Below are 41,465 nucleotides of genomic sequence, written 5' to 3'. Positions count from 1 at the left end.
GAAGCGGGAAACGAAGAGGTGCAACGTGCGCGTATCTTGAAACATGGCATTACGATTTTGAAGATTTTATTGACCTTCGACGAAACACGGGTGATGAGCGAAGACGAACACATGACATGAATACCGCAGCATGGGTTCCTGACTTGTTTATGAAACGCGTGCTTGAAGACGAAAAATGGACGCTTTTCTCATCTGATGAAGTCCCCGACTTGCATCACACGTATGGTGCTGATTTTGAAAAACGCTACGTTGCCTACGAGAAAAAAGCACGTGAAGGTGGTATTCGAAAATTCAAAACGCTTCAGGCAAAAGACTTATGGAGAAAAATGCTCACCCGCCTCTTTGAAACAGGACACCCCTGGATTACGTTCAAAGACCCGTGTAATATTCGCTCACCCCAAGACCATGCCGGTGTGATTCATGGTTCAAACCTGTGCACAGAAATCACGCTTAACACAAGCGAAGATGAAATTGCGGTGTGCAATCTTGGCTCAATCAATCTGTACAAACACGTGACAAAACAAGGAGGTCTTGACAAGGAAAAAATCGCGCAAACCGTGCAAAGCGCGATACGCATGCTTGACAACGTGATTGACCTCAACTACTATCCAACAATAGAAGCTAAAAATTCAAACATGCGACACCGCCCGATTGGCATGGGTATTATGGGCTTTCAAGACGCGCTTTTTACTATGGGTGTGAGCTTTGCTGATACACAAGCACGAGAACTTGCTGATGAATGGATGGAAGTCATCTCCTACTCGGCTATTCTTTCTTCAAGCAAGCTTGCAAAAGAACGCGGCGCTTACAAATCCTATAACGGTTCAAAATGGGACAAAAACCTGTTTCCTCTTGACACCATTGAGCTTTTGGAAAAAGAACGCGGCATGCCCATTAATGTTTCACGAACAAGCAAACTCGACTGGACACCGGTTAGAAAACATGTTAAGGACTATGGCATGCGAAACTCGAATACTATGGCAATCGCGCCAACATCAAACGTGGCAAACATCACAAGCGTGTATCCCAGTCTTGAACCAATCTACAAAAACATTTATGTGAAATCAAACATTAGCGGTGAGTTCACGATTGTAAACAAACATCTTGTGCGCGACCTCAAAGCACAGGGTTTGTGGAATAAAGAAATGCTTGAAAAACTCAAATACGCTGACGGCAGGCTCTCGCGCATTGCAGGCATTCCTGAAAAAATAAAACAAAAATACCTTGAAAGCTTTGAAATAGACCCAAGCTGGCAAGTTGAACTTACTGCTGCTCGCGCAAAATGGATTGACCAAAGTCAGTCACACAACATTTTCATGGAAGGAACAAGCGGCAAAAAACTTGAAGAAATCTATTTCCAGGCATGGCACACTGGACTAAAAACAACCTACTATTTACGCACGCTTGGCGCAACACAAATTGAGAAATCTACGCTTGACACTAAATACGGGTTTACCCAAAAACGCGAATACAAAGAAATTGCACAAGAACCCCTTGCTGCAGCAGTGGGCGGAGAGCAAAAACTTTGCAAAATTGAAGACCCTGATTGTGAAGCGTGCCAATAAAAACAAACAAAAGGTGAATTAAACACAATGGCAATTATTAATGACTCAAAAACAGACCCAAATAAGATACTGCCCATGAAATATCCCTGGGCACGAGAACACTACAAGAATGGTGTTTCAAACAACTGGACACCCGAAGAAGTATCCATGCAAAAAGATGTAGAACAATGGAAATCTCACGATTTCTTTAGTGATGAAGAACGAAAAATGATTCTCTGGAACCTCGGATTTTTCTCAACAGCAGAATCTCTTACTGCAAACAACATTGTACTTGCCATTTACCGGCACGTCACCAACCCTGAATGCAGACAATACCTGCTTCGCCAAGCATTTGAAGAAGCAATTCATACTGACACATTTATTTACTGTTGTGACACGCTTGGACTCAACCCTGAAGAGATTTACACCATGTATGAAAAGATTCCTTCAATTAAAGCAAAAGATGACTATGTTGTTGACATTACTAAAACCATTTTTGACCCCACCTTTGAAACAACGGGTGATGAGAATGTTCAACGATTTGTGCGCGACCTCATTGGCTATTACGTCATTATGGAAGGCATTTTCTTTTATGCAGGCTTTGCTATGATGCTTGCACTCAAACGCCAAAACAAAATGGTAGGCATTGGCGAACAATTCGAGTTTATCATGCGAGACGAAAGCATTCACCTCGCGTTTGGCTGCGACCTGATTAACACGATTCGCGCAGAAAATCCAAGCATCTGGACGCCCGAGTTTCGCGCAGAAATTACTGAACTCATCAAAAAAGCAGTTGAGCTTGAAAAACACTATGCAAAAGATGCGTGCCCAAAGGGGATTATTGGCATTAGTTCACACCAATTTTCTGAATATGTTGAATACATTGCAGACCGCAGGCTTGAACGCATTGGACTGCCAAAAGAGTACAACCGCAAAAACCCGTTGCCCTGGATGAGTGAAGCAACTGACTTAAGTAAAGAAAAAAACTTTTTTGAAACGCGCGTAACTGAATACAGGGGAGCAGGCTCGCTTGACTGGAATTAAACAACGCCTTCAAGGGCTTTTCGAATGGTTTGAAACGCAAGTAGCGCGCACTTTTTTCGCGCATTAGTAACGGGCACGCCAATCACATCAAACACATCATCAGAAGTCATACGCTTTACTGCACTTATTTTTTTTCCTTTCACAAATTCAGTAATGATTGAAGCTGACGCCTGACTAATCGCGCAGCCCGTGCCAGTAAAGCCAATTGTTTTGATAACACCCTCTTTAACGCGTATTTCAATGCCAATTGTGTCGCCGCACAGCGGGTTCACATTTGACGCGAGCGCGTTTGCATTTTTTACATGCTCCTTGTTTCTTGGATGCGCAAAATGGTCAAGCACGTGCTCCTGATACATGTCATGTGAGTTCATACAAACACCTCAAACACGTTCTTAAGCGCAGAAAAAAGCATGTCAACATCTTCTTTTGTGTTATACACGTACATGCTTGCACGTGCAAGCGCGCCCTTGCCAAGAGCGCTAATAAGTGGCTCAGCACAGTGGTTGCCACTTCGAATTGCAACACCCCAATCATTGAGCAAGGATGCAACATCATGCGCGTGCGCATTTGCAACTGAAAAACTTACCACGCCACCACGTTCGCGTATATTTTTTGGGCCAAACGTGGTCACGCGCTCATGGGTTTCAAGCACCTTAATCGCGTATGATGCAAGCTTTTTTTCGTGTTTTTCAACGTTTCCCATACCCAGCTTTGACAGATATGCAAGTGCCGCGCTTAGACCTGCTGCACCTGCAACGTTTGGCGTTCCTGCTTCAAACTTCCAGGGAAGCTCGTTCCATTCGCTTTTTTTCGTTGTTACTGATGATATCATATCCCCGCCAAACAGGAATGGCGGCATTGAGTCAAGCAATACCGGTGTTGCATAGAGCACACCCATACCCATGGGTCCAAGCATTTTGTGCGCTGAAAAAGCGTACGCATCAGCACCAATCTTTTGCATGTCAAGGCTTACTTGTGGTGCTCCTTGCGCGCCATCAACCACAACAACCGCGCCCGCGTCATGACTCATTTTTACCAGTTCACGAATCGGATTAATCGTGCCAAGCACATTTGACGCGTGTGTGAGCGCAACAATGTGCGGTTTTTTTGATAACAACTCAGAAAAAGCCTCCAAATCAAGTGTTCCCTGATTCGTGATTGGCGCGTAATCAACGCTCGCATGGGGAACTTGCTGCCAAGGAACTATGTTTGAATGGTGTTCCATAATTGTGGTGAGGATGCGCGCGCCTTTTTTAAGAGTGTTTCGTGCATACGCGTACGCAACAAGATTAAGCGATTCTGTTGCGTTTTTGGTAAACACAATGTTTTTAGCGTTTTTTGCACGAACAAATGAAGCGGTGTTTTCATGCGCAGCATCATAGGTATTTGTTGCTTCCTCACTTAATGTGTGCACGCCACGATGCACGTTCGCGTTATGATATGCATAATAGTCTGCTATTGCATCAATCACGCTTTGCGGCTTTTGCGTTGTTGCTGCATTATCCAAATACACGAGCTCATGGTTATTAATCACTCTAGAAAAAATGGGAAAATCATTTTTCACGCGTTTTGGATTAAACATTGACTAACCACCACACAAAACGTTTCACACACCAACACGTACCTGTTTTTTATACGTTTCTGGAATGTTTAAAAATCCTTCAATAATCATGTGCTTTGCCTGTTCATGTGATAATCCGCGCGTGTTAAGATAAAACAGCGCATCTTTTGATAGTGGCACAACACTTGAAGCGTGTCCTGCTTTGACGCGGTTTGGAATGATTTCAAGGCCAGGAAATGCCTGGGCTTTTGCAGTCTTATCAAGAAGCAAGAATCGCTGTGACACGTGCGTGTCGCACTCAACGCTCTGCTTTGGAATAACCACTGTTGTGTTTGCCACATTTTTTACGCCCGCTCTCACTGCTCCGCGCGCATCCACGCGTGAAAACGTGCGCGGCGCGTCATGAATAATTCTCAAATTGCTTGTAAGCGATGCATCTGAGAAAAAAATTTCATCAACAAACACGCGCGCGCCTTCTCGCGCAAGTCGAATTACAATGTCTGAATCAATGGTGTCATGAATAAACGTGAAATGAGCGTCTTTTGCTTCATCAATACAAATTTCTCGTGTCATCCAATACTCCCCTCCATTTCATGGGCAATCAAGCGCTTGAGTTCAACCGCGTAATCCATAGGCAGTGCTTTTGTAAAATCATTAATAAAGCCAAGCACAATAAGCGCAATAGCTTCAGACTCGCTAAAGCCCCGGCTCATAATATAGAATAATTGTTCTTTTCCCACATTTCCAACACTTGCTTCGTGCGTGATTGTAGCAGTATCATTATTGATTTTCATAGTAGGATACGTGTCTGAGCGTGACGCTTCATCAAGTAAGAGCGCGTCGCACTGCACATTGCAAGATACGTTATCCGCGTGTGGCGCAACATACACAAGGCCACGATAACTTGCGCGACCGCCTTTATTGCTAATTGACTTGCTTACCACCCTGCTTGTCGTGTTTTTTGCAAGGTGCACTACTTTTCCGCCCGCGTCCTGGTGCTGGCCCTTGCCGGCATATGCAACACTCAATATTTCCCCACGAGCGCGCTCTCCTTTCAAATACACACTGGGATATTTCATAGTGATTTTGCTTCCCAAATTACCGTCAATCCACTCCACAACCGCGTCCTCATGGGCTACTGCGCGCTTTGTTACCAGATTGTATACATTGCCACTCCAGTTTTGCACCGTAGTGTAGCGAACTTTGCTTCCTTTAAGAGCAATGATTTCAACCACTGCAGCATGCAAGGAATCTTTTGAATACACCGGCGCAGTGCAGCCTTCAATATAGTGAACTTCTGCCCCCTCATCTGCAATGATAAGGGTTCGCTCAAACTGGCCCATGCGGTCAGCATTAATCCTAAAATATGCCTGTAAAGGAACACCTACTTTCACACCTTTTGGCACGTAAATAAAAGTGCCACCACTCCACGTTGCGCTGTTGAGTGCGGCAAACTTATTGTCACCAGCAGGAATAACCGTTCCAAAATATTTTTTGAAAAGCTCAGGATACTCTTTGAGTCCTGTTTCTGTGTCAAGAAAAACCACACCTTTCTTTTTCAAATCTTCTCGCAGGTTGTGATACACGGTTTCAGAGTCGTACTGTGCGCCAACCCCACCAAAGAATTTTCGCTCAGACTCGGGAACGCCAAGGCGCTCAAACGTGTCTTTAATTTCTTTTGGCACATCATTCCAGTTGTGCGCAAGACTGCCGGGTTTCAAGTAGTAGGTGATGTCATCAAAATTGATGTTTGAAAGATCAGCGCCCCATGTTGGCATTGGTTTTTCATTAAAAATAGTAAGCGCGTTTAATCTAAACTCGCGCATCCATTCTGGTTCTTGTTTTGTTTTAGAAATCGTATTAACAACCGCACGGTTCAATCCTCTTTTAGTTTTGAAAACTGACGCGTCAGGTTTACTAAAACCATAGCGTTCTTTGTAATCATCATTAAGATGCTTGAGAGCAAGCGTTTTTTCGTTCATGCTAAAATCCCTGCATACCCCTCTTCTTCAATTTGTTTTGCAATTTCTGGACCGCCGCTTTTTATGATTTTTCCGTTTTTTAAAATGTGGACAAAATCTGTTTTCAAGTGCGAAAGCAATCGATTGTAATGCGTAATAACCAAGCCTGACAAATGCTCTTTTCGCAGTTCATTTACTGTTGAGGCAAGGTTTCTCATGGTGTCAACATCAAGACCAGAGTCTATCTCGTCAAGAATCACGAATGATGGTTTTTGTGAGAGTAACTGCAAGACTTCTGCGCGTTTCTTCTCCCCGCCACTCAACCCTTTATTGACTTCGCGGTTAAGCAGGTCTAATTCAAAACCAACTTTTGAAAGGTCTGTTTTAAGTTCTTTTCTAAAATCAAAAATGCTCTTGTCATAGCCGCGTTTTTTTGCGATTTGAAACAGTAAGTTTGAAAACACAACGCCATCAACATCAACAGGTTGCTGGAATCCAAGAAATATGCCGAGACGAGCGCGCTCATCAGTTGACAAGTCAAGAATGTTTTTTCCTTTGAAAAAAATCTCTCCAGATACGACTATGTAATCAGGATGTCCCATGATAGTTTTTGCAAGCGTTGACTTGCCACTGCCGTTTGGACCCATGATAGTATGAAATTCTCCTTTATTGATAGTAAGACTCACACCACTCAAAACAGGCTTTGAACCAACATTCACATGAAGGTTTTTGATTTCAAAAAGGAGACTCATTGAGTTGCACCTCCTTTTATTGCGTCAGAAATTGCTTTGAGATGAATAAAATAGCAAGAATCATGATTGTTAAATGACGAACAAAACGCGCACGTTGCCTGGTTTATGTTTTTTTCACCAGCATTGTTAGCAATCAGGTTTGCAAGCTCTCTGCCAATGTTTTGCACCTGCTCTGAGGAGGCAAGCGCCTTTATCTCGTCAGAAAATTTTCCTGCTACGTACTTGCTTATTTGAGCCTGGGTCACGCCAAGATTGTCTGCAGCGCGCATCTGGCTTAAGCGATGCGTGTTTACAAGTTCAAGAGCTGTTGCTGCCTTAATTGCCGGCAAAAAACTTTTTGACACTGATTCACAAGGAGCTATCATTATAACTGAGTTATAATTATCACTGCTTTTTAAATTATTCGCTTCTTACTCAGGGTTTTGGCAAAACTCATAAAAACAGTTCGCACCTGTAGCAGGTCACTATGGTTCAAAAAACACTGGTACTCATCAAACCAGACGGCGTAGCGCGCGGTCTTGTTGGTGAAATCATCAAACGCTTTGAACAGCGCGGTCTCAAAATTATCGGATTAAAACTCATGCACGTTGACACGGAATTTGCACAAAAACATTACAAGGAACACGTTGAAAAACCCTTTTTTGGCGAACTTATGCACTACATTAGGCAAGGACCCGTGCTTGCTATGGTTTTGGAAGGCAAAGACGCAATTAGTTTTGTGAGAAAACTTGTTGGTCCAACCCGCCCAAATGATGCACAGCCAGGAACCATTCGCGGTGATTTCGCGCACACGCTCGGCCCGCTTGGAAAGAATCTTATTCATGCAAGCGCAAACGAGTCTGATGCGAAAAAAGAATGTGAGTTGTGGTTTAGCACTAATGAAGTATGCTCATACACGCGCAGCGGCCAAGAACACCACTACTAAAAAAAGTGCCCTCATTTTTTGAGTAGCCCATACCCAATAAGGCGCCAGCGCTTGTTTACCATGCGTGAGAGTGCGACTTTTTGTTCGTAATCAATACATACGGGTAATTTAAGTTTAATATTGGTTGTTCCGCCTTTTCCAAGACCAGACACGACGCCAAGGGTTTTACTGGTCCATGCATTAATCATGAGAAGATCGTTGATTTTTATTTTTTCAATATCACCCTCATCTTGGGAGCCAACAACGCGGTTCATCAAATGAATTTCAATCACGAGGTCATGGTGAACTGGGGGGAGTTTTTCTTTTTTTCCAAGTACGCTTCCTGCAAGACGGTCTGATTTTGTGACAAACATGTCAAGGTCTGTTCCCACGCCAAGCGAACCCCCTGGACCTGCTTTAGTAAGTGATTCATTTCCTGATAAAAGCGATGTAACCGTTGTTTGAAGAACCGTGTACTCTCCTTTGTCATCGCGAAAACCAGGCTTTATTTCAACAACATCACCAACGCTAAGCGTTCCTTGCAGGATAACGCCACCAACAATGCCGCCTGCAAGTGTGTTAATAGACACGCCGGGTTTGTTTACGTCAAAACTACGCGCAATAATGAGTGCCGGGTCTTTTGTGAGATCCCGTTTTGGAGTAGGAATATTTGTTTGGATATGGTCAAGAAGCACGTCAATGTTTGCACCGTGTTGTGCACTAATTGGAATAACTGGCGCGTTTTCTGCAATACTTCCTTTGACAAATTTTTTGATTTCTTTAAAGTTTTCAAGTGCTCGTGCTTCATCAACAAGGTCAATTTTGTTTTGCACAATAATGATTTTTTGAACGCCAAGGATTTCAAGTGCCATTAAGTGTTCTTTTGTTTGCGGCTGCACGCCTTCGTTTGCAGCAACAAGAAGCAAGGCGCCGTCCATGGTCGCAGCACCTGAAAGCATAGTTGCCATAAGGGTTTCGTGGCCTGGCGCGTCAACAAAGCTGATTTTTCGCTCATCTTTTGCTGTTCCTCCGCACGCGCACTTTTTTTGAGTGACGAGTTTTGCGCATTTTTGGCATTTCCGAATGGTTGCGTCTGCATACCCCAATTTAATAGTAATACCGCGCTTTACTGATTCAGAGTGCACGTCAGCCCACTTGCCAGTGAGGCGCTGGAGAAGGGTTGTTTTTCCATGATCCACATGACCTGCGGTTCCAATATTAATTTCTGGCTGACTCATCTTCAAACACTAATAGCAGAACGTTTTAAAAAAGTATTGATTTTTTAGGAAAAAAAAGGTTTTTACGCGCTTGCTTCTCCTGCTTGTTTTCCCTGCTCAGGTTCTTTGAGCTTTTCTTCTTTTTTAAGCACGTATTTTGGTTCAAAGTACGCTTTTTTCTCAGCGGTTTTGTACACGTTCACAAACACTTTTGAACGCGGCGTGCCAAACATGCCTTGAATCTTTCGCACTGCAACAACATCAGTTTTCTTGCCGAGTTCTGCTAGAATAACGCTTTCAAGCTCTTTTCTGCTTGGCTGCGCTTTTCTTTCATGTTCAATAAGAAGCATGACTTCTTCTCGTTCCATAACCGAATTTTTTTTCTTCTCAACAACAGTAACTTTCATGGTTATGATTTCACCCGTATTGCATATTCTCCTGGAGAGTTTGCATGAATGCGCTCAGCAATGCGAGAGTGATTAGGATTGAATACAACAATTTGTCCTTTAATGTTTGTACCAAGGTCTTTACTTTTACAAATTGGGCAGTCATTGCCTTTTTCAACAATTACTAAACATTTTTTGCATGCTCGTACCATTATTGAGTACCTCCTTTTTTCGCATCAGCTTCAGTTTCAGCAACCTGTTGCTCAACAAGGTCAAGCCGTCCCATGCCGCTTTGGCGCATAGTAAGACCAATTTTTCCTGTTTCTTTGCTTTTGAGGCTGATTGCGATGATGCGGGCGCGAACCTTGTCACCTACTTTAAGCACGGTTCCTGATTGTTTTCCAAGCAAGCTTCCTGCTTTTGAGTAGTTGACAAAATCATCCATAACTTGTGAAACATGAACAAGACCATCAATAGGTCCCATACGCATGAACACGCCAAATTCGCGAACTTCTGAAATAACGCCTTCAACAACTTCGTGCATGTGCGGTTCCCACGCAATCATTTCAAAAAGAGTCTCGTAGTAAACTGCGCCGTCCTCAGGAAGGATAACTCCCTCGCCAACTGACTCAATTTTGTTGAGCAGTAAGAGGATTCCTGCATTTTTTGCAAGACCTCCTTCGTATTCCTCGCGGATAACTTGTTCAATTGCGCCTTCCAAGTCTTCTGAAAAGAGGTGGGGAGGGACGCGAATCCTGTCTTTTACTTTCACACGCTGGTACATGAGTATCGAATGTATGACACAACACAAGGGTATTTAAATTTAATTGTTCACGCTTTTTCAAGGGTTTGGCCTGAGCGCAAAAAGAGGGTGTGAATGTTTCTGCGCTTTGCGCGCGAGCGAAGCGCTTTGTCATTGGTTGCAATAATAGCGTTGTGCTCTTTTGCAAGCGCAAGCAATGCCGAATCCGTGTCTTTTGGTAGCATACCCGTACTCAACACCTCAATGCCTTCAGATTCAATGTATTTGAGCGCGACTTTTGCAAAACGCTCTTTTTTCGTGATTTTTTCGAGTTCTAACAGGATAAAATCAGGCACTGCTATGTGTGCGTTTTCAACAAGAACCGGTATTTCAGCAATGATGTCAACTCCTTTGGTGAAGGGAACCACGCAAAAGTTTGCATCCAAAAACACGTAGGTCATACGGGTATGCGCGCATCGCTGCTATAAACACGTTTTGGAATACTCAAACTAAATATTTATATTATATTAAAAAACACAATATCCCTATGCACGATGCGTTACAAAAAGAAGTTGAAACACTGCTCAAAAACAGTGAGTTTATGGTGCTTGACACTACAGGCATGATTATTGCCCTTGTTGAAGGAATCGCTCTTATTAAAGGAAAAAATGAATTGTTAAGCAGGCTTGAAACAATCAAAGCAGAAGGAGAAATGCCTGTTTCACTGCTCCAAAAATCAATGCTCACCACCGGTTTTTTAGGAACGCTTGGAAAAATTGTGTTTACAAAAGAAGATATGGTGCAGTACAAAAACGCAAGCCCGCAAGAACAGGAACGCATGCGTGAAGCTGAGCGAAGTCTTGGAAATAACGTGAAAGGCGCACTCCAAGAATTTAGCAACAACCACCCGAAAGGATTTATTGAACAGCGACCCTTCCACGGTCACGCGTACGTGATTGTGTGCGCACCCTACGCAAACGCGTCAGCAAGCGCTAAAAGCGTGCTTCGAGCAATCTATGAAGAATCAGCAGAGCAGGTTAAAGGCGAAACGCGATTGCAAGAAGCATGGTTTCCCGGCTACGATATTGAACCTGCATCACGCGCATTATTCAAGATATTACATGCAGTTTCTAAAAAACAGCGTGCATAAACCGTGAGCAGATACGTTTAAAAGCCCGTTTTTGATTGTCTAAAGCTATGATTCGCCAACCAATTATTGCTGTTCTTGGACATGTTGACCACGGCAAGACTACGCTTCTTGACAAAATTAGGGGAACGGCTGTGCAACACAAAGAAGCAGGAGGCATCACCCAACAAATTGGCGCAACAGAAATTCCGATTAAAACCATTCAAGACGTGTGCGGCGACCTTATTAAAGGGAAACATTTTACGATTCCCGGACTCTTATTTATTGACACCCCAGGACACGCGGCGTTTTCATCACTTCGCGAGCGCGGCGGAAGCATCGCAGACCTTGCTGTTCTTGTTATTGATGTTAATCAGGGCGTGCAGCCGCAAACCAAGGAATCCATTGATATCTTGCGCTCATTTAAAGTCCCATTTGTAATTGCATGCAATAAAATAGATCTCGTGCATGGCTGGCGAGCACAACACACAACGTCATACACTCATTCTGAAAAAAAACAAAACTCGCAGGCCATTGAAAACTTAAACCTCAAACTCTATGACATTATGGGTCAACTCTCGCAAGCAGGATTTAATGCAGCACATGTTCGCGATGTTGAAGATTATGCAAAAACCATTGCACTCATCCCAACCTCAGGGGTGAGCGGGGAAGGTATTAGCGAACTGCTCATGGTATTGAGCGGTCTTTCTCAAAAATTCCTGCAAGCCCGCCTTGAAATCAATAAACAGTCAGAAGGCAAAGGCTCAATTATCGAAGTTAAAGAAGAAAAAGGCCTTGGAAAAACCATTGACGTAATTCTCTACAATGGCAGCGTGCGCATCAATGACGCGCTTATTATTGGGGGTATTGAAAAACCAATCATCACCAAGGTCAAATCACTTCTCAAACCAGCTCCTCTTACAGAACTACGCCAAACCAAAAAATATGACCGGCTCAAAGAAATCGGTGCTGCAGCGGGCATCAAAATAGCTGCGCCCGACCTTGAAGGCGTTATTCCGGGCATGCCCTTTATTGCAGGGGCAAAGGATATTGAAAAAACCAAAGAAACAATTCAAAAACAGATTAATGCAATTCTTGTTGAAACCCAGGAAACCGGGGTTGTTATCAAAGCTGAGAGTCTTGGCTCGCTTGAAGCATTAAGCAGCATTCTCAAAGAACATGCTATTCCCATAAAGAGCGCAGGAATCGGGGATGTGAACAAAAAAGATGTGGTGACCGCACAAGGCGTGCGCGAAAACGAACCCTACTTAGGCGTTATTTTCGCGTTTAATGTGCATATTGGCGAGCGCGCACAAGCGGTGATTGAAAAAGAACACGTCAAAGTGTTTAAAGCAAACATCATCTACAAACTTGTTGAAAACTATGAAGAATGGAAAGAGCAGCTTAAAACAGAAAAAGAAAAAGAAATTCTTCTTACCACAACCACGCCAGTAAAACTGCAGGTGCAAGAAGATTGCGTGTTTCGCGAGTTCAATCCGTGCATTGTAGGTGTTGAAGTGATTGGCGGAACGCTTCGAAACGGCATAAAACTCATAAACGCCGCTGCAAAAAGCCTGGGACGCGTAAAAGGCATACAACACCAAAATGAGAATGTTGCACAAGCTGGCCGTGGCGAACACATTGCAATAAGCATTGAAAACGCGAAATACAAGCGCGATTTTGAGGAATCAGACTTTTTTTACAGTGATATTTCTGAACACGATTTTAAAACGCTTCTCTCCATGAAAAAATTTTTAACCGTAAACGAACTTGAAATCCTGCAAGAAATCCTTGACCTCAAACGCAAACAAAACGCGCTTTGGGGTATGTGAGCCGATTAGAAATCAGATACGGGAACGCAACGCGTCCACTACTTCTGGAAACGACTGATTGAGGTTTGTTGTTTCACCAAAATCAACGGCAATATTGTAAAGTTCAGTTCCGTTTGGCGTGATAATGAGTTTATATGAGTCTTTTATAACGCTTATATCCTTGAAATAGGGTGTTTCCTGTGCGTGGCCTGAAATAATCGTGCTCACATGCTCGGCTGAAAACATATCAGTACCATCAACATGGTCTGCATAGGACACGCCTAAACTGGTGAGAATGGTTGGAAACAGGTCTGCGAGCATGACTGGTTCTTCGCGGATTTCATGCATGTTTTCAGGAAAGTGAATGAGAAGCGGCACGTGAATTTCCGTGTTGTAGAGTTTTCGGTGCAGGAACGTGCCATGCTCGCCAAACGCTTCGCCATGGTCAGACATGACAACCACAAGTGTCTTTTCAAGACAGCCCTTTTCTTCAAGCAGATTAAAAAGCTCCCGCACGTATTCGTCTGTTTTTCGAATCTTATTAGCATACGCGCGCTTCGCGTTCTCAGCTTCGCGCGGTGTGTCATTAAACTCTAACACATAGCCTCTGCTTATCTCGCGATATGACACGTTAGTAAGAGCCTCCTCCATGCTTATTGTGTTCACATCAATGCCTTTGCGTGAAAGCAGTTGGGCAAGTGTGATGCTTAGATTAGAATTAAAGATTGGAAATACCACCTCGCTCTCATTATTCAACACGTACGGGTCATGCGGGTAGTAGGTGTGGAAAAAAGCGAAAAAAGGGCTTTTGCAAGCAAGCGTATCTCTAATAACCGGAAAATCAAATGGTTTTAAAAAGATAGTTGTTTTATCCTCAAACACGGTTTGAAAACCGTTCAAAACACCGGTTGCTTCTGAAACAAATCCTGCCCCGCTAAATGCGAATGTTGCATACCCTTTGTTTGCCAATACCTCAGTGAACGTTGTGTTTGTAAGCACGCTATCCCCTTGTATGGCACCATGCGTGCCCGCGAACAATCCGGTAAACATGCTTGCATGGCTTGGAAGCGTCCACGGCGCGTTTGAAAACGCTCGCGTAAACACAACTGACTCTTTGGAGAACTCATCTAAAAAGGGCGTGGTGTTTAATGAATAATTCATATATCCAAGCATGTCTCCTCGCAGCGTGTCAAGCGAGATAATGACAAGATTGCAATCAAGACACGCATAGGTTTTTCCAAAAAAAACGGAATTTACCAGTCCTACACCAAAAAGAACAAGGACTATACTTAGAACAAAAAACCACACCACGCGCATGTCCTACTAAAGAGCAGCATGCACATATTAAATAATCGTCTTAAAAAAGGGTAGATGCTAAGAAATCCAATAGTTTTTTAAAGGATATGATATTTTTAACTACAACACAGGTGGCACAACACACAATGAAAGCTGTAATCGCAGACCCAAAAACAGGCAAGACGTATGGAAAACCGCTTACTGATGAGGATGTAAAACTCCTGGTAGGAAAACGCATTGGCGAGACTCTTAAAGGAGAAGTTCTTGACTTGCAAGGCTATGAATTTGAAATCACAGGCGGAAATGACACGCAAGGCTTTGCCATGAGAAAAAGCGTTCCTGGCACGAAACGAAAGAAACTTCTTATTAGCGGCGGAGTCGGCTTTAAACCAGATGCAAAAGGCCTAAGAAGACGAAAAACCGTTCGCGGAAATGCTATTGACACAGACATTGCACAAGTGAACATGAAAATAGTAAAAGAAGGCAAAACCCCTCTTGCTGATGTGTTCAAAAAAGAAGAAGGCGAAAAAAAGGAAGGTGAACAATAAATGGCATCAGGACCAAAAGTTCGAACGCGTGGAAAAAGAAAACCAACAAAGCGCCCCACAAGCAAGAAATACCAAGCATTCACCATTGAAGGAAACACACTTTCACGAAACAAAAGCATGTGCGCAAAATGTGGTGCAGGCGTGTACATGGCACAACACAAAAACCGCGAAACGTGCGGAAAATGTGGTTACACTAAGTTCAAGCAAGACTAACATCTCCGCAAAGTATTCTTACAAAGTTTTTTAAACATGAGCGAGGGTTGTCTTGTAATAATGATTTGCTTAGGTATTGAAAGCACGGCTCACACGTTTGGCATTGGCATTATCACTGATACTGGTGAGATTCTTGCAAACGAGCGCGACATGTTCAAACCAAAAAAAGGAGGAATTCACCCGCGTGAAGCAGCAGAACACCACGCAAGCGCGTGTTATGATATTCTTAAAAAAGCGCTGAGTTCAGCACAGCTCGCGCTGAGCAACATTGACCTTATCTCATTCTCACAGGGACCCGGACTTGGACCGTGCCTTAAAGTCGGCGCAGTATTTGCGCGCACGCTCGCGTACGTGACTAAAAAACCACTTGTTGGAGTAAACCACTGCGTTGCGCACTTAGAGATTGGCAAGAAATTCTCAGGCTTCAAAGACCCAGTGCTTCTCTACACGTCAGGCGCGAACACGCAGGTTATTGCGCTTGAAGGCGGGAGGTATCGCTTGTTTGGCGAAACCCATGATATTGGTGTTGGAAACATGCTTGACGTGTTTGCACGAAGCAAAGGACTCTCTTTTCCTGGAGGGCCAAAAATTGAAGAACATGCAAAAAAAGGGAAAAAACTTCTCAGCCTGCCATACAACGTAAAAGGCATGGACTTACACTTTTCAGGAATCATGAACGCAGCCCTTGATATAAACCAACCGCTTGAAGATGTGTGTTTTTCATTGCAAGAAACCGTGTTTGCCATGCTTGTTGAAGTAGCAGAACGGGCTATGGCTCACACGCAAAAAAACGAACTCGTGCTTGGCGGAGGTGTTGGAGCAAACAAGCGCCTGCAAGAAATGTGCAAAATCATGTGCAAAGAGCGCGGCGCCATTTTTAGCGCACCACCGCCTGGCGTGTGCGTGGATAACGGGGCAATGATTGCATGGACAGGTATTATCATGCACAAAGCAGGCGTGAAAAGTAGTACCACACGCGTTAATCAGGATTTTAGAACAGACCAGGTGGATGTGATATGGAACTAAGCCGCGGCGCAGAAGCCGTGCTCACGCGCAGCAACGGCACGGTCATTAAAGAACGCGTTAAAAAAGGCTACCGCCATCCCACACTTGATGAGAACCTGCGTTTTTGGCGCACTAAAAAAGAGGCAAAACTCCTCAGCGATGCGCGGCGCATTGGCGTGCGCGCGCCAAGGCTTCTTAAAACAGGCAAAGACACGATTGAGATGACTTATGTTGAGGGAAAACTGCTTCGCGACCATCTTGACACGTTCACTGAATGGAACTGGGTGTGTGAAGACATTGGCAGGAGCGTTGCACGATTGCACGCGCACGACCTTATACATGGGGATTTGACCACGTCAAACATGATTCTCAAAGAAGGTGAAGTGTATTTCATTGATTTTGGATTGGGTTTTGAGACCAAAAAAACAGAGGACCGCGCAGTAGATGTGCGCGTGCTTGAAGAAGCGTTCAATGCTAAGCACCCAAAAAATGCAGACAAATTCTTCAAGGCATTTCTCAAAGGATATAGTGCATACGAGAAAAGTGGTGCGGTTATTGCCCGTCTTGAAGAAGTGAAAAAGCGAGGACGATACTTATGAGTTTTGAACGCCTTGTGCGAACGCACCATGTTATTCCCGAACAAGGAACGCGAGAATATTTAGAACGTGTTGTAACCATTAATAAGGAGTAAGCTTTAAAAACCCCTTATTCTTTAACCAACCATACAAACCATGGCACGAATGCATGCGAGAAAAAAAGGAAAGAGCGGCTCAACAAAGCCTGCACGAAGCAACGCTTCGTCTTGGGTGCGCCACAAGCCTGATGTAGTTGAAAAACTCGTCATCAAGCTCGGCAAAGACGACAAGACACCAGCCATGATTGGAACTCTTCTTCGCGACCAGTACGGCATTCCAGATGTTCGCACAGTAACAGGAAAAAAGCTTACTAACATCCTTGTTGAAAACAAGCTTTCAAAACAACTTCCCCATGACCTTCTTGACCTTATGAAACGCGCAGTCAACTTGCGAAAACACTTGGAATCAAATAAAAATGACAAGCACTCAACGCGGGGTCTACATCTTATTGAGTCAAAAATCAAACGCCTCACCAAATACTATCAGAAAACAGGCAAAGTTGACGCAGCATGGCGTTACAACCCAGAAGAAGCAAAGCTCATCATTGGATAAGCCGTGCAGCGAACGTGTAATATAAACAATTAAAAATGCGGGTCTTGTCAAAACAGTCATGAGAATGCATTTTGTTAGCATAAGCGGAATTTCCTCGCCATACGAACTTGACGAGCTCAAGCATGAATTGGGAAACGTTCGCTTTGAAAACCATGAGATAGTGATTGGCTACCAGTTCTCGCACAAAAGTATTTGTCAGGGTCCAAGTAATAATCGCCAACCACACCTTAAAGACGTAACTGACTTGTTTGAAACAACACGCAAATACGGCTTTGAACCAACCATTCATTATTACACAAAAGACTCACAAACCATCATGCCTGATTTACACATACTTCTCAAAGAAAACCATTTGGATTACTTTGCTAAAAAAATCCAATTCAACACACTCCCCCTTGAATCGTCACTTCTTGAAGAGGTAACTACTTTGTTTGATGTAGATATCATCTTCAAAGTGTCGGTTGCTCTCAGCGATGTGGGCGCGTTTAAAAAAGAGGATTACAATATTAAAGAGCTTACCAACTTTGTTCTTGAGCGACCTATGATTCGGTATGCTATGTTTGACCCAACACATGGGGCCAGTGTTGACCCAAAAACAGGCAAGAAACGAACGCTTAACATAACGCGTGCCGGAGCGTTTGGCAAACAAATGCGCAAATACCACCTCCCCCTCATCTTTGCAGGAGGAATTAATAGTGAAAATGCAAGCAGGGTGATTGAAAAACTTGCAGCCGCAGTTGGAAGCGCACAATTCAGCGTTGATGCTGAGAGCGGTCTTCGCAAGCCGAATCCGCACACTACCGCATACGGCATGGACACATTTAATCCAAAAAAGGCGCGTGAGTACGTGCTCGCGTGCAAAGACGTGTTTGGTTAAAGAAAAGTGGACGGGCGCGTGCATACATATTTAATAGGTACTTCTTCTTTGTGTTTGCCATGGTTGACCTGATGTTGAGCCCGAGTAAGATTGTTACGTACACGTCTTGTGCGCGCAAGTTTTGGTATCGCTACATCAAAAAGCTTCCTGAACCAGACAGTCCGCACGCGATTCGCGGAACCCTCTTTCACAAAGTGCTTGAAGACTTTTATGACATGATACAAGCAGACATGCTCAAGCAGCACAAGAATTGGGAACTGCTTGCAGACAAATTCTCACACATTCTTAACACCATAATGGCTATGGAGTGGAATAAGTTGTCACAAAAACACCGCAGCGTGTTTGATGATGAGAAAAAGTGGCAGGATGAGACGCGCGAATTCTTGCGGTTCTTTGCTATAAAAGAAGCGTATCGCATGCATAACTTTTTCAAAAAAAACAGCGCAGACGACAAGTGGTTTTCATCAAATTTTGAGCGTTATTTCAAGCCAAAAAGTCGCGAGGAATACATCAAAATTGATAACTTGCATGGGTATATTGATAAAGTTGTAAATGTGTTTGGCAGGGGTGTTGGCGTGGTTGATTATAAGAGTGGGGAAAACGGTATTCCTCATACCATTGATGATTCTCATTTATTGCAATTGAAAACGTACGCGTACATGTATGAGAAAAAGAATAACGCGCTTCCTTTGCATTTGAGCATTTATTATGCAAAAACAGGTGAGAGCGTGTTTTACAAGCCTCAAAAAGAAGATGTTTTTGAAGTTGAAAAACTCCTTGACCACATTAAAGCACTTCCCCTTGAAGAAACACGTTTTAACCGTACCGTCACAAAACTCTGCGATTATTGCCACTTCAAACCCGTGTGCAAGCCCTGGGAAGAATCAACTCTTATTCAGCCGTAAGCAAAGTTACTTTACGTGCAGTTATCGCAGGAAAAACCGCTTGATTTGTAGCATTCGTTGAGTTAGTGATACTTAGCGCTGTTACAGTAATAGAAAAGAAGAGCACAGAAAATAATAGAAAAACAATGAACAAAAACTTTTTCCTGTTCAAGTAACCCTCCGCCACAAAACACACAACCAACTTATTTAAACGTTGTTAAAATCTCGTAAACGATAAACAAAGAAAAATTTATATTATGTAAATAACAGTAAAAAAAATTATATGTCAAACCCACTTCTACAAAAAAAATATTTTCTCATTCTAACAGGAATTGGAATAGGCATTATACTCTCACTCTCAACAATCATCATATCAACTATCTATCTAGAAAACATGACACAACCAGAAAGTAAAGTAGGAGCAATAGCGCCCGTAAAACAAAATGCGGATATCACTGCAAACGCAGGGATAGCATGTAGAGCAAATGGGGGACTAGAATGCGCAGAAGAGTGCACTACCTACATACTCCCCAGTGGCAACACAACCACTAACCAAAGTGAAGCACCATATGGACAAAACATCGGATGTTTAGAAACAGGAAACATTTATTGTTGCTTAAACTAACCTGAAAAGTCAAACTGGGGTACTTCACTCCAGTTAATTTTTTCTTCGATAACAGGTTGTGCGTGTGTTGAAGAATTATTCATCATTACAAGGGAAGAATTATTCACTGTTTGATTTGTGAGACTTGTTGAACCAATAACAGCAGATACGAAGAAGCACAGAAAAAGATAGAGAAACAATGAACAAATACGTTTTCTCCTTCACGTACGCCTCTGCTATGGAATGAACAAATCTTGTGTCCAAACCAAGAGTAACCTTTAAAAAGCACTCGTCACTTAAAACGTTGCAGAAACAATGGTTAAAGGAATCGCACCAAAACTCAAATGGAACAAGAAACGCTGGTTTAGCGTGCAAGCACCAGCACTCTTCAACGAAGCAGACCTTGGAAACACCGTTGGGTATGAAGAAAAAGACGTTCTTGGAAGGACTATCAGAACAAACGCATCCTTACTCACAAACGACCCTCGAAAACAAACCAGAAAATTCACGTTCAAAATCAACCAAGTAAAAGGAGACCGCGCAACAACCATTCTCAAATCATACGAGCTCATGGAAAGCCACATCAAACGACTTATTAGAAAAAACGGCTCACGAATCGACATTATCACAACCACGCCAACAAAAGACGGCAAAAACGTAACAGTCAAAGTACTCCTGCTCACAACCTCACAATGCACAGCAAACCAACGAAAAGACCTGCGAGCAAAAGGCATGCAATCAATCAAAACCCGCATAGTAGGACTTGAATATGACGCGTTCGTAACAAGCATCCTTCAAGGCGCACTGCAAAAAGACATCAAAAACGACCTTAAAAAAGTGCACCCGCTCAAAGTCACGGAAGTTCTCAAATACCGCGTTGCAGCATAGCACACGCTTCTTTGATAAAAAAGTTTAAAAGACCTCTCTCACTTGTTCAAATAATACCCTGCACCCGTAGTCTAGTGGTTAGGATATGGCGTTGCCAACGCTGTGACCCGAGTTCAAATCTCGGCGGGTGCACTTCCTTTATTATGAAATTCAATCTGTTTCTCAATGAAAACGTTGACTCAAAAAACAGAGCACCATTGCCTATCAGAAAGAGAGTGATACACCAAACCACCGTACACATCAAGAACCATGTCCGCACCGGCGCATTTCAATGGACGGGACGCTGATACGTAGGCAAGAGGAATTTCAAGTGAGGTCTCTGTTTTTTGTATTGATACGCCTTCAAGAACAAGGGGCTCAAGCAATGAAACAAGTTCTTGTTCCTGCGTGCAATGGCATAATAGAGAACGGTTCGCACTATGCGTATCCACCTCTAAGGCATATTGTTTTTTCCATTCTCTAACAAATTCAAACATAGCGTGAGCCAGAATGAGAATAACACGCTTTTTAAATATTGTTATTGCGCTTTTGGTTTAAACCGTTTCATAAGAAGCGAGTTTGTTACCACAGAAACGGAACTAAACGCCATTGCTGCACCTGCGATTGCGGGATTGAGAAGAAAACCAAAGCTTGGATATAAAATGCCCGCAGCAACAGGAACACTCACCACATTGTAGAAAAACGCCCAAAACAGGTTTTGCTTGATTTTTTTAAGCGTGTACTCGCTTAACTCAACTGCGCGAACTACATCACGCAAATCGCTTTTCATCAACACGATTTGGCCGGTTTCAAGTGCAACATCAGTGCCCGCACCAATTGCAATGCCAACGTTTGCACGCGCAAGCGCGGGCGCGTCATTAATGCCATCACCCACCATCACAACAAAACTGCCTTGCTCTTGAAGTTTGGCAATCCTGCTCTCTTTTTCTTCAGGAAGCACGTTTGCAAGCACATTACTAATACCTGCCTGTTTTGCAATAGCTTTAGCTGTTTGCTCATTATCACCAGTTATCATAAACACGCGCTTGCCCATTTTCTCAAGAGATGCAATTGCGCGTGCTGAAGAGGGTTTGAGCGGGTCAGCAACGCCAATCAGGCCAATCGCGTGCGCTTGTTTTGCAAGAACCATCACGGTCTTTCCCTCCTCTTGAAGTGAATTGAGTTGAGAACCAACCTTTGAAAGATCAACGCGTTTTTCTTTCATCAAGCGCGCGTTTCCAAGCAAAAAACGGCTTCCCTTATAATGCGCCTGCAAGCCCTGACCCGGGATTGCTTTAAAATTCGTAACTGAGGGGAGTTTGAGCTTCTTTTCTTTTGCCCGAGCAAGAATTGCCTGAGCAAGCACGTGTTCTGAATCTGCTTCAAGCATTGCCGCGTACGTGAGCACCTCGTCTTCGCTTGTGTTTGCAAGACCCATCACATCAGTGACTTGCGGCTCTCCTTTTGTAAGCGTTCCTGTTTTATCAAACACAAACGTGTCTGCTTTGTGCACATCTTCAAGCGCGTGCGCGTGCTTGATAAGAATACCGTTCTCAGCGCCTTTGCCCGTTCCCACAATAATTGCGGTGGGTGTTGCAAGACCAAGCGCACAGGGGCACGCAATAATAAGAACCGCTACAAGAATAGTAAACGAAAATACAAACGATTGCGCGCCAAAAAAGTACCAAAACGCAAACGCGAAAAGTGAGAAAACAATAACTGCAGGAACAAAATAGCCACTCACCGCGTCTGCCAAACCCTGAATAGGTGCTTTGCTTCCTTGCGCTTCCTCAACTAGTTTGATAATCTGGCTGAGCGCAGTTTGTTCGCCAACGTTTGTCGCACGAATACGAATCGCGCCAAGCTTGTTAATAGACGCGCCAATTACGGTATCCCCTTTTGTTTTTTCAACAGGAATACTCTCACCAGTTATCATAGATTCATCAACAGAAGAAATACCAGAAACAACAACACCATCAACGGGAATACTCATACCCGGTTTAACAAGCACGATATCTCCTTTCACGACCTCGCTTGCAGAAATTTCCACTTCCTTGCCATCACGAATAACAAGGGCTTTTTTTGGCTGCAAATTCATAAGTGCACGAATCGCGTCTGATGCTTTTCCTTTTGCAAACGCTTCAAGCCACTTGCCTAATGTAATAAAGGTAAGAATAAATGCCGCTGACTCAAAATAAGTGTGGGAACCAAGCACGCCAGGAAATACAATAACAAGCACACTGTAAAAATAAGCTGCGCTTGTGCCAAGCGCAATAAGCGTGTCCATATTTGCGCGAAAATGCAAAGCAGTTTTTATCGCGCCTTTATAATACCGGTGCCCAAGCAGAATTTGCACAGGCGTTGCAAGAAAGAATAAAATCTGGTTTGTAAAAGGAAGAGTGATGCCAAGCCAGCTAAGCGGAAAAACAAGTATGAACGCAGGAATGGAGAGCAGGATGCCAATAAGGGTAAGAACGCCCAATTTTTTAAGTTCTTTTTTTCGCTCAGCGTCACGCAGGGCATACCTATCCTGTTTTTTCTCATCACTGCCCAGTATGTCATAGCCCGCGTCTTTAACTGCACGCGTTAGTTCCTCTTGATTTGTATGAACTTCATCATACTCAATATGGGCTTGTTCTGTTGCATAATTCACCGATGCGTCCTGCACACCCGTAACACTTTTGAGCGCTTTTTCTATGGTAAGCGCGCATGACGCGCAATGCATTCCCTTAATCTGCAACTGTTGTTTAACCATTGCCTACAACCCTACTAAACTATTTTTTTGCTCATATATCTTTCCATTCAAACGTGCGCGTGGTGCCAAGCAGTTGAACAACAAGTTTAAGGCGTAAAACATCCTGAGAAACGCCCTCAAACACGAGCGTGCCGCTTACGTGATGCCCACTAATTGGAGCGCCCACCCACGAAGAAAGACTAGTCCATGCCTGTCCATTAATTTCAAGCGAGCTTTCCTTCACAATATCAAAAGCCACATCATACTGGTGATTGTTAATGCCAATATCAAACAAAACAGCGCCATTCTCAACGCGCGGCGTCACATCAAACACCACATCCAACTGCGAATCAGTAAGTGTTTGCAAAGAAGATGCAGGAAGCGAAGCAAGCGCAGTCACGTCAAGACCGCTGCCAGGAGCCTGGAACATGATAAAATACGCAACAAAAACAACCGCACTCATGCCAAGCCCTGCTTTGAATGCAACATCAAAATTCAAGGAAGGCAAGTACATTATATCTTTGAGTAGTCCGTGCTTTTGCAATTCACGCAGCATAAACAAAATGCCTATCACGTTTGAGAGCACGCCAAAGAGCAGGAATACCGGCGTGTAGTCTGCGAGAAACAAACCAACCGCGCTCACACCAAGAAGCGGAACAAAATCAGTAATGTGATGCGCACAGCACGCAACCATTGAGCCTGCACTCATTGCACCACTTACTTTTGCCATGCCGCTTGCTTTTGATTTGTAATGCATGAATGCAACAAGACCAAGCTGAATACCAAAACCAACAACAAGCGGGATGATAAAATACCAGTACATCTCAAATTGTTCAATAGTATGATTAACCCCATTAAACAGGGTCAGAATGCTTGCATAAAATCCCAACAACAACGCTGCGCCAACAACACCGATGAGCTTTGGGGTCCAGCGAATTTTTATTTCCATGATAGCTAAAAAAAAGAAAGGTTTGCTTTAGCGTTTGAGTAAACGCGCAAGCAAGCTTTTACTTTTTTTTTCCTCTTTTTGCTGAGTTTTTTGTTTTTGTTTTTTTGATTTATTACTTGAACAACAATCTCCCATCGTATATCACTATAATTATTCTCTGCAGCAGTCAACCGCGTGTTTGACAAAGTCTGTTACTTTCTTAAACAAAGGCGTTTTTTCAACAGGCTCAATTGCTTCTTTCTCTTCTTTGCTCAGCCCTTGAGATTTCACCACACCCGTATTTATGGCAAAAAAAAGCGAATACAAATCAAAAGCAGAAGAAAAAAATTCATCTGCCTGTGCATGATTCTTTTTTGCAAGCTCTTTTGTGCCGACTTCAATTAAGCGCATGCTTGCAGCAAGCAAGTGCTTGCTTACGCACCATTCCTCGCCCTGCGGGTTTTTCACGATTTTTGCAAGCATATTCTTTCGAACATTCCTCACTGCGTCAAGCATTGCTACATATTTCTTGTTGTTTGTCTTCATTGCACTAAAATAGAAATGCTCTTCTAAACTGACAAGATTCATAATTGCAATGCTCAAATCCTCATCACGCGACAAGTCAACCCCCTCCTGTTTGACACGCTCAACCTGTTCAAGCCATTTGTTGACTTCAGGCTTCATACCATCACCTTGCTAATAATAAGCTGCAATACAATACTCACAAGGGTAAGCAAGCCAAGTGCAAAAGCAATGCTTTGATAGGGGAAAAGCACGCTTCCACGAACTTCTTTTACAAGGTTGTGCAGTTTGAATGCAATCAAACTGGTTGTTGCACCAATCACGCTTCCAAATACAAGACTGTTAATGCTATACACCCTGTTCAAAATAGAGCCGGGTTCGCCAAACAAAAGAAGTGGCAACATAACCATTCCCGTATTAAGTGCCATGAGCGGCACGACCGTAAGCAAAAATGATGCTAACACAATAACCGGGTTTTGCGCAGGAATTTTTTGCCCGTATTTTTCTTGAATTTTTCTGCTCATCCAAAGACCTGTTGAGATAGCAAAGGCGCCTACAAACACGCCAATAATACTTGCATCAACGCCAAAAAGTGATGCGGAAAAAACGGCAAACCCGATTGCCCCCGTACACAGGGGGCAGTGGGCGCGTGCTGCACTTGCTGAAATAAGCATTGCAAGAACTGCAGCGAGTTTTTTCATAAGTCAACCACCATGAACACGTCTCCAACAGCTCCGTTATTGAGTGTGTAGACAATTAAGCCGTCTCCATTTCCACCCATGCCCGGACTATTGCGTGGCATGCCCGGAACAGTTATGCCGTCAATAGCAGGTTGTTCGTCAAGCAGTTTTTTGATTGCCTGAACCGGAACGTGTCCTTCAACCACGTAGTTTCCTACAATTGTTGTGTGACAGCTTGAGCCATTAACCGGTATATTGTACTGTTCTTTGATTGTGTTGATATTAGCTACTGACTCAGAGTCAACGCCAAAACCATTGTCGCGCAAGTAGCTCATATACATTGAACAACAACCACACGTTGATGAGTGAAAAACCTTCACTGATTCTCCACCAAGTTCGAGCGTGTCAGCATTTTGACTGCCAACAGCAAGGCCTGTTGTTGCCGGCTGATTGAACAAAACGCCGCCAATCAAGACACCCACAATAAGAAGCGCAAGTGCACCCACACCATAATATATGTTTTTCATGTTCATCACACCATATGTGTATGACCAGTGAGTGGGCGAAACAGCTTATAATAATACGTTTGAAACTAGTTTCAAAGGCGCACAATAAGGTTTGTCATGCCTCTGCGCCTTCTCTCAATAAGACCTTTTGTTTCAAGCCGGTCAAGAATGCGCGTTATTTTTACTTTAGAAAATTCAGTCTTGCGCACCAGGTCTGATTGAAACACAGAGCCTTGTGAATCCTGCACAAGGTTAAAAACAGCTTGTTCCTCTTCATCCAACTCGCGCTCTGCAATAGCAGGAACGGGTTTTTGAACTACATGATGGGCACGTGAGCGCTTGCTAAATGATATATAGACTACAAGAAATGCGGCAATCACCAGACCAAAACTCGTAAAATACCCAAGAAAATAGGGGGTTTCATTACGGTCAGTGTGCAAACAATACCCATTGGACAACACACATGAATCCCCGTTTAATTCCATTATCTTATCATTGAGAAAATCCTCATTTGCGCGAAACTGATATGTAGAAACAAAAGATGCCATGGCAAGGATAAGCAGTAAGAGGGCAAATAGCTTTTGTTGCATTATCAAAACGTACAAATAATCCCTATTAAAAGGTAGTGGTTTTCACTATTCTTTCACTATTCTTTACGCCTCTTTATATGTTCTAACCTTACTAAGCTATAGTGAGGTGAGACAATGAAACGAGCATTATTCGCGCTTGCAGCAATTATGGTAGTTGGAGGAATTGCGTTTGCCCATGGCTATGCTAACAATCCAACTGGGGAAGGAAACTTCCTGCAGGACATGCTTGAACACTTCCAAATAATGCATGACCAACCTGATGCCGACGTTGATGACATGATTGCATTTCACAATGAGATGCATGGCAATGACTCAAGTCTTGGTGATATGATACAACACCACAGAAGCATGCATGGTGAAGACGCAGATTTTGGCGGCTGTCCAATGCATAACTAAAGAAAAAAAAATCTTTTTCTTTTCTTTTTTTATTCTACAATTAATTGTCCAGTCATTCTTCCGTGACCACTTCCACACGGAACTGAACACGAGAAAGAAAACGTGCCGGTTTTATCTGCAATAAAGTCAATGTGCACATCCACGCCGGGGTTTAGATATTCACTAATTCCAAATTCAGGAAGCATAAAACCATGCGCCACATCAGTGCTTTCAACGTGCAATTCAACACGGTCTCCTAGGTTTACACGTATTGTTGATGGAATAAACTCCCATTGTTTTGCAATAATCTCAAACTCCTTTATCTCGCCAGTGAGTTGCACATCAGGTGAGGCATCGTTTTGTGTTTGACCAAGGCTGTTCTCACTCTCAGACGCTTAGCCTAAGAGGATGCTGTTTTGCGTGCAACCAGCAATAACTAAGACGCCGAGTAAGAACAGACCTGCAACATAATTTTTGTTTATCATAGTATTTCACTTCCCCTTACGGTAGAGCACTGTTCATCGTATCACAAAGGTCCCCTTCATTTCGCTATGGCCAAAACCGCAATAAATTGTGCAGATAAATTCCCACACACCTGCCTCATCTGCAAGAAATTCGAGCACAAGAGGCGTTCCTTTTCGTATAATAGTACTGATATCATAGCCTGGAATGTTAAATCCTTCGATTTCAAACCCGTGAGGAATGTCTTCAACTTCAATAATAAGACGCACGCGCTCTCCCTTATTCACAATAATGAGGGCAGGGTCAAAGTTGAATTGCTGCGCGCTTATACGAATCACGCGCACGCCATCTTCAAGTGTGCCGCTTGCAGCCATATCCGTATATTGATTGCTGTTAACATCAATGAGTTTTTGTGCCTTGATGTAGTCGTTATCAAGGGTAGCTTGCGTGCATCCTGAAATAACGGGCAGCACGAATAAGAGTCCTAAAAGAAGTTTTGTTTTCATCATGTTATAAGTCACCACTATAAACCTGCTTAATGTAATCTGTTTTGATAACTGCAACATCCCTGCCTGCATCATAGTCAACTGGAAGAGGGGAACGGGGATTTCCAGAATACACGACTCTGCCGGTTAATGCATCAACTGCAACATAAATAGGATATAACGCTTTGACCTTAACAAGCCAAAGCGGTCTTGTTTTTTCAATAACAAGAACAGGAAGCGTGTCTGTTGGTTTGGCATTAAAACGAATTTCTGCAATGTATTGTGCAACCCGGTACGAAATAGCAGGGGTTAGTGTCATGGCACTTTTTTGGTAGATAAAAAGAGGTGCTCTCCAGGAAACAATATCTCCTGTGTGGCCGTCTACTTCAACTTCAAAATAGTCATTTGCAACAAGAATGCCTTCAACTTGGCGATACCAGGTGTGGCGAAATTGTCCTGAATACTCCTGCACTTCTTCACCATACACGAGTTCTTGGCGTAAGCGGTTTGCAAGCGTTTGAAAAACCGCTTCTGCCTTTGCTCTTCGTGCTTCTTTACTAAAAAGTATTGCCTGTGATTTAGCAGAAATAAGCGAGTTATTTCTAAAACCAATAACAGAAAAATCAATTGGGCTTATAATTGCATACAATTCCTTATCTGATTCAAAATTAACAATCAGTGCTTCATGCTCGTAATCAATGCGTGAAGGCGTATTTGTTGTGTTAAAAAAATCTTTGGCGCTTTGAACCACGCCTTCTTCAAATAGGGTGTTAAAACTTAAATCAACGCCGTACAACACATTACTGTGCGCAAACACACCAGTAACGATTGTTAATAAAATTGTGGGCAATAGTAACCGTTTCATAGTATTCATAGTATATCACTCATAGACTATAGCAATGTCATCACGGTCGCGTAACACAAGATTCTCAGGGTCTATAACATCAAACCCGTTTCGTGTTACGCGCAACTGATGCGTTTGGTTCATGCAAAATTCAAAAATGCAACTCTGGTTAAATGTTTTATTCCAAATTACAAAAAAGTCGGAAAGGTAAAAATCTCTTGAACATGGCGCTTCAACATGGAGCTTGCCCGTACCCTCATGCGTATGTATTGGACTCATCCAGTTTGATGCAATACCTATATTTGCAGGAATTGCATACGCTTTTCCCAGAATTGAAATGCGCAGAGTAGGATGGATGTGGCTTACTAACTCCAAATGCTCTCTAATATTCATCAATTCAACCGGGTCAGATTCGCACACGTACGCGTGCGAGGCAAGTGATGAAACACCAACCACAAGTGCGAGTGAAACAATAACAAGCGCGCCAAGCAGGCCAACATGTGATGCTTTAATAGTAATACTCGGCAAAGAGATACGTTTCGTGCTTTTTTGTGCGTGTTTTGCACTCGTGTGCATTTCAAGACCCTGCTGTGAGCTAAACTGTTTTGAACAAACAGAGCACTCAAACGTGTTTGTCATTTCCTTACCCCCCTATGTTTTGCCCGAAACATAAAAAAGAGGGCGAGCACTAACATAAAAATGGCAAAGAGCACAAAACTCACTACGTTTGCAGGAGCCCACGCAATAAGCCAATCTTGAAGTGAGTAAAAGTATTGTTTTGTTCCAAGAAAGTCCCATGTGTTAAACACACCTGTTCCCTGAAATACAATTATTATCGCACCAAGAAGAACAAAAATAATGCCTGCAATCAGGTTTGTTGAATGAATTTTAATAAGCCGCGCTCCTATTTCAAAATTAAAGGTTCTCCCCTGCAAAAAGCGCGATTGTGACAAGTTTAAGCGGTCATAAAACATTGAAATAATAAAAAGCGGCGCGAGATTTCCAAGTGCATAGAAAAACATCAGCAACGCTGAAAAGAGAATATTATGCAAAAGAGCGCCAAGACCAAGAATTGCTGCAAGAATCGGACCAAGACACGCAGTCCACCCTAATGCAAAAGCTGAACCGGATAAAAAGACGCCGGGAATATCATTTGAAAATCGCTTCTGGATTCTAATAAAAGAGCCAAAACCTCTGCCTGAGAGAGTAATAAAACCCATAAAAATAAGAAACAACCCGCCAATAGTGACTACAACAGGGCTTTGAATTGCAAGAATTGTTTGCTCTCCAATAAAGCCGGCAACAACACCCATAGCAACAAACACAAGAGAAAACCCAAGAAAGAACACCAGCGTCATCAAAGTGATGTTCTTTTTTTCCTTAAAAGTTATTGAAAAGTAAGCAGGCAGGATAGGTAAAATGCACGGGGAGAGTATAGCAAGAATGCCTGCAACAAACGCGATAAAAAAAGATATGGTTACGCTAAAATCAAGCAAATACTGGTTGTTGTATTCGCGAATCTTTTGCAATCCAATAGGTTCATCAGTTGTTTGAGCAAACACAAAAGAAAACAAAAGGGGGAGGAGTAATGCCACCCCCATAAGTTTGAACGCGTTTGCTCGTTTCATTGTTTTCAACCAGATACAACGGTGTTGCTTGTTACATTCAAGTACGGTTGACCTGCAAATTCAACACTTCTAAACACGTACGTACCATCACTCTCAACAGTGCCGACAGGCGCCCATGCATTCACCAAAGAAGGGTATGCTGCAAGGTCGTCAAACATGATAAGAGCAGGCAACTTTTCAATGCGGTACTCCTCAATTATGACTTGCGCTTCTTCACTTGATGCGTTAAGTGACGTGACATTGCTCAAAGGAAGGGCAAAATTTTGGAGGATTGGCGTGTGAAATACTTGTGCTGAATAGCACGTTTCACACGTGTCCGCTTCAATAAAAAGCACGCCCACGTTTCCGCGCGCCCTGCTTTGCACAATATCAAAGTACGGCGGGGTTTTTGTTCGAAGCACGTACGTGCCATCTAATGCAACCGTTCCAATTTGCGCCCATACACTTGCAAAATCAGTGTATTTATTCATGTCACCGATTAACACCAGCGACGGCAACGCGCTTATGTTATACGCGCTGATAAACGATTTTGCCTGCGCGCTTTGTGCAAGAAGCGTTTTGTTCTCAATAAGAGCAATGCCCAGTGATTCTATCTGGCTTACCAGCGGGTCAAGTGAAATACATGACTCACAGCTTGGTTCAATAATAGCAAACGCACTCACATTGCCCTGAACTGCTCCGGTTTGCGCATCAAGAAATGGCGGCTCAATCGTGTCAACAACAAGCGCACCACCAGAAAGGTGTGCGATTGGCGTGACAACACGCTCAAGTGATGATGACCGGTTAAGCTCACCTGATACAATAACCGTCGGCACACTTGTTATGCCAAACTGGGCTATGATTTGTTTTGCTTCATCTGATGAAAAATCAAGCGTGCCTTCTTGTGTTACATTAACGCCTGAATTCTTGATTTTCTCAACAACACTTTGAATGTTAAAACATTCAGGACAATTATTTGTAGTAATGGTTAAAAGCGCGATTTCTGCGGGCCGTGCCTCTTCTTTTGCGCTGAGCACCGCATCATGAACAATACTGCCAAGCGTCATTGATTGAAACGCGCTAAATGCAAAAATAGCAAAGACAACAACACCAATAAGCGCAACATATTTTGTTTGGGGTGTTGTGACAATTTTGAATTTTCTTAATCTTTTCTTCATAGTTCTCCCTCATAAAATAATGGTTTGAAAGATGCAACACCACTGGTTCTTAGCATCCTCCAACCATTTGTGGCAAGTCACTAATACTGTCCGGTAAGGACTGAGTTTGGCCAGATGAATCTCCTGATTGCGTGGCAACACTTGTTCTTGAAGAGGACGAGCCAAGTGAGAGACCTGCTGATGCAATCTCATTTTTCATCAGGGTAATCTGGTACGCTTGAAACGCGGCGCCAAGGATAAGCACGCCAAGAACCACGTACAAAAGCGTTTTTTGGTCCAGTTTAATTGTTGTTTCTTTCATGTTATCACCATTACTGTACTAACAGCCTCCAACCATGCCTGGCAAGTTTTCCTGCAAGCCGGAAGTATCTCCTCCTGCAAGACTCAAGCCAAGTTCTATCATGTTTTTTGGGAAGAAAAGCGTCTTCCATTTCATTGCTTCTTGTAATATTTGCCCGTCAGGCATATCAGTGTATGCTGAGAGGTACAATGCAAGACTGAGCATTGCAGGATTGTGCTGGCATCCGCAACGTGAGTTGCCCTGGGAGTCAACGCCAATTGGGCCAACACCACAGCAATACTCACAAGATATGCCAACCGGTTTTGTGGCAAGACTGATAAAACGCTGCCAGCCATCAGGATTATTTGTTTTAACTTCACTTTTAAGACCCTCATACATTCGTGCAAGCGTTGAAAGCGACGTTATAGGGTCGTCAAAACTCACACTAAGCGCAGCACCATATGAGGGTGTTCCTGTTGGAAACATATATCTCATCACGTCTTCTTGGGTTTTAAACTCCTGAATGGGAAAAACTGCAGCAACCGTGTGCCCAGTTGACTTGAGTGTATTAATATCAAGAGATGAAAGTTCCGCAGAGTACGCCCCGCCCACAGAAGCAGTTGCCATACCAGTAACAGACTGAAGCTGGAGTACGTTAAAACCAATAAGCAACGCAGAAACGCCCAGCATTACGAGCACAAGAGGAGTAAACAGTTGCTCCCCTTTTTTCTTTTTATGACCATGTATTGATTTAACAAAACTATCATCGGGTATAATGGTATTCATACATTCACCTTACGCATAGAACAGTTTCTTGCATGAAGCATATTTAAACACATTGAAATAATTGTGAAAAAATTGTGAAAATATATAAAAAGGGCAGGAGTTTAGACCGTGTACGTATGAACCTTATTCAACGAAATACCATATTCATATTGCTGTTTGTTTCAGCACTCCTGCTTGGCGCAGTTATTATAATGAACATGTGGTCTTTATACGAGTTTGAAAACACCGTTTCAGATGAATGGAATCACAATCAACAAATCAAAACAGATTTTGCGGCAAGCAAAATTGCAGAGCATATTCTCCAAGTCAGAAATGAACTCGTCTCACTTAGCACGTTTCCAACTATTATTGACCTTAACATCAACGAGTGTAGTGGAGATTTAAGCATCATACATGAAAATATTGAAGGCGTGCTCAACACACTGCTTCGAACAAACGCGCAGGGGGACGTGACAGAGTGTTCAAGCCCGCGATTTTCAAGTTATGTTGGATTGAACGTGAAGAATACAGATTATTTTTCTATTCCAAACCAAACCACTCAACCATACATTAGCAGCCCGGTTCAGAATCATGACCGTTCACAAGTCATTGTATCAACACCTCTGTTTAAAACTACAACATACATACCCTACCCAAATGTGTTAGGCGAGTTTAAGGGCATTATATTTACTATAATTGAGCTGGGGGATTTGTACTACCGGTATGCGCACCCCCTTCTTGACACGCAAGAAAGTTACGCATTTATTGCAAGTAAGAGAACTAATGCATCCATCTTTTCAACACTCAACACGAGCTTAAAAAATGTAAGTGCGAGCACGCTTGAGCAAACGGTTTTGCAAACATATGGTGAGAGCATCATAACGCGTTCAGGATTCATCATTGGCAATGAAACATTTTTGATATTTTTTATTACCCCGCAGAGAGCGCTTTCAGGAAATTTTGAAGCAATCAGAACACAACACACCCTTAGCCTTGGTATTGTTGTTTTGTTTGCAGGCGTTTTGGGTGCGCTTATTGTTTATGTTTACCGTTCAGGAAAAACATCCGAGCACACGCTCGCACAGGCAAAGGACTTGCTGAGCACAATGGGAATTACTATTGAAAAGGAACGCAAAACGTTCTCAAACAGTAAGATAACTATTCAAAAAAAAGGGGTGTATCTTGTAGAAGAGGAAACACAACATGAGGCGTTTGAACTCTTTATTAGCATGCTCAACAAGGGATACGCAGGTCTTGGCATTGTGCGCACAAATCCAAACACAATCCAAAAAAAATATGGCTTGAAAAAAACACCACTGGTATGGCTTACCTCAGACCAACAGGTTGAAAACCGCGTCTCAACCCTTGACGAACTCAAACAGCTTATACACGAGTTTATCAAAAAAAGTGAGAAAAGCGTTATTTTCATAGAACGGCTTGAATACCTTATCGCGCACAACTCATTTACTGATGTTCTCAAAATGGTCTACACCTTAAATGATGTACTTACTGCTCGCGATGCGATTATCATTCTTTCAGTGAATCCCGACTCCCTGCATCAAGAGGAACGCAAATCCCTTGAAGCAGAAACAAAAAGCGTGTATGGCCATGCGAGTGAAAAAATCAAACTCAAAGCAGATGAACTTGCTATCCTTGAATATATTAATGCACAAAATACGCGAAACAAAAGCGTAACCTACAATGAGATAACACGCGCATTTAAGATAACAAAGCCCACAACCCGCACAAAAATACGCGCGCTTGAACAAAAAGGCCTTATCAAGGTTCAGCCCCTTGGCAGGACAAAAACAATCACCATTACCCCGCTTGGAAGAAAACTCGTGTAATGCGCGTGTTGGGAAGATTTGCTTTTAAACAACGTGCACACATAGGCAAAACATAAAAAACAACGCACTGTTTTGAATACGTATATGGAACAGCTTATTATTATCGGCTCTGGCGTTGCAGGTCTTACTGCAGCAATTTATGCAGCACGCGCCGCGCTCAGACCGCTTATCATCACCGGATACGAAGAAGGCGGACAACTTACGCTTACAAGCGAGCTTGAAAACTTTCCAGGATTTCCCGAAGCACAAACAGGACCTGAATTTATTGAGCGCATGAAAAAACAGGCAGAGCGCTTTGGAACACGTTTTGTAACCGACAAGATAACACGCATGAAAAAAGAAGCAAACGTGTTTGAACTCAAAGGTCAAGAAAGCGTGTACAAAGCAAAAAGCGTTATTATCGCAACAGGCGCGAGCGCACGAACGCTCAACATCCCTGGAGAAAAAGAATACTTAGGAAGAGGGGTAACCACATGCGCTACGTGCGATGGATTCTTTTATCGCGGCAAAAAAGTCTTTGTTGTAGGGGGAGGTGACAGCGCGATGGAAGAAGCATTGTTCTTGTCAAAACTCACTGACAACGTGACAATCATTCACCGAAGAAAAGAGTTTCGTGCATCAACCATTATGCAGGAGCGCGTGAAAAACAACAAAAACATTCATATCATCTATGATTCACAAATTGTCACGTTTAAAGGGGATGGCAAAAAATTGGGCACTGCAATTGTTCGAAACATACAAACTGGTGAGGAAAAAGAGCATGCAGTTGATGGAGTCTTCATTGCTATTGGTCACATTCCAAACACCGTGCTTGTAAAAGACCTTCTTAATCTCAACGAGCAGGGATACATACAAACAGAGCAAGACGCAAAAACAGTCGTTGATGGATTGTTTGCTGCAGGCGACGTGCAAGACCCGGTGTTTAGACAAGCAATTACTGCTGCAGGAAGCGGATGCAAAGCAGCCATGCTTGCTGAGCGCTACCTTGCAAGAAATTAAAGAATGTCGTGTGCTTTAAGCACGTCAATAAGCCGTTTTTTATCAAAGCCAACAACCACATCATCTTCAATCTTTGTTTGCGGAACCCCAATTTGACCAGTAAGCAAGAACACGTCTTCAAAGCGTTTTGGATTTGCTTGCACATCAACTTCGCTAAACGCGATTCCTTCTTCGTGTAAGAATTGCTTTACTGCTTTGCAGTACTTGCACGAGGGTGTGGTGTAAACGGTAACGCGCGGATTCGTTTTTGTTTTCTGCGGTTTTTTGAGCGCGCCAGATGAAGTGCTCATACTAGTTCTTTTCCACGAAAAAGAACCTTATAAACATTTCAGAAGCAAAAACTGTTTTACAATTCAATTGAAACATCACAAAATTGGGAAATAACGGGAATCATGTCTTTTGTTTGCGAATCAGTTACCGCAATCAAAACACCGCCAAGCGCTAACTGGCGGAGTTTGGTTACCAGAAAATGAATGAATTTTTCAATAACCTCCGGCGAGTGATATACGCGCAGGGTTGAAACAGAATCGAGAATGACTACTGAATACTTTCCACTGTTGATTGCTTTTGTTATGGCAATAGAAAGCTCAGTAAGAGAGCGAACCCCGCTACTAGTAAATGAGCACCGATTCGGCTTCTTTTTTGGCACCATCCCGCCTGTGGCGTCAAGCACGTGCAATCTTTCTTCGCTAATCTTAAGCGACTCGCGAAGCGACATAATTGACGAACAGGGTTTGTTAAGTGATATGTACACCGCGGCATGGTCCTTTTTTATGAGCGTGACCTTAAGCAGTTTCTTAAGAGAACCACTATACGCTTTTGGGCTAACCGTAACACTACAAATGTCAGTTTTCCCAAGAGATGCAAGTTTTGAATACAAACTATTTTTTGTCATAGGATACATACCGTGCGTGCGGTGCGTTATGCATATAAGCAGGATAGAAAAAAGAGTGAAGAAAAGAAGTCTGTTTTTTGTTGTTTTGAGTAGCACAAAAAAAGATGAGCTCACTATGTTTAGTCATGACTAAATAGGATATCGGACTCCGATGCGCATACGCGTCGACCTTACCCATAGGAAAAACACCGCATAACAGTATATGAGAAGGGTATCTATTTAATTTATTCCCCAAAAAACAGAGATAACAAAGCTTAAAAAGTCCTAGACTGATAGTGAGAGCCAGTATGGTTGCAGTTATGTGGACAAATGCACTCTTATTAGGAGGAAGTGTTCTTACGCTTGGCGCCTCACTGGGCATTAGTTTGCATGGTCTTTCTCGTATCCTTGAAAAATTGAGAAACGCGCGTTATGAAAAACAAATCCAAGACCTTGAAAAACAACGCTCACTTCTCAAGTTTAGTATGATTCCAAAAAAAGAGCACACACAACTTCTCTTTGAGGCAAGAGGGGAGTGTGACCTGCTTCAAGAACGTGTTGCCACGCTTATTGAGCGGCAAAAAGAGATGAACACGCGTCTTTATGAGCTTACACGAGAAAATAAACATCTTGCAGGCACTGAGCAAACGCATCGCGAAATCGTTGAAAAACTGGCGCGCATTAAAGAAGATTATGAAGACGTGCTTGAACACGCGCACTCGTATCACGAGATTCTCAGCGAATACTTGGACCCCGTGAGTGTTGATGTATTGCTCACCCTTGTTGATGCACATCCCTACACGCTCACAACCCAAGACGTTGCAGACATTGTTGAAAGCACGCCTGAACGCGTTTTTGAATCGTGTAAAACACTTTTGCAACAAAAGTGGGTGCTTCAAACAAAAAACAAAAAAGACGTGTTTGGCGCGCAGTGGCGTGTAAACCCGAAACGGCGTGAAAATCTTTTTGCGCGCGCAAAAGAAAATGTTTAAAATGTGATTATCATTTTAAAACCCTGCTGCACGGGCTCGTGGTCTAGCGGTTATGACGCCGCCCTTACAAGGCGGATATCGCAGGTTCGACTCCTGCCGAGCCCACTGTTCATTTCTTAGTGCATTCCACAAAAATGAATATTTTTGGGAACCAAAAAATCGAAGATTTTTGCGGTCCTCTTTTTTTAAAGAAGATGCAGTGAACTCCTGGCGAGCCCATGACTGTTTTTTTTTTGGTGATGCAAAAACAGGACAAAGAAAGGTACCATCACCTTTTTATGAGTGTGTGCAATAGAACATGTTCATGACTGCCTTGCGTGATTCAACAAAACTCACCGTGCCGGGGCGCACGCTGATTCTTTTTTTTCTCATTATTATCACACAGATTCTGCTTGCAAGCAGTGTAATCGCACCTATTGTAAGCCTGCGCGTGCACCCTGTGCTTACCCTTGCAAAAGCCGTGCTCTCCATCATTATGTTCGTGCTTGTTTTTATCTACATTCAAGCGTTCACTAGCGCGCTTATCCTGCGCATTCTAAGACCAAGCCTTACGCGCCAGCACCTGCTTTCAACCAATCTTGTTTCAACCGGCTATTTCATACCCCTTATTCCTTTTGGCCAAATTATTATCCCCTTTCTCAGGTTGTGCGGAGCAAAAATTGGCAAGGGGGTTGTTTTCTCAATTGGAACAACCATACTTGAGCCAAACCTTTTGGAAGTAGGTGAAGGTACGCAATTTGGCGCATACACCCTCATTACCGGTCACGTCACTGAAAAAGACCACACGCTTTTCAAAACAGTTCGTATCGGAAGAAACGCGCTTATTGGTGCAAAAAGCATTATTATGCCTGGTGTTGTTATTGGTGACAGTGCAATTATTGCAACAGGAAGTCTTGTACCAAAAAGTAGAACTATTCCCAAAAAAAGTGTTTGGGGCGGGGTTCCTGCGCGAAAAATCAAGTAGGGCGCTAAAACCTAAACGTTTAAAATCAAAAACAGGGAGTAATCAAGTATGACACGCGTCATTCTTATAGCCTCAGGAAAAGGTGGGGTTGGAAAAACAACGGTTTCAGCAAACCTTGCAGTTGCGCTTACCAAACTGGGAAACGATGTGCTTGTTATTGATGCAGACCTTCGCACAGGACAAATTGGTCACCACTTTGGCTTGACAAAAAAGGATGAAACCCTCATTGATGTTTTGGAAGGAAAAACAAGCATTCACAACGTTGTGTACTATCACCCTGCGGGCATCAAGTTCGTGCCAACGGGCGGAAGCATGTACGATGTTGAAGCGCGCATTGACTCAAATCTTGGGGAAGCGGTGCTTGACCTTGTTGGCTCTGTGGACATCATTCTTATTGATGCTGCAGCAGGCATTGGCGAAGACATTGAAAAAGCAGCAAGCATTAGCGATGAAATTCTTATTATCACCAATCCTGAACTTCCCGCAATTGTTGAAGCACTTAAAATGCACAAGTTCGCGCTCAAACGTGGTCTCAAACCATTAGGCATTGTTATCAACAAATATCAGGGGAAAAATTACGAACTCACTGAGGAAAATATTGAAGAATTCACTGAACTTCCGGTTGTTGCAATCATTCCTGATGATGAGAAAGTCAAGCGCGCCATCATGGAACAGACGCCTATCACGATTAGCGAGCCAAACGCAAAAACAAGCATGGAATTCAAAAAACTTGCCGCGCGCGTTGTTGGAAAAGAATATGTCTACATTGAAGAAACATTCTTTTCGCGGCTCAAACGCTTTCTTAAACGATACGTATAAAAGCGCTTCCCACACTGTTCTACCCAACACATGCCAAAACAACCCCCTGAGTTCAAAAAAGGATTTGTCGAAAAATACACAACCCTTCTTGGAAGCGAAACAAAAATGTTTCTTGATGTGTCAACCACGCGGCTGCCAGGCATTATCAGGGTAAACACGCTTAGAACACGGGTAGGAGAGGTTGAAGCAAGACTCAAAGCTCGTGGGTGGACGGTCAAAAACATGCCATTCTACGCGCCTGCACTTCGCATTGAAAAACGGGATATGGCTCTTGGAAACACGCTTGAACACTTTCTTGGCTACTACTACGTGCAAGAGAGTGCAAGCATGCTTCCTCCTCTTTTTTTAGAGCCGCAGAAAGGAGAAAAAATTCTTGACACGAGCGCTGCACCAGGAAGTAAAACCACGCAAATGTCGCAGATGATGGAAAACACCGGCGTTATTTACGCAAACGAACCAAACCTTGGACGCATTTCTGCGTTGCGCGCAAACGCACAACGTATGGGATGCAAAAATATTGTAATCACTAGAATGGACGCAACACGCATGAAAAAAACAGAATTTTTCGACCGCGTGCTTGTTGACGCGCCATGCTCAGCAGTGGGGGCAATCAGAAAGAATTGGGATATTATCCAGCAATGGAATCCCCATATGGGCACAAAATTGAGCAATCTACAAAAACGAATACTTGAAGGCGGCGTAAACGCGTGCAAACCGGGAGGCACTATCGTGTACTCCACCTGCACGCTTGAACCAGAAGAGAACGAAGCTGTTGTTGATTGGGCGCTTCAAAACCTGCCTGTTGAAATTGAAACCTTTAAGATTCGCTCATTTAAGACGCGTGAAGGCATAACCAGTTGGGAGAATCAGACATTTGATACAACTCTCAAACACGCGCATCGCATATACCCTCAGGATAATGATAGTGAAGGATTTTTTGTTGCGAGGCTGATAAAACAATGAAAGAAAAACAGGAAATAACGTTTTTTAGCAAACGCCAAAAAAAACAGTTAAGCACTGATTTGCACGAGCGTTTTGGCATAACTATTTCGTTTGAATCTGATGTAATTCTTCAAACAGGAAAACACAAGCTCTGGATATGCACGCCTGAATACGAGCAGACCAAAGAGCTACCCTACCGGGTTGAAACCATTGGTCTTTATTTTGGCCAGTATGATAAACGCAGCGCGCTGCGCTTGAGCATTGAGGGCGCAATGATGTTTGGCAAAGACGCGACTAAAAACGTGATTGAACTAGACAAAAAACAACTCGAGTACTGGATTCGCGGTGTGAATCTTGATTATTCTGGCACAAATGAAGGGTATGTTATTCTCACGCATCAGGGTGACATTGTTGGGTGTGGAAAAGCATTTCATGGCGGCATACTCAATCACGTGCCAAAAGAGCGACGCATCAAAAATCTTATCTGACCAATTATTTTTTTGTCCCGCACTGATGAATAACCAACCTAACTGAACACACGCATGATGTGTGAATCCAATTCTGAGCGGGAACCTATTTAGACACGCTAGAACGGGCGGCGCAAAACGTGTTCTGACGCTCCGGTTTGTTCTTTGAGATGCACAAGCGCGTCTTCAATAAGCTCATCCATAAACGACACGGCACCTCCATTTGAGTAATACGCGTAGCGCGATTTTATGGGGAGCGCGTGATGTTCTAGATAGGGAATGATTTTTTGACAGAGCTGAGAAAAGGATTGTGAATTTTGCACAACAACTGACAGGTCACGTGCAACACTGTCTCGTAGCGTGTAGAGCTCATGCATGATAAATTGGGGGTGTTGACGATACCAGGGAATGTTAAGCAAGCCTTCAAATGTTGTTATGTCAATGATGTTTTGTAACGGTTGTTCTTTCATACGTATCGGTTGGAAAAACACAAAATAACCGTATTTAAGCTTTTCTTTTACTTCTTTGCGGTGCAAAACGTATATAAAAATTGCACAACTATCATTAAACTATGGGAATGTCTCAAATACATATTAATCCAACATGGAAGAAATATGAAGCAAAGGGTTCACAAGAGATTCCAACAGGAATTGAAAAAGCTCAGCACATGGAAAAACTAACACTCACGTGGGGAGACCTTGTTGATATCACCCCGCTTACAAAACTCAAAGAGTTGCGCGAGCTTGATTTGTCGCACAATGATATTCGTGAATTGCCCGATAGCATACTCAACTGGCAAAGCCTGAGAAAACTCAAACTCAAGGATAACAAGATTGAAACGCTCAATGCGCGTATTCTTGAATTAAAAAATCTTAAAGAACTGGAAATATCTGCAAACCCCCTTAATAAAGAAAGCAGGCCGGTTCTTGAACAATTAAAACAAAAAGGCGTGAAAGTAAAAACGCGCTCAATACCCTTCTTCTAAGCGTGACCACTTATTTTTTTTCTGCATCATCTATTTTTTTTGCGCCAAAGAAGCATAGGAATTTTTTTAAAACATGAAAGTATGCGTTAGT

At 43.0% G+C, this 41,465-nt stretch carries 53 protein-coding genes and 2 tRNA genes; 25 read left to right on the top strand and 30 right to left on the bottom strand.

Translation table 11 applies throughout. The features are described 5' to 3' along the window. Together COT72_00355 and COT72_00350 are read left to right on the top strand one after the other, a co-directional pair. Positions 1 to 1,565: ribonucleoside-diphosphate reductase subunit alpha (locus COT72_00355; protein PIO00671.1), on the top strand; the 1,565-nt coding region annotated here is incomplete at its 5' end. A 27-nt stretch (positions 1,566 to 1,592) separates the two neighbouring features. Continuing rightward, entirely contained in the window at positions 1,593 to 2,588 is a 996-nt protein-coding gene (locus COT72_00350) for a ribonucleotide-diphosphate reductase subunit beta (protein PIO00670.1), read from the top strand. Here COT72_00350 and COT72_00345 read toward each other — a convergent pair. The 6 genes from COT72_00345 to COT72_00320 are packed head-to-tail and all read right to left on the bottom strand — an operon-like array spanning position 2,585 to position 7,227. Then, positions 2,585 to 2,959 carry a Fe-S cluster protein gene (locus tag COT72_00345; GenBank protein ID PIO00669.1) on the bottom strand — a complete coding sequence of 125 codons (375 nt, stop codon included), beginning with the start codon at positions 2,957 to 2,959 and terminating at the stop codon, positions 2,585 to 2,587. The two genes, COT72_00350 and COT72_00345, sit on opposite strands and share 4 nt — an antisense overlap. Beyond that, on the bottom strand, positions 2,956 to 4,170 hold the full coding sequence (locus COT72_00340) for a cysteine desulfurase (protein ID PIO00668.1): 1,215 nt from the start codon (positions 4,168 to 4,170) through the stop codon (positions 2,956 to 2,958). Before COT72_00340 ends, COT72_00345 begins: the two co-directional genes overlap by 4 nt. Before the next feature lie 24 nt (positions 4,171 to 4,194). Further along, positions 4,195 to 4,722: a hypothetical protein gene (locus COT72_00335; protein PIO00667.1), complete on the bottom strand. Its 528-nt coding sequence runs from the start codon at positions 4,720 to 4,722 to the stop codon at positions 4,195 to 4,197. Then, on the bottom strand, positions 4,719 to 6,131 hold the full coding sequence (gene sufB, locus COT72_00330) for a Fe-S cluster assembly protein SufB (protein ID PIO00666.1): 1,413 nt from the start codon (positions 6,129 to 6,131) through the stop codon (positions 4,719 to 4,721). Before sufB ends, COT72_00335 begins: the two co-directional genes overlap by 4 nt. Beyond that, complete coding sequence (gene sufC / locus COT72_00325; GenBank protein ID PIO00665.1) at positions 6,128 to 6,862, bottom strand: Fe-S cluster assembly ATPase SufC; 735 nt, start codon at positions 6,860 to 6,862, stop codon at positions 6,128 to 6,130. Before sufC ends, sufB begins: the two co-directional genes overlap by 4 nt. Next, the gene (locus tag COT72_00320; GenBank protein ID PIO00664.1) at positions 6,859 to 7,227 is read right to left on the bottom strand and encodes a hypothetical protein; all 369 of its coding nucleotides are present in this window, start codon (positions 7,225 to 7,227) and stop codon (positions 6,859 to 6,861) included. Before COT72_00320 ends, sufC begins: the two co-directional genes overlap by 4 nt. Before the next feature lie 101 nt (positions 7,228 to 7,328). Between COT72_00320 and COT72_00315 the strand changes: the two genes are divergently transcribed. Further along, positions 7,329 to 7,787 carry a nucleoside-diphosphate kinase gene (locus tag COT72_00315; protein ID PIO00663.1) on the top strand — a complete coding sequence of 153 codons (459 nt, stop codon included), beginning with the start codon at positions 7,329 to 7,331 and terminating at the stop codon, positions 7,785 to 7,787. An 11-nt stretch (positions 7,788 to 7,798) separates the two neighbouring features. On the opposite strand, the gene eif2g is transcribed toward COT72_00315, so the two are convergent. The 5 genes from eif2g to COT72_00290 form a co-directional block, all read right to left on the bottom strand. Further along, entirely contained in the window at positions 7,799 to 9,004 is a 1,206-nt protein-coding gene (gene eif2g / locus COT72_00310) for a translation initiation factor IF-2 subunit gamma (GenBank protein PIO00662.1), read from the bottom strand. A 62-nt stretch (positions 9,005 to 9,066) separates the two neighbouring features. Continuing rightward, positions 9,067 to 9,390 (bottom strand): hypothetical protein, encoded by a 324-nt coding sequence (locus COT72_00305; protein PIO00661.1) that lies wholly within the window; start codon positions 9,388 to 9,390, stop codon positions 9,067 to 9,069. Positions 9,391 to 9,392: 2 nt separating this feature from the next. After that, the gene (locus COT72_00300) at positions 9,393 to 9,581 is read right to left on the bottom strand and encodes a DNA-directed RNA polymerase subunit E'' (GenBank protein PIO00660.1); all 189 of its coding nucleotides are present in this window, start codon (positions 9,579 to 9,581) and stop codon (positions 9,393 to 9,395) included. Next, the gene (locus tag COT72_00295; protein PIO00659.1) at positions 9,581 to 10,153 is read right to left on the bottom strand and encodes a DNA-directed RNA polymerase; all 573 of its coding nucleotides are present in this window, start codon (positions 10,151 to 10,153) and stop codon (positions 9,581 to 9,583) included. The genes COT72_00300 and COT72_00295 overlap by 1 nt, the downstream gene beginning before the upstream one ends. Before the next feature lie 47 nt (positions 10,154 to 10,200). Continuing rightward, positions 10,201 to 10,572, bottom strand: coding sequence for a hypothetical protein (locus COT72_00290; protein ID PIO00658.1), 372 nt, complete (start codon positions 10,570 to 10,572; stop codon positions 10,201 to 10,203). A gap of 86 nt (positions 10,573 to 10,658) precedes the next feature. Between COT72_00290 and COT72_00285 the strand changes: the two genes are divergently transcribed. Together COT72_00285 and COT72_00280 are read left to right on the top strand one after the other, a co-directional pair. Next, a complete protein-coding gene (locus tag COT72_00285; GenBank protein ID PIO00657.1) occupies positions 10,659 to 11,261 on the top strand; it encodes a hypothetical protein in 603 nt (200 codons plus the stop codon). 47 nt (positions 11,262 to 11,308) lie between these two features. Next, positions 11,309 to 13,069, top strand: coding sequence for a translation initiation factor IF-2 (locus tag COT72_00280; GenBank protein PIO00656.1), 1,761 nt, complete (start codon positions 11,309 to 11,311; stop codon positions 13,067 to 13,069). 12 nt (positions 13,070 to 13,081) lie between these two features. Here the strand turns inward: COT72_00280 and COT72_00275 are convergent, their stop codons facing one another. After that, on the bottom strand, positions 13,082 to 14,365 hold the full coding sequence (locus COT72_00275; protein PIO00655.1) for a hypothetical protein: 1,284 nt from the start codon (positions 14,363 to 14,365) through the stop codon (positions 13,082 to 13,084). A gap of 86 nt (positions 14,366 to 14,451) precedes the next feature. Here COT72_00275 and COT72_00270 point away from each other — a divergent pair, with 86 nt between their 5' ends. From COT72_00270 to COT72_00225, 10 genes are all read left to right on the top strand, one after another. Beyond that, a complete protein-coding gene (locus tag COT72_00270; protein PIO00654.1) occupies positions 14,452 to 14,892 on the top strand; it encodes a 30S ribosomal protein S6e in 441 nt (146 codons plus the stop codon). After that, positions 14,893 to 15,105 (top strand): 30S ribosomal protein S27ae, encoded by a 213-nt coding sequence (locus COT72_00265; GenBank protein PIO00653.1) that lies wholly within the window; start codon positions 14,893 to 14,895, stop codon positions 15,103 to 15,105. A 60-nt stretch (positions 15,106 to 15,165) separates the two neighbouring features. Next, entirely contained in the window at positions 15,166 to 16,131 is a 966-nt protein-coding gene (locus tag COT72_00260) for a UGMP family protein (protein PIO00652.1), read from the top strand. Continuing rightward, on the top strand, positions 16,122 to 16,709 hold the full coding sequence (locus COT72_00255; GenBank protein ID PIO00651.1) for a Kae1-associated kinase Bud32: 588 nt from the start codon (positions 16,122 to 16,124) through the stop codon (positions 16,707 to 16,709). Before COT72_00260 ends, COT72_00255 begins: the two co-directional genes overlap by 10 nt. 132 nt (positions 16,710 to 16,841) lie before the next feature. Next, entirely contained in the window at positions 16,842 to 17,297 is a 456-nt protein-coding gene (locus COT72_00250) for a 30S ribosomal protein S15 (GenBank protein ID PIO00650.1), read from the top strand. Between the two features lie 64 nt (positions 17,298 to 17,361). Continuing rightward, positions 17,362 to 18,174, top strand: a complete 813-nt coding sequence (locus COT72_00245) for a hypothetical protein (GenBank protein ID PIO00649.1) — start codon at positions 17,362 to 17,364, stop codon at positions 18,172 to 18,174. A gap of 59 nt (positions 18,175 to 18,233) precedes the next feature. Continuing rightward, the gene (locus tag COT72_00240; protein PIO00648.1) at positions 18,234 to 19,079 is read left to right on the top strand and encodes a hypothetical protein; all 846 of its coding nucleotides are present in this window, start codon (positions 18,234 to 18,236) and stop codon (positions 19,077 to 19,079) included. A gap of 262 nt (positions 19,080 to 19,341) precedes the next feature. Then, complete coding sequence (locus COT72_00235) at positions 19,342 to 19,683, top strand: hypothetical protein (GenBank protein PIO00647.1); 342 nt, start codon at positions 19,342 to 19,344, stop codon at positions 19,681 to 19,683. A gap of 294 nt (positions 19,684 to 19,977) precedes the next feature. Continuing rightward, entirely contained in the window at positions 19,978 to 20,550 is a 573-nt protein-coding gene (locus tag COT72_00230; protein ID PIO00646.1) for a hypothetical protein, read from the top strand. A 60-nt stretch (positions 20,551 to 20,610) separates the two neighbouring features. After that, a tRNA-Gly gene (locus COT72_00225) sits at positions 20,611 to 20,682 on the top strand. Between the two features lie 47 nt (positions 20,683 to 20,729). Here COT72_00225 and COT72_00220 read toward each other — a convergent pair. From COT72_00220 to COT72_00190, 7 genes are all read right to left on the bottom strand, one after another. After that, positions 20,730 to 21,026, bottom strand: coding sequence for a hypothetical protein (locus COT72_00220; protein ID PIO00645.1), 297 nt, complete (start codon positions 21,024 to 21,026; stop codon positions 20,730 to 20,732). A gap of 41 nt (positions 21,027 to 21,067) precedes the next feature. After that, on the bottom strand, positions 21,068 to 23,284 hold the full coding sequence (locus tag COT72_00215) for a copper-translocating P-type ATPase (protein ID PIO00644.1): 2,217 nt from the start codon (positions 23,282 to 23,284) through the stop codon (positions 21,068 to 21,070). Positions 23,285 to 23,315: 31 nt separating this feature from the next. Continuing rightward, positions 23,316 to 24,212: a hypothetical protein gene (locus COT72_00210; protein ID PIO00643.1), complete on the bottom strand. Its 897-nt coding sequence runs from the start codon at positions 24,210 to 24,212 to the stop codon at positions 23,316 to 23,318. Positions 24,213 to 24,362: 150 nt separating this feature from the next. Beyond that, on the bottom strand, positions 24,363 to 24,875 hold the full coding sequence (locus COT72_00205; GenBank protein ID PIO00642.1) for a hypothetical protein: 513 nt from the start codon (positions 24,873 to 24,875) through the stop codon (positions 24,363 to 24,365). Beyond that, entirely contained in the window at positions 24,872 to 25,414 is a 543-nt protein-coding gene (locus tag COT72_00200) for a hypothetical protein (GenBank protein PIO00641.1), read from the bottom strand. The genes COT72_00205 and COT72_00200 overlap by 4 nt, the downstream gene beginning before the upstream one ends. Next, on the bottom strand, positions 25,411 to 25,926 hold the full coding sequence (locus tag COT72_00195) for a hypothetical protein (GenBank protein ID PIO00640.1): 516 nt from the start codon (positions 25,924 to 25,926) through the stop codon (positions 25,411 to 25,413). The genes COT72_00200 and COT72_00195 overlap by 4 nt, the downstream gene beginning before the upstream one ends. A 65-nt stretch (positions 25,927 to 25,991) precedes the next feature. Beyond that, positions 25,992 to 26,489, bottom strand: a complete 498-nt coding sequence (locus COT72_00190) for a hypothetical protein (GenBank protein ID PIO00639.1) — start codon at positions 26,487 to 26,489, stop codon at positions 25,992 to 25,994. Positions 26,490 to 26,603: 114 nt separating this feature from the next. Here COT72_00190 and COT72_00185 point away from each other — a divergent pair, with 114 nt between their 5' ends. Continuing rightward, a complete protein-coding gene (locus COT72_00185) occupies positions 26,604 to 26,885 on the top strand; it encodes a hypothetical protein (GenBank protein ID PIO00638.1) in 282 nt (93 codons plus the stop codon). A 29-nt stretch (positions 26,886 to 26,914) separates the two neighbouring features. Here COT72_00185 and COT72_00180 read toward each other — a convergent pair whose 3' ends face one another. The 8 genes from COT72_00180 to COT72_00145 form a co-directional block, all read right to left on the bottom strand. Further along, complete coding sequence (locus tag COT72_00180) at positions 26,915 to 27,205, bottom strand: cytochrome C oxidase subunit II (protein ID PIO00637.1); 291 nt, start codon at positions 27,203 to 27,205, stop codon at positions 26,915 to 26,917. 177 nt (positions 27,206 to 27,382) lie between these two features. Then, on the bottom strand, positions 27,383 to 27,835 hold the full coding sequence (locus COT72_00175) for a hypothetical protein (GenBank protein ID PIO00636.1): 453 nt from the start codon (positions 27,833 to 27,835) through the stop codon (positions 27,383 to 27,385). Between the two features lies 1 nt (position 27,836). Then, positions 27,837 to 28,628, bottom strand: coding sequence for a hypothetical protein (locus COT72_00170; GenBank protein PIO00635.1), 792 nt, complete (start codon positions 28,626 to 28,628; stop codon positions 27,837 to 27,839). A 63-nt stretch (positions 28,629 to 28,691) separates the two neighbouring features. Further along, complete coding sequence (locus tag COT72_00165; protein PIO00634.1) at positions 28,692 to 29,294, bottom strand: hypothetical protein; 603 nt, start codon at positions 29,292 to 29,294, stop codon at positions 28,692 to 28,694. Then, on the bottom strand, positions 29,291 to 30,283 hold the full coding sequence (locus COT72_00160) for a hypothetical protein (protein PIO00633.1): 993 nt from the start codon (positions 30,281 to 30,283) through the stop codon (positions 29,291 to 29,293). The genes COT72_00165 and COT72_00160 overlap by 4 nt, the downstream gene beginning before the upstream one ends. A gap of 5 nt (positions 30,284 to 30,288) precedes the next feature. Continuing rightward, positions 30,289 to 31,440, bottom strand: a complete 1,152-nt coding sequence (locus COT72_00155; GenBank protein PIO00632.1) for a hypothetical protein — start codon at positions 31,438 to 31,440, stop codon at positions 30,289 to 30,291. Positions 31,441 to 31,489: 49 nt separating this feature from the next. Continuing rightward, positions 31,490 to 31,741: a hypothetical protein gene (locus tag COT72_00150; protein ID PIO00631.1), complete on the bottom strand. Its 252-nt coding sequence runs from the start codon at positions 31,739 to 31,741 to the stop codon at positions 31,490 to 31,492. Positions 31,742 to 31,759: 18 nt separating this feature from the next. Then, entirely contained in the window at positions 31,760 to 32,506 is a 747-nt protein-coding gene (locus tag COT72_00145; GenBank protein ID PIO00630.1) for a hypothetical protein, read from the bottom strand. Positions 32,507 to 32,622: 116 nt separating this feature from the next. Here COT72_00145 and COT72_00140 point away from each other — a divergent pair, with 116 nt between their 5' ends. Together COT72_00140 and trxB are read left to right on the top strand one after the other, a co-directional pair. After that, entirely contained in the window at positions 32,623 to 34,332 is a 1,710-nt protein-coding gene (locus COT72_00140; GenBank protein PIO00629.1) for a hypothetical protein, read from the top strand. An 84-nt stretch (positions 34,333 to 34,416) separates the two neighbouring features. Continuing rightward, on the top strand, positions 34,417 to 35,331 hold the full coding sequence (gene trxB, locus COT72_00135) for a thioredoxin-disulfide reductase (protein ID PIO00628.1): 915 nt from the start codon (positions 34,417 to 34,419) through the stop codon (positions 35,329 to 35,331). On the opposite strand, the gene COT72_00130 is transcribed toward trxB, so the two are convergent. Further along, on the bottom strand, positions 35,328 to 35,621 hold the full coding sequence (locus COT72_00130) for an NrdH-redoxin (GenBank protein ID PIO00627.1): 294 nt from the start codon (positions 35,619 to 35,621) through the stop codon (positions 35,328 to 35,330). The genes trxB and COT72_00130 overlap by 4 nt on opposite strands. A gap of 56 nt (positions 35,622 to 35,677) precedes the next feature. Further along, complete coding sequence (locus COT72_00125; protein PIO00626.1) at positions 35,678 to 36,340, bottom strand: hypothetical protein; 663 nt, start codon at positions 36,338 to 36,340, stop codon at positions 35,678 to 35,680. Between the two features lie 173 nt (positions 36,341 to 36,513). Between COT72_00125 and COT72_00120 the strand changes: the two genes are divergently transcribed. The 6 genes from COT72_00120 (at position 36,514) to COT72_00095 (ending at position 40,410) form a co-directional block, all read left to right on the top strand. Beyond that, positions 36,514 to 37,197, top strand: coding sequence for a hypothetical protein (locus COT72_00120; GenBank protein PIO00625.1), 684 nt, complete (start codon positions 36,514 to 36,516; stop codon positions 37,195 to 37,197). Between the two features lie 32 nt (positions 37,198 to 37,229). Next, positions 37,230 to 37,302, top strand: a tRNA-Val gene (locus COT72_00115). Between the two features lie 193 nt (positions 37,303 to 37,495). After that, entirely contained in the window at positions 37,496 to 38,161 is a 666-nt protein-coding gene (locus COT72_00110; protein PIO00624.1) for a hypothetical protein, read from the top strand. A 48-nt stretch (positions 38,162 to 38,209) separates the two neighbouring features. Further along, positions 38,210 to 38,980 carry a septum site-determining protein MinD gene (locus COT72_00105; GenBank protein PIO00623.1) on the top strand — a complete coding sequence of 257 codons (771 nt, stop codon included), beginning with the start codon at positions 38,210 to 38,212 and terminating at the stop codon, positions 38,978 to 38,980. 30 nt (positions 38,981 to 39,010) lie between these two features. After that, positions 39,011 to 39,943 carry a tRNA methyltransferase gene (locus COT72_00100; GenBank protein PIO00622.1) on the top strand — a complete coding sequence of 311 codons (933 nt, stop codon included), beginning with the start codon at positions 39,011 to 39,013 and terminating at the stop codon, positions 39,941 to 39,943. Next, a complete protein-coding gene (locus tag COT72_00095; protein PIO00621.1) occupies positions 39,940 to 40,410 on the top strand; it encodes a hypothetical protein in 471 nt (156 codons plus the stop codon). The genes COT72_00100 and COT72_00095 overlap by 4 nt, the downstream gene beginning before the upstream one ends. A gap of 98 nt (positions 40,411 to 40,508) precedes the next feature. Here the strand turns inward: COT72_00095 and COT72_00090 are convergent, their stop codons facing one another. Further along, positions 40,509 to 40,925 (bottom strand): hypothetical protein, encoded by a 417-nt coding sequence (locus COT72_00090; protein PIO00620.1) that lies wholly within the window; start codon positions 40,923 to 40,925, stop codon positions 40,509 to 40,511. Between the two features lie 35 nt (positions 40,926 to 40,960). Here COT72_00090 and COT72_00085 point away from each other — a divergent pair, with 35 nt between their 5' ends. Further along, entirely contained in the window at positions 40,961 to 41,374 is a 414-nt protein-coding gene (locus tag COT72_00085) for a hypothetical protein (GenBank protein PIO00619.1), read from the top strand. Positions 41,375 to 41,465 lie beyond the last annotated feature (91 nt).

Source organism: archaeon CG10_big_fil_rev_8_21_14_0_10_43_11, from assembly GCA_002763265.1.
Taxonomy (GTDB): domain Archaea; phylum Nanobdellota; class Nanobdellia; order PEZQ01; family PEZQ01; genus PEZQ01.
The sequence above is the reverse complement of the archived record's forward strand: the minus strand, read 5'-3'. Positions and strand labels throughout refer to the sequence as shown.

Coding starts and splice junctions, on each gene's coding strand:
- COT72_00105 (PIO00623.1), top strand. CDS start 38,210: ATGACACGCGTCATTCTTATAGCCTCAGGAAAAGGTGGGGTTGGAAAA.
- COT72_00320 (PIO00664.1), bottom strand. CDS start 7,227: ATGATAGCTCCTTGTGAATCAGTGTCAAAAAGTTTTTTGCCGGCAATT.
- COT72_00205 (PIO00642.1), bottom strand. CDS start 24,875: ATGAAGCCTGAAGTCAACAAATGGCTTGAACAGGTTGAGCGTGTCAAA.
- eif2g (PIO00662.1), bottom strand. CDS start 9,004: ATGAGTCAGCCAGAAATTAATATTGGAACCGCAGGTCATGTGGATCAT.
- COT72_00140 (PIO00629.1), top strand. CDS start 32,623: ATGAACCTTATTCAACGAAATACCATATTCATATTGCTGTTTGTTTCA.
- COT72_00340 (PIO00668.1), bottom strand. CDS start 4,170: ATGTTTAATCCAAAACGCGTGAAAAATGATTTTCCCATTTTTTCTAGA.
- COT72_00190 (PIO00639.1), bottom strand. CDS start 26,489: ATGCAACAAAAGCTATTTGCCCTCTTACTGCTTATCCTTGCCATGGCA.
- COT72_00255 (PIO00651.1), top strand. CDS start 16,122: ATGGAACTAAGCCGCGGCGCAGAAGCCGTGCTCACGCGCAGCAACGGC.
- COT72_00215 (PIO00644.1), bottom strand. CDS start 23,284: ATGGTTAAACAACAGTTGCAGATTAAGGGAATGCATTGCGCGTCATGC.
- COT72_00085 (PIO00619.1), top strand. CDS start 40,961: ATGGGAATGTCTCAAATACATATTAATCCAACATGGAAGAAATATGAA.
- COT72_00230 (PIO00646.1), top strand. CDS start 19,978: ATGGTTAAAGGAATCGCACCAAAACTCAAATGGAACAAGAAACGCTGG.
- COT72_00245 (PIO00649.1), top strand. CDS start 17,362: ATGCATTTTGTTAGCATAAGCGGAATTTCCTCGCCATACGAACTTGAC.
- COT72_00250 (PIO00650.1), top strand. CDS start 16,842: ATGGCACGAATGCATGCGAGAAAAAAAGGAAAGAGCGGCTCAACAAAG.
- COT72_00270 (PIO00654.1), top strand. CDS start 14,452: ATGATATTTTTAACTACAACACAGGTGGCACAACACACAATGAAAGCT.
- COT72_00235 (PIO00647.1), top strand. CDS start 19,342: ATGTCAAACCCACTTCTACAAAAAAAATATTTTCTCATTCTAACAGGA.
- COT72_00345 (PIO00669.1), bottom strand. CDS start 2,959: ATGAACTCACATGACATGTATCAGGAGCACGTGCTTGACCATTTTGCG.
- COT72_00285 (PIO00657.1), top strand. CDS start 10,659: ATGCACGATGCGTTACAAAAAGAAGTTGAAACACTGCTCAAAAACAGT.
- COT72_00210 (PIO00643.1), bottom strand. CDS start 24,212: ATGGAAATAAAAATTCGCTGGACCCCAAAGCTCATCGGTGTTGTTGGC.
- COT72_00185 (PIO00638.1), top strand. CDS start 26,604: ATGAAACGAGCATTATTCGCGCTTGCAGCAATTATGGTAGTTGGAGGA.
- COT72_00335 (PIO00667.1), bottom strand. CDS start 4,722: ATGACACGAGAAATTTGTATTGATGAAGCAAAAGACGCTCATTTCACG.
- COT72_00220 (PIO00645.1), bottom strand. CDS start 21,026: ATGTTTGAATTTGTTAGAGAATGGAAAAAACAATATGCCTTAGAGGTG.
- COT72_00150 (PIO00631.1), bottom strand. CDS start 31,741: ATGAAAGAAACAACAATTAAACTGGACCAAAAAACGCTTTTGTACGTG.
- COT72_00095 (PIO00621.1), top strand. CDS start 39,940: ATGAAAGAAAAACAGGAAATAACGTTTTTTAGCAAACGCCAAAAAAAA.
- COT72_00240 (PIO00648.1), top strand. CDS start 18,234: ATGGTTGACCTGATGTTGAGCCCGAGTAAGATTGTTACGTACACGTCT.
- COT72_00175 (PIO00636.1), bottom strand. CDS start 27,835: ATGATGAAAACAAAACTTCTTTTAGGACTCTTATTCGTGCTGCCCGTT.
- COT72_00280 (PIO00656.1), top strand. CDS start 11,309: ATGATTCGCCAACCAATTATTGCTGTTCTTGGACATGTTGACCACGGC.
- sufB (PIO00666.1), bottom strand. CDS start 6,131: ATGAACGAAAAAACGCTTGCTCTCAAGCATCTTAATGATGATTACAAA.
- COT72_00160 (PIO00633.1), bottom strand. CDS start 30,283: ATGAAACGAGCAAACGCGTTCAAACTTATGGGGGTGGCATTACTCCTC.
- COT72_00155 (PIO00632.1), bottom strand. CDS start 31,440: ATGAAGAAAAGATTAAGAAAATTCAAAATTGTCACAACACCCCAAACA.
- COT72_00145 (PIO00630.1), bottom strand. CDS start 32,506: ATGAATACCATTATACCCGATGATAGTTTTGTTAAATCAATACATGGT.
- COT72_00200 (PIO00641.1), bottom strand. CDS start 25,414: ATGAAAAAACTCGCTGCAGTTCTTGCAATGCTTATTTCAGCAAGTGCA.
- sufC (PIO00665.1), bottom strand. CDS start 6,862: ATGAGTCTCCTTTTTGAAATCAAAAACCTTCATGTGAATGTTGGTTCA.
- COT72_00130 (PIO00627.1), bottom strand. CDS start 35,621: ATGAGCACTTCATCTGGCGCGCTCAAAAAACCGCAGAAAACAAAAACG.
- COT72_00295 (PIO00659.1), bottom strand. CDS start 10,153: ATGTACCAGCGTGTGAAAGTAAAAGACAGGATTCGCGTCCCTCCCCAC.
- COT72_00300 (PIO00660.1), bottom strand. CDS start 9,581: ATGGTACGAGCATGCAAAAAATGTTTAGTAATTGTTGAAAAAGGCAAT.
- COT72_00275 (PIO00655.1), bottom strand. CDS start 14,365: ATGCGCGTGGTGTGGTTTTTTGTTCTAAGTATAGTCCTTGTTCTTTTT.
- trxB (PIO00628.1), top strand. CDS start 34,417: ATGGAACAGCTTATTATTATCGGCTCTGGCGTTGCAGGTCTTACTGCA.
- COT72_00110 (PIO00624.1), top strand. CDS start 37,496: ATGTTCATGACTGCCTTGCGTGATTCAACAAAACTCACCGTGCCGGGG.
- COT72_00350 (PIO00670.1), top strand. CDS start 1,593: ATGGCAATTATTAATGACTCAAAAACAGACCCAAATAAGATACTGCCC.
- COT72_00290 (PIO00658.1), bottom strand. CDS start 10,572: ATGACCTACGTGTTTTTGGATGCAAACTTTTGCGTGGTTCCCTTCACC.
- COT72_00100 (PIO00622.1), top strand. CDS start 39,011: ATGCCAAAACAACCCCCTGAGTTCAAAAAAGGATTTGTCGAAAAATAC.
- COT72_00260 (PIO00652.1), top strand. CDS start 15,166: ATGATTTGCTTAGGTATTGAAAGCACGGCTCACACGTTTGGCATTGGC.
- COT72_00305 (PIO00661.1), bottom strand. CDS start 9,390: ATGAAAGTTACTGTTGTTGAGAAGAAAAAAAATTCGGTTATGGAACGA.
- COT72_00265 (PIO00653.1), top strand. CDS start 14,893: ATGGCATCAGGACCAAAAGTTCGAACGCGTGGAAAAAGAAAACCAACA.
- COT72_00315 (PIO00663.1), top strand. CDS start 7,329: ATGGTTCAAAAAACACTGGTACTCATCAAACCAGACGGCGTAGCGCGC.
- COT72_00165 (PIO00634.1), bottom strand. CDS start 29,294: ATGACAAACACGTTTGAGTGCTCTGTTTGTTCAAAACAGTTTAGCTCA.
- COT72_00195 (PIO00640.1), bottom strand. CDS start 25,926: ATGAACATGAAAAACATATATTATGGTGTGGGTGCACTTGCGCTTCTT.
- COT72_00120 (PIO00625.1), top strand. CDS start 36,514: ATGGTTGCAGTTATGTGGACAAATGCACTCTTATTAGGAGGAAGTGTT.